At 70.8% G+C, this 56073-nt stretch carries 58 protein-coding genes, 1 pseudogene and 1 riboswitch (1 of these 60 only partly in view); of the genes and pseudogenes, 34 read left to right on the plus strand and 25 right to left on the minus strand.

Going from position 1 to position 56073, the window contains the following annotated elements:
* Positions 1–106: 106 nt before the first annotated feature.
* The 10 genes and pseudogenes from C3488_RS16480 to C3488_RS16525 all read left to right on the plus strand — a co-directional run bounded on the left by C3488_RS16480 (position 107) and on the right by C3488_RS16525 (position 10374).
* On the plus strand, positions 107–724 hold the full coding sequence (locus C3488_RS16480; RefSeq protein ID WP_103840190.1) for a CDP-alcohol phosphatidyltransferase family protein: 618 nt from the start codon (positions 107–109) through the stop codon (positions 722–724).
* 105 nt (positions 725–829) lie between these two features.
* Complete coding sequence (locus tag C3488_RS16485) at positions 830–3325, plus strand: mannose-1-phosphate guanyltransferase (protein ID WP_103840191.1); 2496 nt, start codon at positions 830–832, stop codon at positions 3323–3325.
* Between the two features lie 108 nt (positions 3326–3433).
* The gene (locus C3488_RS16490; protein WP_258053454.1) at positions 3434–4330 is read left to right on the plus strand and encodes a DUF881 domain-containing protein; all 897 of its coding nucleotides are present in this window, start codon (positions 3434–3436) and stop codon (positions 4328–4330) included.
* A complete protein-coding gene (locus C3488_RS16495; RefSeq protein ID WP_019708255.1) occupies positions 4327–4659 on the plus strand; it encodes a small basic family protein in 333 nt (110 codons plus the stop codon). The genes C3488_RS16490 and C3488_RS16495 overlap by 4 nt, the downstream gene beginning before the upstream one ends.
* Positions 4660–4664: 5 nt before the next feature.
* The gene (locus C3488_RS16500; RefSeq protein ID WP_103840193.1) at positions 4665–5519 is read left to right on the plus strand and encodes a DUF881 domain-containing protein; all 855 of its coding nucleotides are present in this window, start codon (positions 4665–4667) and stop codon (positions 5517–5519) included.
* Between the two features lie 61 nt (positions 5520–5580).
* Entirely contained in the window at positions 5581–6453 is an 873-nt protein-coding gene (locus C3488_RS16505; RefSeq protein ID WP_103840194.1) for an FHA domain-containing protein, read from the plus strand.
* A gap of 19 nt (positions 6454–6472) precedes the next feature.
* Complete coding sequence (locus C3488_RS16510) at positions 6473–7228, plus strand: MerR family transcriptional regulator (protein WP_103840195.1); 756 nt, start codon at positions 6473–6475, stop codon at positions 7226–7228.
* Positions 7229–7311: 83 nt separating this feature from the next.
* A complete protein-coding gene (locus tag C3488_RS16515; RefSeq protein WP_004002801.1) occupies positions 7312–7785 on the plus strand; it encodes a bifunctional nuclease family protein in 474 nt (157 codons plus the stop codon).
* Between the two features lie 403 nt (positions 7786–8188).
* The gene (locus tag C3488_RS16520) at positions 8189–8824 is read left to right on the plus strand and encodes a MerR family transcriptional regulator (protein WP_103840196.1); all 636 of its coding nucleotides are present in this window, start codon (positions 8189–8191) and stop codon (positions 8822–8824) included.
* 54 nt (positions 8825–8878) lie between these two features.
* Positions 8879–10374 (plus strand): annotated as a pseudogene (locus C3488_RS16525) (DNA polymerase IV).
* On the opposite strand, the gene C3488_RS16530 reads toward C3488_RS16525, so the two are convergent.
* Complete coding sequence (locus tag C3488_RS16530) at positions 10299–10667, minus strand: PRC-barrel domain-containing protein (RefSeq protein ID WP_181139049.1); 369 nt, start codon at positions 10665–10667, stop codon at positions 10299–10301. The pseudogene C3488_RS16525 and the gene C3488_RS16530 sit on opposite strands and share 76 nt — an antisense overlap.
* Positions 10668–10793: 126 nt before the next feature.
* A riboswitch (glycine riboswitch) is annotated at positions 10794–10889 on the plus strand.
* A gap of 177 nt (positions 10890–11066) precedes the next feature.
* Between C3488_RS16530 and gcvP the strand changes: the two genes are divergently transcribed.
* The gene (gene gcvP / locus C3488_RS16535; RefSeq protein WP_103840199.1) at positions 11067–13952 is read left to right on the plus strand and encodes an aminomethyl-transferring glycine dehydrogenase; all 2886 of its coding nucleotides are present in this window, start codon (positions 11067–11069) and stop codon (positions 13950–13952) included.
* An 88-nt stretch (positions 13953–14040) separates the two neighbouring features.
* On the opposite strand, the gene C3488_RS16540 is transcribed toward gcvP, so the two are convergent.
* Together C3488_RS16540 and C3488_RS16545 are read right to left on the minus strand one after the other, a co-directional pair.
* Positions 14041–14247, minus strand: coding sequence for a DUF5999 family protein (locus C3488_RS16540; RefSeq protein WP_103840200.1), 207 nt, complete (start codon positions 14245–14247; stop codon positions 14041–14043).
* A 402-nt stretch (positions 14248–14649) separates the two neighbouring features.
* On the minus strand, positions 14650–15237 hold the full coding sequence (locus tag C3488_RS16545; RefSeq protein ID WP_103840201.1) for a hypothetical protein: 588 nt from the start codon (positions 15235–15237) through the stop codon (positions 14650–14652).
* 546 nt (positions 15238–15783) lie between these two features.
* Here C3488_RS16545 and C3488_RS16550 point away from each other — a divergent pair.
* Together C3488_RS16550 and C3488_RS16555 are read left to right on the plus strand one after the other, a co-directional pair.
* Entirely contained in the window at positions 15784–17301 is a 1518-nt protein-coding gene (locus tag C3488_RS16550; RefSeq protein WP_103840202.1) for a glutamate-cysteine ligase family protein, read from the plus strand.
* 145 nt (positions 17302–17446) lie between these two features.
* A complete protein-coding gene (locus C3488_RS16555) occupies positions 17447–18247 on the plus strand; it encodes a CPBP family intramembrane glutamic endopeptidase (RefSeq protein ID WP_103840203.1) in 801 nt (266 codons plus the stop codon).
* Positions 18248–18297: 50 nt separating this feature from the next.
* Here C3488_RS16555 and C3488_RS16560 read toward each other — a convergent pair whose 3' ends face one another.
* The 3 genes from C3488_RS16560 to C3488_RS40120 form a co-directional block, all read right to left on the minus strand.
* On the minus strand, positions 18298–19107 hold the full coding sequence (locus C3488_RS16560; RefSeq protein WP_103840204.1) for a PhzF family phenazine biosynthesis protein: 810 nt from the start codon (positions 19105–19107) through the stop codon (positions 18298–18300).
* A gap of 137 nt (positions 19108–19244) precedes the next feature.
* On the minus strand, positions 19245–20141 hold the full coding sequence (locus C3488_RS16565) for an aminoglycoside phosphotransferase family protein (protein ID WP_103840205.1): 897 nt from the start codon (positions 20139–20141) through the stop codon (positions 19245–19247).
* Positions 20125–20553, minus strand: coding sequence for a hypothetical protein (locus tag C3488_RS40120; RefSeq protein WP_146067876.1), 429 nt, complete (start codon positions 20551–20553; stop codon positions 20125–20127). Before C3488_RS40120 ends, C3488_RS16565 begins: the two co-directional genes overlap by 17 nt.
* 100 nt (positions 20554–20653) lie before the next feature.
* Between C3488_RS40120 and C3488_RS16570 the strand changes: the two genes are divergently transcribed.
* A complete protein-coding gene (locus tag C3488_RS16570) occupies positions 20654–21301 on the plus strand; it encodes a PadR family transcriptional regulator (RefSeq protein WP_103840206.1) in 648 nt (215 codons plus the stop codon).
* Between the two features lie 70 nt (positions 21302–21371).
* Here C3488_RS16570 and C3488_RS16575 read toward each other — a convergent pair whose 3' ends face one another.
* Complete coding sequence (locus C3488_RS16575; RefSeq protein WP_103840207.1) at positions 21372–21800, minus strand: SRPBCC family protein; 429 nt, start codon at positions 21798–21800, stop codon at positions 21372–21374.
* An 86-nt stretch (positions 21801–21886) separates the two neighbouring features.
* Here C3488_RS16575 and C3488_RS40125 point away from each other — a divergent pair, with 86 nt between their 5' ends.
* The 4 genes from C3488_RS40125 (at position 21887) to C3488_RS16590 (ending at position 24799) form a co-directional block, all read left to right on the plus strand.
* Complete coding sequence (locus tag C3488_RS40125; protein ID WP_146067877.1) at positions 21887–22066, plus strand: hypothetical protein; 180 nt, start codon at positions 21887–21889, stop codon at positions 22064–22066.
* Positions 22044–22613: a Clp protease N-terminal domain-containing protein gene (locus C3488_RS16580; protein ID WP_103840208.1), complete on the plus strand. Its 570-nt coding sequence runs from the start codon at positions 22044–22046 to the stop codon at positions 22611–22613. The genes C3488_RS40125 and C3488_RS16580 overlap by 23 nt, the downstream gene beginning before the upstream one ends.
* Positions 22614–22659: 46 nt before the next feature.
* Positions 22660–23664, plus strand: coding sequence for a DMT family transporter (locus C3488_RS16585; protein ID WP_103840209.1), 1005 nt, complete (start codon positions 22660–22662; stop codon positions 23662–23664).
* A 181-nt stretch (positions 23665–23845) separates the two neighbouring features.
* Positions 23846–24799 (plus strand): DMT family transporter, encoded by a 954-nt coding sequence (locus C3488_RS16590; protein ID WP_103840210.1) that lies wholly within the window; start codon positions 23846–23848, stop codon positions 24797–24799.
* A 63-nt stretch (positions 24800–24862) separates the two neighbouring features.
* On the opposite strand, the gene C3488_RS16595 is transcribed toward C3488_RS16590, so the two are convergent.
* Positions 24863–25546, minus strand: a complete 684-nt coding sequence (locus C3488_RS16595) for a pyridoxamine 5'-phosphate oxidase family protein (RefSeq protein ID WP_103840259.1) — start codon at positions 25544–25546, stop codon at positions 24863–24865.
* Between the two features lie 51 nt (positions 25547–25597).
* Here C3488_RS16595 and C3488_RS16600 point away from each other — a divergent pair, with 51 nt between their 5' ends.
* The gene (locus tag C3488_RS16600; RefSeq protein ID WP_103840211.1) at positions 25598–26929 is read left to right on the plus strand and encodes an aminotransferase class I/II-fold pyridoxal phosphate-dependent enzyme; all 1332 of its coding nucleotides are present in this window, start codon (positions 25598–25600) and stop codon (positions 26927–26929) included.
* On the opposite strand, the gene C3488_RS16605 is transcribed toward C3488_RS16600, so the two are convergent.
* A complete protein-coding gene (locus tag C3488_RS16605) occupies positions 26926–27870 on the minus strand; it encodes a DMT family transporter (RefSeq protein WP_103840212.1) in 945 nt (314 codons plus the stop codon). The genes C3488_RS16600 and C3488_RS16605 overlap by 4 nt on opposite strands.
* A 73-nt stretch (positions 27871–27943) precedes the next feature.
* Here C3488_RS16605 and C3488_RS16610 point away from each other — a divergent pair, with 73 nt between their 5' ends.
* Positions 27944–28861 carry a LysR family transcriptional regulator gene (locus tag C3488_RS16610; RefSeq protein WP_103840213.1) on the plus strand — a complete coding sequence of 306 codons (918 nt, stop codon included), beginning with the start codon at positions 27944–27946 and terminating at the stop codon, positions 28859–28861.
* 5 nt (positions 28862–28866) lie between these two features.
* Here C3488_RS16610 and C3488_RS16615 read toward each other — a convergent pair whose 3' ends face one another.
* Positions 28867–29334 (minus strand): pyridoxamine 5'-phosphate oxidase family protein, encoded by a 468-nt coding sequence (locus tag C3488_RS16615; RefSeq protein ID WP_103840214.1) that lies wholly within the window; start codon positions 29332–29334, stop codon positions 28867–28869.
* A gap of 135 nt (positions 29335–29469) precedes the next feature.
* Between C3488_RS16615 and C3488_RS16620 the strand changes: the two genes are divergently transcribed.
* The gene (locus C3488_RS16620; RefSeq protein WP_103840215.1) at positions 29470–30135 is read left to right on the plus strand and encodes a cysteine hydrolase; all 666 of its coding nucleotides are present in this window, start codon (positions 29470–29472) and stop codon (positions 30133–30135) included.
* Here C3488_RS16620 and C3488_RS16625 read toward each other — a convergent pair.
* Complete coding sequence (locus C3488_RS16625) at positions 30122–30619, minus strand: Rieske (2Fe-2S) protein (protein ID WP_103840216.1); 498 nt, start codon at positions 30617–30619, stop codon at positions 30122–30124. The two genes, C3488_RS16620 and C3488_RS16625, sit on opposite strands and share 14 nt — an antisense overlap.
* Before the next feature lie 179 nt (positions 30620–30798).
* Positions 30799–31365, minus strand: coding sequence for a MarR family winged helix-turn-helix transcriptional regulator (locus tag C3488_RS16630; RefSeq protein ID WP_103840217.1), 567 nt, complete (start codon positions 31363–31365; stop codon positions 30799–30801).
* A 140-nt stretch (positions 31366–31505) separates the two neighbouring features.
* On the opposite strand from C3488_RS16630, the gene C3488_RS16635 reads away from it, so the two are divergent.
* Both C3488_RS16635 and C3488_RS16640 read left to right on the plus strand, forming a co-directional pair.
* Entirely contained in the window at positions 31506–31754 is a 249-nt protein-coding gene (locus tag C3488_RS16635; RefSeq protein WP_103840260.1) for a hypothetical protein, read from the plus strand.
* Between the two features lie 357 nt (positions 31755–32111).
* On the plus strand, positions 32112–33905 hold the full coding sequence (locus tag C3488_RS16640; protein WP_258053458.1) for a chloride channel protein: 1794 nt from the start codon (positions 32112–32114) through the stop codon (positions 33903–33905).
* Positions 33906–34030: 125 nt separating this feature from the next.
* On the opposite strand, the gene C3488_RS16645 is transcribed toward C3488_RS16640, so the two are convergent.
* Together C3488_RS16645 and C3488_RS16650 are read right to left on the minus strand one after the other, a co-directional pair.
* Positions 34031–34591, minus strand: a complete 561-nt coding sequence (locus C3488_RS16645) for a hemerythrin domain-containing protein (protein WP_103840219.1) — start codon at positions 34589–34591, stop codon at positions 34031–34033.
* A gap of 88 nt (positions 34592–34679) precedes the next feature.
* A complete protein-coding gene (locus tag C3488_RS16650; RefSeq protein ID WP_103840220.1) occupies positions 34680–35483 on the minus strand; it encodes an acetate uptake transporter family protein in 804 nt (267 codons plus the stop codon).
* A 399-nt stretch (positions 35484–35882) separates the two neighbouring features.
* Here C3488_RS16650 and C3488_RS16655 point away from each other — a divergent pair, with 399 nt between their 5' ends.
* On the plus strand, positions 35883–37523 hold the full coding sequence (locus C3488_RS16655; protein WP_181139050.1) for a ubiquinol-cytochrome c reductase cytochrome b subunit: 1641 nt from the start codon (positions 35883–35885) through the stop codon (positions 37521–37523).
* Positions 37524–37565: 42 nt separating this feature from the next.
* On the opposite strand, the gene C3488_RS16660 is transcribed toward C3488_RS16655, so the two are convergent.
* Positions 37566–37958 (minus strand): cytochrome c oxidase subunit 4, encoded by a 393-nt coding sequence (locus C3488_RS16660; protein WP_103840221.1) that lies wholly within the window; start codon positions 37956–37958, stop codon positions 37566–37568.
* On the minus strand, positions 37955–39673 hold the full coding sequence (gene ctaD, locus C3488_RS16665; protein ID WP_103840222.1) for a cytochrome c oxidase subunit I: 1719 nt from the start codon (positions 39671–39673) through the stop codon (positions 37955–37957). Before ctaD ends, C3488_RS16660 begins: the two co-directional genes overlap by 4 nt.
* Before the next feature lie 327 nt (positions 39674–40000).
* On the opposite strand from ctaD, the gene C3488_RS16675 reads away from it, so the two are divergent.
* From C3488_RS16675 to C3488_RS16705, 7 genes are all read left to right on the plus strand, one after another.
* The gene (locus C3488_RS16675) at positions 40001–40816 is read left to right on the plus strand and encodes a HipA family kinase (protein WP_258053459.1); all 816 of its coding nucleotides are present in this window, start codon (positions 40001–40003) and stop codon (positions 40814–40816) included.
* Entirely contained in the window at positions 40813–41196 is a 384-nt protein-coding gene (locus tag C3488_RS16680; RefSeq protein WP_103840223.1) for a DUF3037 domain-containing protein, read from the plus strand. The genes C3488_RS16675 and C3488_RS16680 overlap by 4 nt, the downstream gene beginning before the upstream one ends.
* Positions 41197–41367: 171 nt before the next feature.
* On the plus strand, positions 41368–42129 hold the full coding sequence (gene fabG / locus C3488_RS16685) for a 3-oxoacyl-ACP reductase FabG (protein ID WP_103840224.1): 762 nt from the start codon (positions 41368–41370) through the stop codon (positions 42127–42129).
* A 19-nt stretch (positions 42130–42148) separates the two neighbouring features.
* Positions 42149–42907 (plus strand): SDR family oxidoreductase, encoded by a 759-nt coding sequence (locus C3488_RS16690; RefSeq protein WP_103840225.1) that lies wholly within the window; start codon positions 42149–42151, stop codon positions 42905–42907.
* Positions 42908–43159: 252 nt separating this feature from the next.
* Positions 43160–44743, plus strand: a complete 1584-nt coding sequence (locus C3488_RS16695; RefSeq protein WP_103840226.1) for an ABC transporter substrate-binding protein — start codon at positions 43160–43162, stop codon at positions 44741–44743.
* Between the two features lie 90 nt (positions 44744–44833).
* Positions 44834–45517, plus strand: a complete 684-nt coding sequence (gene ung / locus C3488_RS16700) for a uracil-DNA glycosylase (protein WP_103840227.1) — start codon at positions 44834–44836, stop codon at positions 45515–45517.
* Between the two features lie 210 nt (positions 45518–45727).
* Positions 45728–46294, plus strand: a complete 567-nt coding sequence (locus C3488_RS16705) for a hypothetical protein (RefSeq protein WP_103840263.1) — start codon at positions 45728–45730, stop codon at positions 46292–46294.
* 201 nt (positions 46295–46495) lie between these two features.
* On the opposite strand, the gene C3488_RS16710 is transcribed toward C3488_RS16705, so the two are convergent.
* From C3488_RS16710 to C3488_RS16720, 3 genes are all read right to left on the minus strand, one after another.
* Positions 46496–46945, minus strand: coding sequence for a hypothetical protein (locus C3488_RS16710; RefSeq protein WP_103840228.1), 450 nt, complete (start codon positions 46943–46945; stop codon positions 46496–46498).
* A gap of 112 nt (positions 46946–47057) precedes the next feature.
* Entirely contained in the window at positions 47058–47570 is a 513-nt protein-coding gene (locus C3488_RS16715; protein ID WP_103840229.1) for a DinB family protein, read from the minus strand.
* A gap of 61 nt (positions 47571–47631) precedes the next feature.
* The gene (locus tag C3488_RS16720) at positions 47632–48222 is read right to left on the minus strand and encodes a TetR/AcrR family transcriptional regulator (protein ID WP_103840230.1); all 591 of its coding nucleotides are present in this window, start codon (positions 48220–48222) and stop codon (positions 47632–47634) included.
* Between the two features lie 103 nt (positions 48223–48325).
* Here C3488_RS16720 and C3488_RS16725 point away from each other — a divergent pair, with 103 nt between their 5' ends.
* Both C3488_RS16725 and C3488_RS16730 read left to right on the plus strand, forming a co-directional pair.
* Entirely contained in the window at positions 48326–49546 is a 1221-nt protein-coding gene (locus tag C3488_RS16725) for an FAD-dependent monooxygenase (RefSeq protein ID WP_103840231.1), read from the plus strand.
* A gap of 9 nt (positions 49547–49555) precedes the next feature.
* The gene (locus C3488_RS16730) at positions 49556–50467 is read left to right on the plus strand and encodes a Gfo/Idh/MocA family protein (protein ID WP_103840232.1); all 912 of its coding nucleotides are present in this window, start codon (positions 49556–49558) and stop codon (positions 50465–50467) included.
* On the opposite strand, the gene lnt is transcribed toward C3488_RS16730, so the two are convergent.
* From lnt to C3488_RS40545, 3 genes are all read right to left on the minus strand, one after another.
* Positions 50385–51983 (minus strand): apolipoprotein N-acyltransferase, encoded by a 1599-nt coding sequence (lnt, locus tag C3488_RS16735; protein ID WP_258053462.1) that lies wholly within the window; start codon positions 51981–51983, stop codon positions 50385–50387. The genes C3488_RS16730 and lnt overlap by 83 nt on opposite strands.
* Positions 51984–52084: 101 nt before the next feature.
* Complete coding sequence (locus tag C3488_RS16740) at positions 52085–52561, minus strand: nuclear transport factor 2 family protein (RefSeq protein ID WP_103840233.1); 477 nt, start codon at positions 52559–52561, stop codon at positions 52085–52087.
* A gap of 94 nt (positions 52562–52655) precedes the next feature.
* Positions 52656–53309, minus strand: coding sequence for a hypothetical protein (locus C3488_RS40545; protein WP_181139051.1), 654 nt, complete (start codon positions 53307–53309; stop codon positions 52656–52658).
* 282 nt (positions 53310–53591) lie between these two features.
* Here C3488_RS40545 and C3488_RS16750 point away from each other — a divergent pair, with 282 nt between their 5' ends.
* Entirely contained in the window at positions 53592–54332 is a 741-nt protein-coding gene (locus C3488_RS16750; RefSeq protein ID WP_103840234.1) for an SDR family oxidoreductase, read from the plus strand.
* A gap of 42 nt (positions 54333–54374) precedes the next feature.
* Here C3488_RS16750 and C3488_RS16755 read toward each other — a convergent pair whose 3' ends face one another.
* From C3488_RS16755 to C3488_RS16765, 3 genes are all read right to left on the minus strand, one after another.
* Positions 54375–54554 (minus strand): hypothetical protein, encoded by a 180-nt coding sequence (locus tag C3488_RS16755; protein ID WP_103840235.1) that lies wholly within the window; start codon positions 54552–54554, stop codon positions 54375–54377.
* Positions 54555–54697: 143 nt separating this feature from the next.
* The gene (locus C3488_RS40550) at positions 54698–55369 is read right to left on the minus strand and encodes a hypothetical protein (RefSeq protein WP_181139052.1); all 672 of its coding nucleotides are present in this window, start codon (positions 55367–55369) and stop codon (positions 54698–54700) included.
* Between the two features lie 96 nt (positions 55370–55465).
* A protein-coding gene (locus C3488_RS16765; RefSeq protein ID WP_103840236.1) for an undecaprenyl-diphosphate phosphatase crosses the window boundary here: on the minus strand, positions 55466–56073 show its 3' portion. Its footprint extends 268 nt past the window's final position; the window shows 608 of its 876 coding nt (coding positions 269–876); its start codon lies off the right edge, out of view — the gene reads right to left on this strand; its stop codon occupies positions 55466–55468.

Consider the following 56073-nt stretch of genomic DNA (forward strand, 5'->3'; position numbering starts at 1 on the left):
CCAGGCTCCTGAGCCGGGCCGCAAGCGAACCCCTCCGCACACAGGCGCGAACCCGCCGGGTAAGGTCAGGGAGCATCGTTGGTTCGTTCCCGCAGGAGGCCCCCGGGTGGAGGTCCAGGAGACCCGTGTCCAGACGGACCGCGTCCTCACCATCCCGAACATCCTCAGCATGGCGCGGCTGGTCGGCGTGCCCGTCTTCCTGTGGCTGATCCTCAGGCCCGAGTTCGGCGGGCCGAAGAGTGACGGCTGGGCCCTGCTCGTGCTGGTGCTGAGTGGTGTCAGTGACTATCTCGACGGCAAGCTCGCCCGGCGCTGGAACCAGATCAGCAGCCTCGGCCGGCTCCTCGACCCCGCCGCCGACCGGCTCTACATCGCCTCGACCCTCCTCGGTCTCACCTGGCGCGGCATTCTGCCTCTTTGGCTGACCGGGGCACTGGTGGCGCGAGAGCTGGTTCTGCTGGTGATGGTGGGCATCCTCAGGCGTCACGGCTATCCGCCGCCACAGGTGAACTTCCTCGGGAAGGCCGCCACCTTCAACCTGATGTACGCCTTCCCGCTGCTGCTCCTCAGTGACGGAAGTGGATGGATCGCGTCACTCGCTGCTATTTTCGGATGGGCGTTCGCCGGATGGGGTACAACGCTCTATTGGTGGGCAGGAGTCCTCTACGTGGTCCAAGTCCGCCGACTTGTCAGGGCGGACGCCGTGGCCGATTCAGCCCACTGATTGCCCGCCACGCGCGGCTCGATGGCCCGCCCAGGGAAACTGCGGGACAATCTAGACGGGTGAAGTCGGCTGGACCGTCGTCTCTTGGAGGAGGACGCTTCCGACATGAAGGCCGTCGTGATGGCCGGAGGCGAAGGCACGCGCCTTCGCCCCATGACCTCGAGTATGCCCAAGCCGCTCCTGCCGGTGGCCAACCGGCCGATCATGGAGCACGTGCTGCGGCTGCTCAAAAGGCATGGGCTCAACGAGACCGTCGTAACCGTGCAGTTCCTGGCCTCACTCGTCAAGAACTACTTCGGTGACGGCGAAGAGCTCGGTATGGAGCTCACATATGCCAACGAGGAGAAGCCACTCGGTACTGCCGGGAGCGTCAAGAACGCCGAGGAAGCACTCAAGGACGACGCGTTCCTCGTGATCTCCGGCGATGCCCTGACCGACTTCGACCTCACCGACCTGATCAATTTCCACAAGGAAAAGGGCGCCCTGGTCACCGTCTGTCTGACGCGTGTACCCAACCCGCTGGAATTCGGCATCACCATCGTCGACGACGAGGGAAAGGTCGAGCGCTTCCTGGAGAAGCCGACCTGGGGCCAGGTCTTCTCGGACACCGTGAACACGGGCATCTACGTCATGGAGCCCGAGGTCTTCGACTATGTCGAACCCGACGTGCCGGTCGACTGGTCCGGCGATGTCTTCCCGCAGCTGATGAAGGAGGGCAAGCCGATCTACGGCTATGTCGCCGAGGGCTACTGGGAGGACGTCGGCACCCACGAGAGCTATGTGAAGGCCCAGGCCGACGTCCTGGAGGGCAAGGTCGACGTCGAGATCGACGGCTTCGAGATCTCCCCCGGCGTCTGGGTCGCGGAGGGCGCGGAGGTGCACCCCGACGCGGTGCTGCGCGGGCCGTTGTACATCGGTGACTACGCCAAGGTGGAGGCCGGTGCCGAAATACGGGAGCACACCGTCGTCGGCTCGAACGTGGTCGTGAAGAGCGGGGCGTTTCTGCACAAGGCGGTCGTCCACGACAACGTGTACATCGGCCAGCACAGCAATCTGCGGGGCTGTGTGGTCGGCAAGAACACCGACATCATGCGTGCGGCCCGGATCGAGGACGGCGCGGTGATCGGCGATGAGTGCCTCATCGGCGAGGAGTCCATCGTCCAGGGCAACGTACGGGTGTACCCCTTCAAGACCATCGAGGCCGGTGCCTTCGTCAACACCTCGGTCATCTGGGAGTCGCGCGGACAGGCACACCTCTTCGGGGCCCGCGGTGTGTCGGGCATCCTGAACGTGGAGATCACACCGGAACTGGCCGTACGGCTGGCCGGCGCGTATGCCACCACCCTCAAGAAGGGATCGACGGTCACCACGGCACGTGACCACTCCCGGGGTGCGCGTGCGCTGAAGCGCGCGGTCATCTCGGCGCTCCAGGCCAGCGCCATCGACGTACGGGACCTGGAGAACGTACCGCTGCCCGTGGCGCGGCAGCAGACCGCGCGAGGGAGTGCCGGCGGCATCATGATCCGGACGTCGCCCGGTGTGCCGGACTCCGTCGACATCATGTTCTTCGACGGGCAGGGCGCCGACCTGTCCCAGGCCGGTCAGCGCAAGCTGGACCGGGTGTTCGCGCGACAGGAGTACCGGCGGGCCTTCCCGGGTGAGATCGGGGACCTGTACTTCCCGTCCAGCGTCTTCGACTCGTACACCGGGTCGCTGCTGCGGAGCGTCGACACCACGGGCATCGCCGAGTCGGGCCTGAAGGTCGTCGTGGACGCCTCGAACGGCAGTGCTGGGCTGGTACTCCCCAGTCTGCTCGGCAAGCTCGGTGTGGACTCCCTGACGATCAACCCCGGACTGGACGAGTCCCGGCCCACCGAGTCCGCGGAAGCGCGGCGGGCCGGGCTGGTGCGGCTCGGTGAGATCGTCGCGTCGTCGGGGGCCGCGTTCGGTGTCAGGTTCGACCCCGTCGGTGAGCGGCTGTCGCTCGTCGACGAGAAGGGGCGCATCGTCGAGGACGACCGGGCGCTGCTGGTGATGCTCGATCTCGTGGCCGCCGAGCGGCGCAGCGGGCGGGTGGCGCTGCCGGTGACGACGACGAGGATCGCCGAGCAGGTGGCGGCGTACCACGGGACGCAGGTCGAGTGGACCACCACATCGCCCGACGACCTCACCCGCGTGGGCCGCGACGAGTCGACGATCTTCGGCGGCGACGGCCGTGGCGGCTTCATCGTGCCGGAGTTCAGCAGCGTCTTCGACGGCACGGCGGCGTTCGTACGGCTGATCGGGCTGGTGGCGCGGACCCAGCTCACTCTCAGCCAGATCGACGCGCGGATTCCGCGGGCGCACGTCCTCAAGCGCGATCTCGCCACTCCTTGGGCTGTCAAGGGACTCGTGATGCGCCGGGTCGTGGAGGCCGCAGGCGACCGGTTCGTGGACACGACCGACGGCGTGAGGGTCGTGGAGACCGACGGACGCTGGGTACTGGTGCTGCCCGACCCGGCCGAGGCCGTCACCCACCTGTGGGCCGAAGGGCCCGACGACGCCTCCGCGCAGGCCCTGCTGGACGAATGGTCGACCGTAGTGGACAGCGCCGGACGGTGACAGACGCGCCACGCGCGCGTGCCGGACAAGTGTCCCCCAAGGGGGCCTGTCCGGCACGCGGGTGGGGCCATTCGGAGGTAGCACGCGCGACGTGCGACGATGTGCGGCATGCCGCATCCGCCCCCCGTTCGGAGCACACCGACGCGCCCCTCGCGCCCGGACGCCTCCATGTCGTTGCTCACCAACGTCATGGATCACAGCCTCGACGACGGATACGCCGAGGCCGCTGCCCGGAAGAGGTCCGAGGGCGCTGCGGGGATGCCCAGGACGCTGCGGGCGAAGCTCGGTCTTGCGGCGGGCCTCGTACTCGCCGCCCTGGTGGTGACCGTCGGCGCCGCTCAGGCGCGGATCGCCGCGCCGACGGTCGCCAAGGAGCGTCAGGAACTCATCGACCGCATCCAGCGCGAGACCGCCGCCGCGGACAAGCTCGAGGGCACGGTCGACAAGCTGCGCGACGACGTGAGCGCGCGGCAGCGCGCGGCCCTGCGGCAGGACGGGGGCGGCGACCCGGCCGACCTGGTCGGGATTCTGTCGGGCGCCGTCGCGGTGCGCGGTCCTGGGGTGAAGCTCGTCGTCGACGACGCCAAGGAAGCCACCACGGGTGGCGACGGCAACCCTCGTGAGACCTCGGGGTTCTCCGACACGGGGCGCGTACGCGACCGGGACATGCAGCGCGTCGTCAACGGGCTGTGGGAGTCGGGTGCCGAGGCGATCGCGATCAACGGGCAGCGGCTGACGGCCCTGTCGGCGATCAGGGCCGCGGGTGACGCGATACTGGTGGACAACAGGCCGCTGGTGCCGCCGTACACGGTCCTCGCGGTGGGGGACGGGGGCAGGCTCAGCACGCGGTTCCAGAACAGCGCCGACGGGCTCTACCTGCACGCGCTGCAGGAGAACTACGGGATTCGGACCGCCATCTCCACCGAGGGTGACCTTCGGCTGCCGGCCGCACCCAGTGTGATCGTACGAACAGCACAACCGAGTACAGAGAAGGGCACATCGTGATCGCGGTACTGGGCCTCGTCGTCGGAGTGGTGGTCGGGCTGTTGGTCCGGCCCGAGGTCCCGGCGGTCGTCGAGCCTTACCTTCCGATCGCCGTCGTGGCGGCGCTCGACGCCGTGTTCGGTGGTCTGCGGGCCATGCTCGACGGCATCTTCGACGACAAGGTCTTCGTGGTGTCGTTCCTGTCCAACGTGGTGGTGGCGGCGCTGATCGTGTTCCTGGGCGACAAGTTGGGCGTCGGCGCGCAGCTGTCCACCGGTGTGGTGGTCGTCCTCGGCATCCGCATCTTCTCCAACGCGGCGGCGATCCGCCGGCATGTGTTCCGGGCGTGAGGTCGATGAGCAACGAGGACGAGACGACAGAGCCGCCGCAGACCCCGGAGCACCGACTGCGCAGGGAACTGCCCGAGGAGGTTCCGGCCGCGGCGCGCGAGACGTCGGGGACGACGGACGAGGAGCCGGCCACCGCACTGACCGGTCGTCAGCGCCTGGTGCAGGGACTGTGGCCGCCGCGCGTCACCCGTGCCCAACTCATCGTGGCGGTCCTGCTGTTCGGCCTCGGCTTCGGCCTGGCCGTCCAGGTCGCCTCCAACAGTGACGGCAGCAGTGCCCTGCGCGGCGCGCGTCAAGAGGATCTTGTGCGCATCCTCGATGAACTCGACGACCGTACGCAGCGTCTTCAGGACGAGAAGCAGGGTCTGGAGGATCAGCGGGCCGAGCTGGAGAACAGCTCGGACCGGGCCGAGGAGGCCCGCAAGCAGACCGCCGAGAAGGAGAAGCAACTCGGAATCCTTGCGGGCACGGTGGCCGCCGAAGGGCCCGGGATCACGATGACGATCCAGGACACGAAGGGGACGGTCCAGGCGGACATGCTGCTCAACGCGATCCAGGAGCTGCGCGCGGCCGGGGCGGAGGCGATAGAGGTGAACGGCGTACGGGTCGTCGCCGGCACCTATCTGTCGGACGCCGGGAAAGGTGTCAGCGTCGACGGGAACAAGATCACGCGGCCCTATCGTTTCAAGGTCATCGGCAAACCGCAGGACCTCGAACCGGCACTCAACATCCCCGGAGGCGTGGTGCAGACTCTCGAGAAGGAGCAGGCCACGGTCACCGTGGAGCGTTCCACGAAGATCGTCGTGGACGCCTTGCGAGCCGCGAAGCGGCCTGACTACGCTCGGTCGTCCTCCCAGTGAACCGGGGGTGCATGGAGGCCGTCCGGCAGGGGCATGAGGTTGCGGGGGGTCGGCGCACCGATTGGGTGGTGCGTGGTGGAAACTGTCTGGTGGAAACGGACGTTGTGAGGATGTCCGGGTCGGCCGGTGTATGCAATCAGGGTTCGTCCTGCCCCACGGGCGGGTCTGTTTCGGTCAAGGGGAATCGCCCGTGAAGTTGTTTGCGAAGTTGTTCGGCAAGAGCGCGCGAGAGGGCAGCGACAACGCCACTGCCCGCCATCGCGCACAGCCGGGAGACGCTGAGGGCCAGCGGCCGCTGTTCCGCGATCAGGTCAGTGGTCCGGGCGGTCACATTTCCGGAGGTCAGGGCGCGCCGTCTGTTGACCCTGCCGCGTCCGGCGGCATAGGTTCCGGGGACATGTCGGCCCTGGTGTGCACGCGGTGCGGTCACCGCAACGCGGAGAACAGCCGCTTCTGCTCCAACTGCGGTGCGCCGCTGCGGGCCGGGGCGGTCCCGGAGCGTGCGTCGGAGACGACGTCCACGATCTCCATCTCGGGCCTGGAGGCGTACGACGCGGAGGCCACCGGCCAGACGCCGGTGCCGACGCTGTCTCCCGAGGCGCAGGCGGCCGTGGAGGCGCTCCCGTTCGGCTCGGCGCTCCTGGTGGTGCGCCGGGGCCCGAACTCGGGCAGCCGCTTCCTGCTGGACAGCGACCTGACCACGGCGGGGCGCCATCCGCAGAGCGACATCTTCCTGGACGACGTGACGGTCTCGCGCCGCCACGTCGAGTTCCGCCGGGGTCCCGACGGCATGTTCACGGTCGCCGACGTCGGCAGCCTCAACGGCACGTACGTCAACCGGGAGCGCATCGACCAGGTCGCGCTCCACAACGGCGACGAGGTGCAGATCGGCAAGTACAGGCTGGTCTTCTACGCGAGCCAGCGGGGCATCTGACCCGCACGGGGAAGGGTCCATGCTTCACACACCGAGCGGCGGTGCCGACAGCGGCACCGCCGCGGCGGACGGCCGGCTGATGAGTATCGGCACGGTGCTGAACGTGCTGCGCGAGGAGTTCCCCGAAGTCACCATCTCCAAGATCCGTTTTCTGGAGTCCGAGGGGCTCATCGAGCCGCAGCGGACCCCTTCGGGGTACCGCAAGTTCAGTGCCCGTGACGTCGAGCGGCTCGGCCAGGTGCTCAGGATGCAGCGGGACCACTATCTGCCGCTGAAGGTGATCCGTGAGCACCTGGACGCCCTGGAGCGGGGCGAGGAGGTGCGGCTGCCGTCCCTGGGCCGGCCCGGGGAGACCGGCGAGGGAGAGCTGCTCGGAGACCTCCTGGGCGAGCCGGAGAGCCCCGCGCCCGCCCGGATCGGCCGCGAGGAGCTGCTGGCGACCGCCGGGATCGGTGCCGAGCAGCTTCAGGAGTGGGAGTCGTACGGGCTGCTCACGCCGCTGCCGGACGGCACGTACGACGCCGAGGCGATCACCGTGGCCACTCTCGTGGTGGAACTGGGCCGGCACGGCATCGAACCACGTCATCTGCGCGCGGTGAAGGCCGCCGCGGACCGCGAGGCCGGCTTGGTGGACCAGGTGGTGGCCCCGCTGCGCCGCCATCGCAATCCACAGACCAGGGCGCATGCCGAGGCCCGTACGAAGGAGCTCGCGGGACTCGCGGTGAAACTGCACGCGGCGCTGGTGCAGTCCGCCCTGGGTGTGCGGTTGCCTTGATCCGGGCGTTCGCCGTGGGCGGATCGGCCGGGCCTTCTGTGCCCGACTACCCAAACATCCCGAGCACGGCCTAGGGTTGCTGTGTGAACGAGCTCGATGTCGTAGGTGTCCGGGTCGAGATGCCCTCCAACCAGCCGATCGTGCTCCTGCGTGAAGTGGGAGGCGACCGCTACCTCCCCATCTGGATCGGCCCCGGGGAGGCGACGGCCATCGCGTTCGCCCAGCAGGGCATGGCCCCCGCGCGCCCTCTGACGCACGACCTGTTCAAGGACGTGCTGGAGGCCGTCGGGCAGGAGCTCACGGAAGTGCGCATCACGGATCTGCGTGAAGGCGTCTTCTACGCGGAGCTGGTCTTCGCCAGCGGTGTCGAAGTGAGCGCCCGCCCGTCCGACGCCATAGCGCTCGCGCTGCGCACCGGCACGCCGATCTACGGCAGCGACGGTGTGCTGGACGACGCGGGGATCGCCATCCCGGACGAGCAGGAGGACGAGGTCGAGAAGTTCCGCGAGTTCCTCGACCAGATCTCACCGGAGGACTTCGGGACCAGCAGCCAGTGACGCTCCCTCCCGGGGGTTGGGCCGACGGGCGACGCGGCGCCCGCGGCTTGCCCGTCGTGTGTCTGCGGCGTCCCTCTGCCGGGCACGGGCCCGAGCGCGCGCCGACCGTGGTGTGGGCTTGCGCACCGCGTTGAAGGGGATGGCCGAGGGCACGAAGCCGTGTGTGCCGGGCGCCGGACAACTGTCGCCGCCGTGTGCGGCGTCGGGCGGTGTGGCAGGGGAAGGCGGCCGGGACAGCGGCGCTCGAGGGGCCCGCTAAGGCATTCGGCTAGCCTTTCCCCGCGGGGGGCACGGGAAACCACTCCTAGGGTGATTATCACTCGGCGTGCCGAGTGTGGCGATCGTTGACGCACCCGTGGTGACTGCCTACCGTCGAGAAGGCAGGTCAAGGACGGAGGTCGGCGTGAGAAGCAGCGGCGGCGGTACGGCTGGGGGTGCCCCTGGACACAGTCTGGGGGAGAGCGGTCCGTACCGGCTTCACGGCAACGCGGCCGGCTCCGCCCCGCAGCGGCCGACGCCCGTGCCGGGCGGCGGAGGGGCGGCTTCCGAGGACATCGGCTATCGCGGCCCCACGGCGTGCGCCGCCGCGGGCATCACCTACCGGCAGCTGGACTACTGGGCCAGGACCGGTCTGGTCGAGCCCAGCGTGCGCCCCGCCCACGGGTCGGGGACACAGCGGTTGTACAGCTTCCGCGATGTCGTCGTCCTGAAGATCGTCAAGCGTTTCCTCGACACCGGGGTGTCCCTGCAGAACATCCGGACCGCCGTCCAGCACCTCAGGGAGCGGGGTTTTCGCGACCTGGAGCGGATGACGCTGATGAGCGACGGCGCGACGGTCTACGAGTGCACGTCCCCGGACGAGGTTCACGCCCTGCTCCAGGGCGGGCAGGGCATCTTCGGCATCGCCGTGGGCGTCGTGTGGCGGGACGTGGAGAACGCCCTGTCGCAGTTGCACGGTGAACGTGTCGACACCGGCGAGACCATCGTGGGCCACAACCCGGCGGACGAGCTGGCGCGCCGGCGCAACCGGGCCGTCTGAGCGGCAGGCCGCGGCAGGGCCGCGTTGTCAGTGGTGTAGGGCAGCATCGGAGATGTGAGAACCGCGCCGACCATCCTGCACCTCGACATGGATGCCTTCTACGCCTCGGTGGAGCAGGCAGCCAAGCCGAGCCTGCGCGGGAAGGCCGTGATCGTGGGCGGGCTGGGGCCCCGCGGAGTGGTGGCCACGGCGTCGTACGAGGCGCGGGTGTTCGGGGTGCACTCGGCGATGCCCATGGCCCAGGCACGCCGGCTCGCGCCCAACGCCGCGTATCTGGTGCCGCGCTTCGGGATCTACCGCAGGATCAGCGAGCAGGTGATGTCCCTGTTGCGTGGCCTGTCGCCGCTGGTGGAGCCGTTGAGCCTGGACGAGGCGTTCGTGGACCTGGAGGCCGGGGGAGCAGCCTGGGACGAGGAGTCGGCGCGGCTGGTCGGCGTGAAGCTGCGCGCGGACATCCGGTCCGGCACCGGGCTGACGGGCTCCGTGGGGCTCGCCGCCTCGAAGATGCTCGCCAAGATCGCTTCGGAGCAGGCCAAGCCGGACGGCCTGGTACTGATACAGCCGGGTACCGAGCGCGCGCTGCTCGGACCGATGCCGGTGCGTACGCTGCCGGGGGTCGGCCCGGCGACCGGTGACCACCTGCGGCGGGCCGGGATCACGACGATCGACGAGATCGCCGAGGCGGGGGAGGACGAGCTCGTACGGCTGCTCGGCAAGGCGCACGGCCAGGCGCTGTACGCGATGGCGCTGGCGCACGACGAGCGGCCGGTGGTCGCCGAGCGGGAGGCCAAGTCGGTGTCCGTCGAGGACACGTACGACGTCGACATCCACGACCGGCTGCGGATCGGCCTGGAGGTGCAGCGGCTGGCGGACCGGTGTGTGCGCAGGCTGCGGGACGCGGGGTTGTCGGGGCGGACCATCGTGCTGAAGGTGCGGAGGTACGACTTCTCCACCCTGACCCGGTCCGAGACCCTGAGGGGGCCCACGGACGATCCCGCGGTGGTGCGGGAGGCGGCGGCGCGGCTGCTGGAGCCCGTGGACACGACCGGAGGGGTACGGCTGCTGGGCGTGGGGGTCAGCGGGCTCGCCGACTACACACAGGAGGACCTGTTCGCCCAGGCCCACCTGGCGGCGGGGGAGGCCGCCACGGACGAGCGACCGGAGGCGGAGGAGCCGCCCGCCGAAGAGACGGCGGCTTCACCGGAGCGGGTCTGGCTGGCGGGGCACGACGTCCGGCATGCCGAGTACGGGCCGGGATGGGTGCAGGGCAGCGGGCTGGGAAGGGTGACCGTACGGTTCGAGACACCGCAGTCGGAGCCGGGCCGCGTCCGGACGTTCAGCGTCGACGACCCTCAGCTGGAGCCCGCGGACCCGCTGCCCCTGGTGCCCGACGTCCCCGGGACCGCGGGACGCCCGGCCCCCACGGGCACGGGCGCATGAGACCGGTGAGCAGGCAAAGTCTGCCCCCGACCCGTCACGTCTCGTCCGACCCCGCCAGACGGCCGAAGTCATGGTCCGGCGGCGGCGGTGCCGAGACGTCCAGGCCGTAGTGGTGGTAGAGCTGCAGTTCCTGTTCGGGGGACAGGTGGCGGCCGACGCCGAAGTCGGGGGCCTCCTTGATCAAGGCGCGGTCGAAGGGGACGTACAGTGCGCCCTCGACCAGCTCGCTGGGCTCCAGGGGGACGAACGCGTCCCTGCCGAACAGGCCGGTCCGTATGGCCGCCCACTCCGGTACACCCGTGGCGTCGTCGAGGTACACCTCGTCGATCGTGCCGATCTTGTGGCCATTGCGGTCGAACGCCTTGCGGCCGATCAGATTCCGCGGATCGATGTCGGTCTGCACGGTCCCTCCAACTGGTCGCAACCCATTCGTAAGCACTACGAAAGAGCACATTCGGGATGGCGGCCACTTGAAGATTCCCGGGCAGGCTGCCGACTTGTCCTCGCTGGTAGTCTGGCAAGCGGCCGTTGACCCCGTGCGGGAGAGTCCTCCGGAGCGATCCGGAGGCGCCGAAGGAGCAAATCCTCCCCGGAATCTCTCAGGCCCAGGTACCGCACGGACGAGGTCACTCTGGAAAGCAGGGCGGGTGTCGACGGCTTCCGCTCTCACCGACGGTGAAAGCCGGCGAGCCTTCGGGCGGACCGGTGAAGCTCTCAGGTCGAGATGACAGAGGGGGAGGCCGTCGGGGTACCCGCGCCGTGGTGCCCCTCGAAGGTCGCGTCAGACCAGGAGGCCTCCGCAATGACCGCCCAGCGTATCCCGCTCTCCGAGCTCGAACAGGGCACTCCGTTCGAGCAGCGCCACATCGGGCCCGACCAGGAGGCGCGGGCCAAGATGCTCGCGCACGTCGGCTACGGATCGCTCGACGAGCTCACCGCCGCCGCGGTGCCCGATGTGATCAAGAACGCCGACGCCCTCGACCTGCCGGGCGCGCGCACCGAGGCCGAGGTGCTGGCCGAGCTGCGCTCCCTCGCCGACCGCAACCAGGTCCTGGACTCCATGATCGGTCTCGGCTACTACGGGACCTTCACGCCCCCGGTGATCCTCCGGAACGTGATGGAGAACCCCGCCTGGTACACCGCGTACACGCCCTACCAGCCGGAGATCTCCCAGGGCCGGCTGGAGGCCCTGCTCAACTTCCAGACCATGGTCGCCGACCTCACCGGCCTGCCGACCTCCGGCGCCTCCCTGCTCGACGAGGGCACCGCCGCCGCCGAGGCCCTGGCGCTGTCCCGGCGCATGGGCAGGAACAAGAAGGGCCTGTTCCTGGTGGACGCGGACACGCTGCCGCAGACCATCGCCGTGATCCAGACCCGCGCCGAGCCCACCGGTGTCGAGGTCGTCGTCGCCGACCTCAGCGCCGGCATTCCGGCCGAGATCGCCGAGCGGGAGATCAACGGCGTACTGGTCCAGTACCCGGGCGCCTCCGGTGTCGTGCGCGACCTCAAGCCCCTCATCGACCAGGCCCACCAGCTGGGCGCCCTCGTCACCGTCGCCGCCGACCTGCTCGCGCTGACCCTGCTGAAGTCGCCCGGCGAGCTCGGCGCCGACATCGCCGTCGGCACCACCCAGCGCTTCGGCGTCCCGATGGGCTTCGGCGGCCCGCACGCCGGCTACATGGCGGTGCACGAGAAGTTCGCCCGCAGCCTGCCCGGCCGGCTGGTGGGAGTCTCCCTGGACGCCGACGGCCACAAGGCGTACCGGCTCGCCCTGCAGACGCGCGAACAGCACATCCGCCGCGAGAAGGCGACCAGCAACATCTGCACCGCCCAGGTTCTGCTCGCCGTGATGGCCGGGATGTACGCCGTCTACCACGGGCCCGAGGGCCTGCGGAACATCGCCCGGCGCACCCACCGGTACACCGCGGTCCTCGCCGCGGGCCTGACGGCCGGCGGGGTCGAGGTCGTCCACGGCACCTACTTCGACACCGTCACCGCCCGGGTTCCGGGGCGGGCCGCCGACGTCGTCGCCGCCGCCCGGGAGAACGGCGTCAACCTGCGCCTCGTCGACGCCGACCACGTCTCGGCCGCCTGTGACGAGACCACCGGCCGGGCCCAGCTGCGCGCGGTGTGGACCGCGTTCGGCGTCGCGGGCGACATCGACGCGCTGGACGCCACCATCGAGGACGCGCTGCCGCAGGCCCTGCTGCGCAGCGACGACTACCTCGCCCACCCGGTCTTCCACCAGCACCGCTCCGAGACCGCGATGCTGCGCTACCTGCGCAGGCTGGCCGACCGTGACTACGCGCTCGACCGGGGCATGATCCCGCTGGGTTCCTGCACCATGAAGCTCAACGCGACCACCGAGATGGAGCCGGTCACCTGGCCCGAGTTCGGTCAGCTGCACCCGTTCGCGCCCGCCGAGCAGGCCGAGGGCTACCTCACGCTCATCCGCGAGCTGGAGGAACGTCTCGCCGAGGTCACCGGGTACGACAAGGTCTCCCTCCAGCCCAACGCCGGCTCCCAGGGAGAGCTGGCAGGTCTGCTGGCCGTGCGCGGCTACCACCGCGCCAACGGCGACGACCAGCGCACCGTCTGCCTCATCCCGTCCTCCGCGCACGGCACCAACGCCGCCAGCGCCGTGATGGCCGGGATGAAGGTCGTCGTGGTCAAGACGGCCGAGGACGGCGAGATCGACATCGAGGACCTGCGGGCCAAGATCGAGCAGTACCGCGACCAGCTGTCGGTGCTGATGATCACGTACCCGTCCACGCACGGTGTGTTCGAGGAGCACGTCGCCGACATCTGCGCGGCCGTGCACGAGGCCGGCGGGCAGGTCTACGTCGACGGCGCCAACCTCAACGCGCTGGTCGGCCTCGCCAAGCCGGGCCACTTCGGCGGCGACGTCTCGCACCTGAACCTGCACAAGACGTTCTGCATCCCGCACGGCGGCGGTGGCCCGGGTGTCGGCCCGGTGGCGGTCCGCGAGCACCTGGCGCCCTATCTGCCGAACCACCCGCTGCAGCCCGAGGCGGGTCCCCAGACGGGCGTGGGGCCGATCTCGGCCGCCCCCTGGGGCTCGGCGGGCATTCTGCCGATCTCCTGGGCGTACGTCCGGCTCATGGGCGGCGAGGGCCTCAAGCGCGCCACGCAGGTGGCCGTGCTGTCCGCCAACTACGTCGCCAAGCGTCTGGAGCCGCACTACCCGGTCCTCTACACCGGCCCCGGCGGTCTGGTCGCGCACGAGTGCATCATCGACCTGCGGCCGCTGACCAAGGCGACCGGCGTGACGGTGGACGACGTCGCCAAGCGGCTCATCGACTACGGCTTCCACGCGCCGACGATGTCGTTCCCGGTGGCCGGCACGCTGATGATCGAGCCCACCGAGTCGGAGGACCTCGCCGAGCTGGACCGGTTCTGCGACGCGATGATCGCCATCCGTGCGGAGATCGAGAAGGTCGGCTCGGGCGAGTGGCCGGCGGAGGACAACCCGCTGAGCAACGCGCCGCACACGGCGGCGGCGCTGGGCGGGGAGTGGAAGCACGCCTACACGCGTGAGGAGGCCGTCTTCCCGGCCGGTGTGTCGGTCGCGGACAAGTACTGGCCGCCGGTGCGCCGCATCGACCAGGCCTTCGGCGACCGGAACCTGGTCTGCTCCTGCCCGCCGCTGGACGCCTACGACGAGTGATCACCCTCGGAGATGCGTCGGGGCCGGTGCGGAGCATGTGTCTCCGGCCGGCCCCTCGTGTGTAGGGCAGCGATGCCCTGGTGCGCGCTCAGGCGGCCGTCATCACCTGGTCGGTGCCCAGCGGGCGGTGCGGGGCGATGATCTGGCCGTCCGGCAGAAGCTCACCGGTGTCCTCGAACAGGAGTACGCCGTTGCACAGCAGGCTCCATCCCTGCTCCGGGTGGTGCGCCACGAGACGGGCGGACTCCCGGTCGGCGGATTCGGCGGTCGGGCACGGTGGCTGGTGCTGGCACATGGTGGTGGGGATCTTTCGCTCTGTCGGTATGTGTGAGATGGCTGTCGTGTCTGTCCTGCGGCTCGTCGTGTCGCTCATGGCCGCCCCCCCGTCGGTGATACGTCGGTCAGGAACCCAGTGTTGCCCCACGGGCGTCGATCCGCAGGGATTTCGCAGCACCGCTCCTCACAGGTTCATGACGCGTCCCCCGCCCGGACGGTTCGGCCCGACCGCACGGTCACTTCGGATGGTTCGAGGTGGCCGGGAGGGGCTAGTCCGTACGGGCCGAGCCGCAGATCACCCTCGTACGAGCGTGATGGGGCGCGAATGAGCGAAGGCGGCCCAAGGCATTCGACGGCCCGAACACGTGCGTGCCCCGCGGCCGTCTCCGGCGGCGGGGCACGGTGAGACGAGGCCCGGAAGCTACGCGGGCTGGCCGAGCAGCGGGGTCCGGGTCACCCGGTGGGTCAGGACCGGCAGGAGGTCGGCGACGCGGTGCGGCCGGTGCGCCGCGATGCCGGGCGGTGCGGGGGCGAGCGGCACCAGGAGGTCGTTCGCCGCCGGGTGGCCCGTCGCGCCGTCGGCGGTGCAGTCGCCGTGCAGCCACAGGGTGAGCATGTACAGCTCCGGCACGGACAGCAGCCGGGCCTGGTAGGGCTCGGTCAGCGAGGTCTCGGCCTGGAGCACGGCGCGCTCGGTGGCAGCGACGTACGGGCCCTCGAAGAAGTGCGAGAAGGCCCAGCCGTCGGGCGTCAACATGGTCTCGGCGGCGGCCACGGCGCGGCCCCCGGCGCGGATGAGGAACCGCCATCCGGCGAGCCGGGTGGCCGACGCGCCGTGCGGGGTGATCCGGTCCAGGACGTGGACGGGCAGCGGAAGTTCGGGGGTCGCGGGTCCTTGGGCCGTGCGCAGGGAGGGGGTGGGAGCCTCCCGGACCGCGGTGGGAGAACCGAGTGCCGTGAGGACGGAGCGGAGAGCGGGCGCGGGAGCCTGAGGGACATGCAGCTGCATGGTGGGTCGCCTCTCATTCGACAGGCACAGGGGCGCGAGGGCGTGGTGGGGCGGGCGGACGGCGCTGTCAGCTCTCGGGGTCAGAGGGAGGGATGGGGGTAACCGAGCCCGTACGAATGGCGGCGCTTTGACGACAGGGCCCGAACCGTGAGCGCCAACTCTCTGCCCCGTGCGCAAAGTTTATACGACGCGTGTTCATACACTGTTTCGTCGGAACGACGCGCTTATGTCGGCAAGGCGATATCCGGTCGGCGATAAGCGGGGTTCGTCCCGATCCTGCGCAGGCGTCAGGGCGGCGACCTCGGAATACTTGTCCGTAGCGGTCGGCCGATTCTCGTCGGCGTTTTTCACGACCGGTTGCACAGTGAAACTGCGTCCTGCTCCATGCCTCGTGAATGTGCCCGGCGGCACGCCGCCCCCAGCGTAGCGGGTGACGGTCGCAACTGGGACGTTATCGATCGCGTTGCCTGGGCATCATCCCCCGTGACCCGGGACCGCAGCGGCCGTAACGTACGTCGGCCTGCCCATCTCAGGAGGGACGCTTCGATGGGAGAGAAGGTCGTGGCAGGGCCGTTCGACCTGTCCGATCGCCAGCACTACCGCGACAAGCTCAGGCAGTGCCTGACGGGACTCGCGCGACTGCTGGAGGAGAAGCGGTTCGACCGCCCCAAGAACCTGATGGGCCTGGAGATCGAGTTGAATCTCGTCGGGCAGGACGGGACTCCGAGAATGATGAACGCCCAGGTTCTGGAAAGGATTGCGAGCCGAGATTTCCAAACAGAACTCGCCATGTTCAACCTCGAGGTCAACATAGCTCCACACAGGTTGGGCGGCCGGGTTTTCGACCGGCTCGCCGAGGAGCTGCGGATCTCGCTCGCCTATGCCGACCGGAAAGCGAACGAGCTGGATGCGTCGATCCTGATGATCGGCATCCTCCCGACGCTCGACCGCGACGACCTGGTCTCCTCCAACCTCTCCGCGGTCGACCGCTACACCCTGCTCAACGACCAGATCGTGGCCGCGCGGGGCGAGGACTTCCGACTCGACATCGAGGGTGTCGAACGGCTCGAGTGCAGCGCGCGGTCCATCACGCCCGAGGCCGCCTGCACCTCGGTCCAGCTGCACCTCCAGGTCACCCCGAACCGCTTCGCGGACCTCTGGAACGCGGCTCAGGCGGTCGCGGCGGTGCAGGTCGCACTCGGCGCCAACTCTCCGTTCCTGTTCGGACGTGAGCTGTGGCGCGAGTCCCGGCCGCCGCTGTTCCAGCAGTCCACCGACACCCGGCCGCCGGAACTCCAGGCGCAGGGTGTCCGGCCGCGCACCTGGTTCGGGGAGCGGTGGATCACCTCGGCCCAGGACCTCTTCGAGGAGAACCTGCGCTATTTCCCCGCGCTGCTGCCGATCTGCGACGAAGAGGAACCCCTGCGCGTCCTGGACGAGGGAGGCGTCCCGAAGCTCTCGGAACTGGTCCTGCACAACGGCACCATCTACCGCTGGAACCGACCCGTCTACGGCATCGCGGACGGCGTCCCGCATCTGCGGGTCGAGAACCGCGTGCTGCCCGCAGGACCCACCGTCACCGATGTGATCGCCAACGCGGCCTTCTACTACGGCGTGGTCCGCGCCCTCGCGGAGGAAACGCGGCCGGTGTGGACGCGGCTGCCGTTCGAGGCCGCCGCCGCCAACTTCGACGCCGCCTGCCGGTACGGCATCGAGGCACGCCTGCAGTGGCCGAAGCGCGGCCGGTACGGCGGGACAACCGAGGTCGCGGCCGTTGACCTGGTGCGCGACGAACTGCTGCCGCTCGCCGAGGCGGGCCTGGACGCCTGGGGAGTCGAACCCGCCGACCGGGACTTCTACCTCGGAGTGATCGAGGAGCGGTGCCGGCGGCGGGTCAACGGCGCGAGCTGGCAGGCCGCCATGTTCCACCGGGCCCTGGAGCGGGGGCTCGACCGGGACGCCGCGCTGGCCGCGACGACCGTGCGGTACCGCGAGCTGATGCACGCCGGAGAGCCGGTCCACACCTGGCCGGTCGGGTTACCGGAACCGGCGGGCGTGAGGTGAGCAATCCCGTGCGGCCGGGCTGACCGCCGCACGGCCACCTTCGTCCGTCTGCCCTGAACAGGCCCCTCCCTGTTGAGCCCCGTGCCCGTACACAGCCGTATGGCAGAAGATGGGGACGAGGCGGGATCGCTCAACTGGAGGCGGAGTGCGGGTGGAGGCAGGGTCGGTGGCCGATTCCTTTACGGCGGAAGGACCGACACGACGGATTTTCCGTGCCGAGACGCTGCTGGTGCTGGGCCTCTCGCTCGGGGCGAGCGGGGTCTCCGCGCTGATCAGCTTTGTCGGTTCGGTCACCAAACCGGGCGGGCTCAAGGACCAGGCGGCCACCATGAACGCCTCGGCCGCGCCCGGCCGCCCCTGGCTCGATCTCGCCTGGCAGCTCTTCGGGATCGCCACCGCGCTGGTCCCGGTCGCGCTGGTCGCGCACTTCCTGCTGCGCGAGGGCGCGTCGCTGCGCACGCTCGGCTTCGACCGGAGGAGGCCGTGGCCGGACCTGGGGCGCGGGGCGGCGATCGCGGCGGTGATCGGCTCCACGGGCATCGCCTTCTACCTGGCCGCCCGGGGGCTGGGCGCCAACCTGACGGTGGTGCCCGAGGCGCTGCCGAACGTGTGGTGGAAGTTCCCCGTACTGATCCTGTCGGCGGTGCAGAACGCCGTCCTCGAAGAGGTCATCGTCGTCGGCTATCTGCTGCGCCGGCTGGGCCAGTTGGGCTGGACCCCCGGCACCGCGCTGGTGGCCAGCTCGGTGCTGCGCGGCTCCTACCACCTCTACCAGGGCATCGGCGGCTTCTTCGGCAACATGGTCATGGGCGTGGTCTTCGTCTACCTCTACCGGCGCTGGGGGCGGGTCGGCCCCCTGGTGGTGGCCCACTCACTGCTCGACATCGGGGCGTTCGTGGGATACGCGCTGCTGGCGGGGAAGGTGGGCTGGCTGCCCACGGCGTGAACGGGCCGGACAGGGGCGCACCAGGGCGTGGCGCGCCCCTTGGTGTCCCGTTACGCGAGCAGTTCGCCCTCGATGACGGTGACCGCGTGGCCGGTGAGCAGGGTGCGGTCGCCGCGGAGCTCGGTGCGGACGCGGCCGGAGCGCGCGGAGGCCTGCAGCCCGGTGAGGTCGGGGCGGCCGAGGCGCTCGGACCAGTAGGGCGCGAGGGCGGTGTGGGCGCTGCCGGTGACGGGGTCCTCGTCGATGCCGACGTTCGGGAAGAAGCAGCGCGAGACGAAGTCGTACCCGCGGGAGGGATCCTCGGCGCGGGCGGTTGCGATGATGCCCCGCGGTGAGTGGCGGGCGAGGGCCCGGAGGTCCGGGGTGAGGCCGAGGACCGTCTTCTCGTCGGCGAGCTCGAGGACCAGGTCACCGACGCCCGGCCCGGTGTCGACGGCGGTGCGGGGCTGTGCGCCGAGGGCCTCGGCCACGCCGTCGGGGATCTCGACGCGGGTGAGCGGCGCGGTGGGGAAGTCCAGCGTGACCGAACCGTCCTCGTGCGGCGCGGCGCTCAGGACGCCGCTGCGGGTGGCGAATCGAACGGGGCCCTCGTGGGCGCCCGTGGTGTGCAGGACGTGGGCGGTCGCCAGGGTCGCGTGGCCGCACAGGGCCACCTCGGTGGTGGGGGTGAACCAGCGCAACGCCCAGTCCGCCTCGCCTGCGTCGGGCAGAGGGTGTGCGAAGGCGGTCTCGGCGTGGTTGACCTCGCGGGCCACGTTCTGGAGCCAGTCGTCGTCCGGGAAGGAGTCGAGGAGGAGGACGCCGGCCGGGTTGCCGGCGAAGGGGCGGTCGGTGAAGGCGTCGACGATACGAATCCGCATGGGCCGACGCTAGAGGCCCTTGGCCGGGGAGGGCCAAGGCCAATTCGGGGCGGCTGGACTGGTGTCGACGGCTGCGGGCTGTTGTCGGTGAGGGCGGCGAGCGATGGTCTCCATCACCGCCTGCGATCGGGGCGACCTCACTCCATCGACTCCAGAATGCGGTCGAGTGTCCGGCGCCCCATTCCGCTCATCGTCGGATTGCTCTCGGCGTAGTACCAGACGACGCCCATCGCCTGTTCGAACGCCCATGCCTTGCCGCGCTCCCACTCCAGATCGTCACAGACCAGTGTGCGGCGGAGCACTTCCCGCGGGCCCGACTCCAACAGGTGCCAGGCACCGACCAGATCCAGCGCGGGGTCGGCCGGGCCGAAGCCGCCGGTGTCGAGTACGCCGCCGAGCCGGTCCCCCGCGACCAGTACGTTGCCGGGAATCAGGTCACCATGGCTCATCACGTCGGCACCCGTGCGTGGCAACTCCCGGAAACAGCTCCACACCTGGCGCAGCCGGGGCACGTCGAGCAGCCCCTCACTCTCCTCGAAGCACTTCGCCATCCAATCGTCGTGGTGAGCGAGAACGCCGCCACGGCCCTCGCCGCTGAAAAGCCGCCCCCGCGTCTCGGACTCCCGCAGAACTGCGATGAAGGCCGCAAGGTCCTCGGCAAAAGCATCCGACCCACTGGGGTCGGCATCGAAGGCGACCGTTCCCGGCAGCCACGTCTGGACCGACCACGGCATGGGGTAACCCGCTCCGGGCTTTCCCAAGGCGACGGGTTCCGGGACGGGGAACCGAGACACCTGTGCCAGCTCCGCGCTCGCCCGGGCTTCCTGCTCCAGAACCGCCAGAGCCTCGGCAGGATCGGCCAGACGCAGGGGGAAACGCGCAGAGAGGTCGTTCCCGATACGGAAGATGGCGTTGACCGTCCCGGTCGACGACAGGAGTCGGATCGCCTTGCCGCTCCACTGAGGGAACTGTTCTCGGATCAAGGTCGCGACGATTTCGGTGGTCACGTCCACTTGGTCATCGTGCATGGTCATGCGCGCAGGCCCCTCCACTGGTCCAGTTCGAAACGCCGGAAGCAGACCCGATCAACTGAGACGACAGCCAGTATTCCTGCGTCAGGGCCCGGATCAACTGAGATTTCTCGGCCACCCGAGTGCCTGAACCGTTCTGCTCGCCCAGGTCACAGCCGCGGCTTCGGACCAGATCACTTGAGACGGACAGATCCGGTTCGCGGGCGTCGGCGATGTCGTGAGTGGTCCAGCAGGCCGCGGGCGTGGTGATGCCTGCGGCGTGGGTGCAACGGCGGCAGGCGGGGCGCTGGATGTCGGTGCGCAAGCCTGCGCGCGGACGGCCGATGGTGCCGGCTTGTCCGCTTTCGAAGTCCATCGGCAGCAGTCGGTCCCGTTCCAGCCAGGGCTCGAAGCCGACCCGGAAAGTGACGCTCACCGCGCGACCTTCAGAGCTTCGGCAGGGCCTTGTCACCCGAACAGTCCCGATATATCGTTGAGGCATCGCGACAGATCAACGAACGAATGGAGTGGTGGGGATGCGTTCCCATGGACAGGACTTCGGATACGAGCGACACGGACACCACGGCGGCCCCGGTCGCCACATGGGGGGCGGGTTCGACGGCCGGCGCGGAGCCTTCGGGCCCTTCGGGCCGGGCGGACCCGGTGGCCCCGGCTTCGGCGGACCGGGCTTCTTCGGTCCGGGCGGCCCCTGGGGCGGGCGCGGCCGGGGCGGACCGCGGGGCAGGGCGCGCCGCGGCGACGTACGCGCGTCGATCCTGGCTCTTCTCAAGGACCGGCCCATGCACGGCTACGAGATGATCCAGGAGATCGCCGAGCGCAGCGGCGGGGCGTGGAAGCCCAGCCCGGGCTCGGTCTACCCGACCCTCCAACTGCTGGAGGACGAGGGCCTGATCACCAGTGAGAGCGAGGGGGGCAAGAAGCTCTTCTCTCTCACCGAGCCGGGTCGCGCCGCGGCCGACGAAGGCCCCGACGCCCCCTGGGAGGAGGCCTCGCGCGGTGTCGACTGGGAGGCGCTGCACGAGATCCGGCAGGCCGGCGTCGGTCTGATGGAGGCGTTCGGCCAGGTCTGGAAGACGGGCGACAAGGACCAGCGCGACAAGGCCCTCGCGGTCATCAACGAGGCCCGCAAGAAGCTGTACCTGATCCTCGCCGACGAGCACTGACGGCGCGGTGAGGTGAGGGCGCCCCGCGGCACCGCGTCCGCGGGGCGCCCTCGCGTCGGCGTACGTACCGTCAGGACACCAGTGCGCCAAGCCTGCGCAGCGACTCGTTCAGCGCGGCCGTCGCCGAGTCCTTCAGCTTGCCCGCCATGAGGGACACCGCCGCGCCGGTGAACTCCCCGTCGATCCGCACCGAGGTGGCTTCGCCGTCGGGTGTCGGCGTGTAACGGGTGGCGAGGTCCACGGCCATCGGGCCCTTGCCGCGGATGGACAGCACGCGCCCCGGGCGCAGTTCGTCGATGGTCCAGGTGACCTCGGCCGGGAAGCCCATCAGCTTCATGTTCTCCCCGAAGGTCCCGCCCACCGCGAGGGTTTCGGGGCCGCCCTTCGGGAAGCCGGTGTGGGTCGCGTTCCACTCGCCGTACGCCGACCAGTCCGTGAGGGCGGCCCAGACCTTCTCGGCGGGGGCCTCGATGCGAGCTTCCGCACTGACTTCGGCCATGCGACCACCCCTTCGCGTCGGCTGCCGCGCCGCGCGCAGCTGTGGTGTCGCGGAACGCAGCCGCAGGGTTCGCAACATTCAAACTGATGAACAGTCAGAAATGGCAGGCGCCCGTCCAGCGCCGGCCGCGGGCCGGGCGACGCGCGGTCCCCGAGCGGAGAGGGCGCGATGTCATCCGCAAGGAGGAGAACCGGGTCGGCCATGCCCAACCTGTGTCGGACGCGAACATGCTGCCCGCCGAGGATGACTCGGACCGCTGGGGCTGATGGGGTGGGGGACGTGCCACCCCGTCATGTCCAGCGACCGGCCGCGGAACGCGGCACGCACCAGTCCCACCTCGATGCCAGGGTCTCCTTGGAGCTGGCAGCGGTGCTTTCCGGCGCCCGCAGGAGGGCGCTGCGTGACGGTGACCGGGAGATCGACACCGCCCACCTGCTGCACACGCTGCTGGAGTCCGACCCCGAGGTGCGCGCCGTCTTCGACGGGCCGCAGGTCGCCCGGCTGCTCGGCTATCTCGTCCAGCGCGCCATCGGCTACGGCCTGCGCTGGCAGGCCACCGTCGAGGACTCGGGCGCGGTACCCGTGCTGAAGGAGCCGGACGGCTGGTCGCCCGCCGCGGCCACCGCCCTGGGGGCGGCGTACGGGCGCGCCGCCGGTCGCGGCGACGCACACGCGCGCGGGCTCGACCTGCTCGCGGCGATGGTCGCGGACCCCGAGTCACGCGCCGTCGAGGTCCTCGGCCGCGCGGGCGTCGACGTGAGAGTGCTCGCGGACCGGATCGAGGCGGCGGGCGCGGTTCCGTCCAGCCGTTGAGACAGGAGCTATTGATGGTGACGCTCATGTCGTCTCCTGCCATCATGTGCCGGTGCATACGTCTCAGGGCAGTCAGGGCAACCGTGGCAGAGGCATCGGGCTGGGGCTCGCGCTCGCGTCGGCGGTCGCCTTCGGTGGATCGGGTGTCGCGGCCAAGCCGCTGATCCAGGCGGGGCTCGACCCTCTGCATGTGGTGTGGCTGCGGGTCACGGGCGCCGCGCTCGTGATGCTGCCGCTCGCCGTACGCCACCGCGCCCTGCTGCGCCGCCGCCCCGCCCTGCTCGCCGGATTCGGACTGCTCGCCGTCGCCGGCGTCCAGGCCTGCTACTTCGCCGCGCTGTCCCGCATACCCGTCGGTGTCGCCCTGCTCATCGAGTACCTGGCGCCCGCGCTCGTCCTCGGCTGGGTGCGCCTCGTGCAGCGGCGGCCGGTGACGCGTGCCGCGGCGGTCGGTGTGGCCCTCGCGGTCGGCGGGCTCGCCTGCGTCGTCGAGGTGTGGTCGGGGCTGGGCTTCGACCCGCTCGGGATACTGCTCGCGCTCGGCGCCGCCTGTTGCCAGGTCGGCTACTTCGTCCTGTCCGACCAGGGCAGCGAGGCGGGCGACGAGGCCCCCGACCCGCTCGGCGTCATCGCGTACGGACTGCTCGTCGGTGCCGCCGTGCTCACTGTTCTGGCCCGTCCCTGGACGATGGACTGGCCGGTGCTCACCGGCACCGCGGACATGAACGGCACGCGCGTCCCGGCCGTCCTCCTCCTGGCCTGGATCGTGCTGATCGCCACGGTCCTCGCCTACGTCACCGGCGTGCTGTCCGTGCGCCGGCTCTCGCCCCAGGTCGCCGGCGTCGTGGCCTGCCTCGAAGCGGTCATCGCCACCGTCCTGGCCTGGGTGCTGCTCGGCGAGCACCTCTCGGCCCCGCAGATCATCGGCGGTGCGGTGGTCCTGGTGGGCGCGTTCATCGCCCAGTCCTCCGCGCCCGCGCGCGGCTCCGACGAGCCGATCGCGAGCGCCGGCGACGAAAGGGAGTTGTCCGCCCGCAAAGCCGCCGCCTAGGGTACGGATCATGCATTCGGACGCGCTCGTTCTTCCGCCTCCGGCCGCCTGAGGCGGGCCCTCCGGAAACCGCGCCCGGCGAATCGCCGGGCGCAGCGGTGTGCTGCCCGCAGAAGAAGTCCACGGACCCGGCGCATGACGGGTCCCCCGCCGAACTTCTGCACCTCTGCGGAGACAACTCGTGTCGAATGCTGCCTCCGGCCTGCCCGTCGGGCGAGGCCTTCTCTACCTGATCGTCGCCGGTACCGCCTGGGGTACCGCGGGCGCGGCCGCATCCCTGGTCTACCGGACCAGTGATATGGGCCCCGTCGCCCTGTCCTTCTGGCGCTGCGCGGCCGGGCTCGTGCTGCTGGTCGCCGCCCGCCTGATGCGCCCGCATGCCGCCCGCACCGCCGCACCTGGGCCGCTCGGCCGCAGGGCGCTGCGCGCCTGTGCCATCGGGCTGGGGCTCGCCGTCTTCCAGACCGCCTACTTCTCGGCCGTCTCCGCCACCGGGCTCGCGGTGGCGACCGTCGTCACCCTCGGTGCCGGGCCCGTCCTGATCGCCCTCGGCGCCCGCCTCACCCTGGGGGAGCGGCTCGGAGGCGGCGGGGCGGCCGCCGTCGCCGGGGCGCTCGCCGGGCTGGGGGTGCTCGTGCTCGGCGGTGGTGGCGCGACCGTGCGCCCGTGGGGCGTGCTGCTTGCGGTCGTGTCGGCGGCCGGCTACAGCGTCATGACGCTGCTCACCCGATGGTGGGGGCGCGACGGCGCGGCCGACGGGTCCGCCACGACCGTGTCGGCGTTCGCGATCACCAGTCTGTGCCTGCTGCCGTTCGCACTGGACGAGGGGCTGCTCCCGCACGCCGCCCACCCCGCCGTGCTGGCGGGGCTGTTGGCCTATATCGCGGCGGTGCCCACCGCCCTGGCCTACGCCCTCTACTTCGCGGGGGCGGCCGTCGTACGGTCCGCCACCGTGTCCGTGATCATGCTGCTCGAGCCGGTCGGCGCGGCCGTCCTGGCCATCGCCCTGCTCGGTGAGCGGCTGACGCTCGGGACGCTCGTGGGCACGGCACTGATGCTCGGCTCGGTCTCGGGGCTCGCGCTCGCGGAGGCACGAAGGGCTCGGGCGCGGCGGGAGGAACCGGTCCTCGTATGACGGGGTGCGGAACCTTGGCGGAGCCCAAGGACTCCGGCAAGGTTCCGCACCCGTACGGCACCCTCAGAGGGCCGCCAGGTAGTCCGGCACGCCGGTGCCGGGTGCCAGTCCGGCGTCCGGGAGCGGGGTCCCGTACTCCCTGCGGACCGGGACCACGCCGGCCCAGTGGGGGAGCGAGAGGTCCTCGGGCTCGTCATTCGCGCCGCCGGTGCGGAGCTTTGCGGAGACCTCGTCCAGGTCGAGGCGGATCACGGCGGTGGCGGCCAGCTCCTTCTTGTTGGCGGGCCGGGAGTCGTGTGAGCGGCCCGGCACGACGTGGTCGACCAGCGCGTCCAGGGCCGTCCGCTTCTCCTCGGGGTCCGTGACCTGGTGGGCGATGCCGTGCACGACCACGGAGCGGTAGTTGATCGAGTGGTGGAAGGCCGAGCGGGCCAGGACCAGGCCGTCGACATGAGTCACCGTCAGGCAGACCGGAAGCCCCGGGTCGGCCTCGCCGGTCATGCGCAGCGGGCGCGAGCCGGTCGAACCGTGGACGTACAGCCGTTCGCCGACCCGGCCGTACAGCGTGGGAAGCACGACCGGCGCGCCGTCCCGGACGAAGCCGAGATGGCAGACGTAGCCGTCGTCGAGTATCGCGTGCACCAGTTCCTTGTCGTACGACGCACGCTCCGCGGAGCGCGTGGGGACGGTGCGGTCGGTCGGGGTGTAGGCGGCGGGCCGCGGTGTCGGCTGTCGGGTCCCTTGCATGTGCGCCCCCTGCATGGTGCGCCTCCATTGCACTAGTGCATAATATCTTTTGTGCTAGGAGGATATCGGTTCACAGGGCGGCGTGCGACGGAGATTGCGGCCGACGTCGAGCGGGCGGTGGGTGCCGGGGAGCTGGAGCCGGGGCAACTGCTTCCGCCGCAACGGGAGTTGGCCGTCGAGTTGGGCGTCAACCCGAACACCGTCGCGGCCGCGTACCGCATCCTGCGGGAGCGCGGCGTCATCGAGACCGCCGGACGCCGCGGCAGCCGGGTACGGCCCGCGCCGGCCACGACGGGCCGGGACCACATCCGTGTGGACGTGCCCGAGGGCGTACGCGACCTGTCGAGCGGCAATCCGGATCCGGCGCTGCTGCCCCCGCTGGCGGAGGCGTTCGCGGCGGCCGCCGCCGAGGGCGACCGCGCACCGGTGCTGTACGGCGACGTCGCCGTGGAACCGGAGCTTGCGCGCATCGCGCGGGCCGCCCTGGACGCCGACGGGGTGCCGGACGGCCCGCTCGCCGTCGTCTCCGGATCGCTCGACGCCGTCGAACGGGTGCTCGCCGTCCATCTGAAGACCGGGGACGCCGTCGCTGTCGAGGACCCCGGCTGGGGCAGGACCCTCGACCTCGTGCCGGCGCTCGGGCTGCGCACGGTTCCGGTCGGCGTCGACGACGAGGGTCCGCTGCCAGGCGCCGTACGCGCCGCCCTGGAGTCCGGCGCGCGCGCCCTCATCGTCACGGACCGGGCGCAGAACCCGACCGGCGCCGCGGTGAGCGCCCCTCGCGCGCGTGCCCTGCGAGCCGTGCTGCGGGACCATCCGGGAACCCTGCTGATCGAGGACGACCACGGCCACGGGATCGTCGACGTGCCCCTCGATCCCCTCGCCGGGGTCACCCGGCACTGGGCCCTCGTCCGCTCGGTCGCCAAGGCGTACGGCCCCGATCTGCGGCTCGCGGTGCTCACCGGGGACACCGTCACCGTCGACCGGGTGCGCGGGAGGCAGCGGCTCGGACCCGGTTGGGTGAGCCTGCTCGTGCAGCGGGCGGTGGTCCGTCTGTGGACGGACGACGCGGTGGACGCGCGGGCGGTCGCTGCGGAGTACGGGCGGCGCCGCGGCGCGCTGATCGACGCGCTCGCCGAGCGCGGTGTCACGGCCCACGGCGTCGCGGGCATGAACGTGTGGGTGCCGGTGCCCGACGAGACCGGAGCGGTCGCCCGGCTGCTGCACGCCGGCTGGGCCGTCGCCCCCGGAGCCCGCTTCCGGCTGAGCGCGCCGCCCGGCATTCGGATCACCGTCTCGACCCTGTCCGCGGACGACACCGGGCCCCTGGCGGACGCGATCGCCTCCGCCGTGGGTCCGGCCCCTGCGCGGAGCTACGTCTAATGCCGCTCGCCCTTGGGGCGGGACTGGGTCAGTGCCGCGCCCGCGAGGACGATCAGCGCACCGACCGGCGTCGACCAGGTCAGCGGCTCGCCCAGGACCGCCACGCCCGCCGCGATGGCGACGACCGGGACGAAGTACGTGACCATCTGCGCCGTCGTCGGGCCGACCTCGGCGACCACGCCGTACTGGAGCAGCATCGCCACACCCGTGCCCAGTGCGCCCAGCGCGGCGACGGCCAGCAGGGGCAGGACCGCGACGTGCGTGGGCAGGGTGGTGAAGACCGGTGTGACGACGGCCAGTTGCAGCGTGGCCAGCACCAACTGGCCGCCCGTCAGCGACAGGTTGGAGTGGGTGGAACCGGCCAGGGTGCGGCGGACGTAGATCCAGCCCACCGGGTAGCTGAGTGACGCCAGCAGGGCCAGCGCCGTGCCCGTCAGGTCCAGGCCGTGGAAGCCCTGCCAGGCGCCGAGCACCGTCAGCACGCCGAGGAAGCCGATGCCGAGCCCTGCCACCCGGCGCCGCGTCGGCCGGTCCTCCGAGAGCGCCACCAGGGACAGGACCATGCCCCACAGCGGCGAGGTCGCGTTGCAGATCCCGGCGAGCGTCGACGGGATCGTCAGCTCGGCGTAGGCGAAGAGGGAGAACGGCAGCGCGTTGAGGAGGAATCCCGCGACCGCCAGATGTCCCCAGGTGCGGGCGGAGCGCGGCAGGCGCTCGCGCTTGACCGCCATGGCGACGGCGAGCACCGCCGTGCCGAAGACCAGCCGGCCGAGCGTGACCTGGAACGGGGCGTACGCCTCGGTGCCGACCTTGATGAACAGGAAGCTGAATCCCCAGATCAGCGAGAGGACACCGAAGCGGATCCGCCAGTCGAGGGCGGCCCTGCGGCGAGGGGCGGTGGTGGGGGCGGTGACGGTTCGCGGAGTGGAGACGGTGCTCATGGCCCCACAATGGCCCAGGTGATCTCGTAGCACAATCGAGATTTCGCACCCGGTATCTCGTAGTATCGCTTACATGTTGAATCTCGAGCGTCTGCGCACCCTCGACGCCCTCGCCCGGCACGGCTCGGTCAGCGGCGCCGCCGAGGGGCTGCACGTGACCACCTCGGCCGTCTCCCAGCAGATGGCCAAGCTGGAGCGCGAGGTGGGGCAGCAGCTCCTGGCCAGGAACGGGCGTGGGGTGCGGCTCACGGACGCGGGCCGGCTGCTCGCCGAGCACGCGGCGCGGATCCTGTCACAGGTCGAACTCGCCCGGGCCGACCTGGAGGCACAGCGCGGGCAGGTGGCGGGCGAACTACGCCTGTCGGCCTTCCCCACGGCCGCGCGCGGGCTGTTCCCCACCGCGCTGGCCGCGCTGCGCGCCGACCATCCCGCGCTGCGGCTGCGCTCGAGCGAACTGGAACCCGAGGACGGAGTTGCCGGCGTCGTGCGCGGCGACCTGGACCTCGCGATCGTCCTCGACTGGTACAACAAGCCGATGCCGCTGCCGGACGGCCTGGTGAAGGCGGCGATCCTGGACGATCCGGCGGACGTGGCGATGCCGGCCGGGCACCGGCTCGCCGACCGGGCGGAGGTCGGCCTGGAGGAGTTCGCCGAGGACGAGTGGATCACGTGGGGCGACGGCGAGTTCTGCCATGAGTGGCTCATGTTCACCCTGCGCTCCAAGGGCATCGAGCCATGCGTCGGCCACCGCGCCGGGGAGACGCACACCCAGCTCGGGCTGGTCGCCGCCGGGCTCGGGGTGTGCATCGCACCGCGTCTCGGGCGCGACCCGGTGCCGGCGGGAGTGGTGACCGTGCCCGTGCGGCAGCAGGTGCGACGGCACGTCTACGTGGTGTGGCGGGCCGACGCCGACCGCCGCCCCTCGATCCGGGCGGCGGTGGAGGCGTTGCGCGCGGCAGGCGAGGCCGTGACGGCCCGGGTGGGCGGGTAGGGCGTCTACCCGCCCAGCTTGCGGAAGTCCCAGGAGACGATCTTCGTCGGGGTCAGCCGGATCCAGGCGTGGCGGCCGTCGTGCGGCATCTCCTCCAGGCCGAAGTTCTTGCGGGCGAACAGCATCTCCGGCACGTCGAGTTCCGCGCACAGCTCCCCGGTGCGCGGTGTCTCGCCGACGAACTCCGCCGTGCCGGACAGCTCGGCGCCCCGCAGCTGGTCGTACTCCTCACCCGTGTCCACCACGACGGCGATCCGTCGATCGCGGCGCAGATCCGCCCACCGCTTGCTGCGCACGACCGAGTACAGCCACAGCGAGGTGCCGTCCCAGACGTACCACAGGGCGCTGACGTGCGGGGCGCCGTCTGCGGACACGGTGGCCACGCGGCAGGTGCGCTGGCCGGCGAGGAACTCGTCCAGCTCACCCGGTGTCATCATGATCTTCCGGCCCCGGCGCTGCGTGGTGACGGACATGCGGCCCCCTCTTCTTCTCCCACGTCGTGTCAGAGAGATCCTCTGACATCACGTCAGAAAAGAATGGGTGGTCTTCCGTCCGTCCTCAATGGTCGTTAGCCTCGCCGCCTCGGACCGTCGACGACAGGGGGAGCCATGCCGTCGCGCGAACACCTCAGGGACCTCCTGGACCTTCCGGCAACGGTGCTGCTCACCGTCGAGTGCCAGCAGGGGGTCGTGGGCCCGGACGGCGCGCTGCCCGAACTGGCCCGCGAGGCGCGCTCCTCGGGGGCGCTCACCAACGTCGCCCGGCTGGTCGCCGCCGCCCACGAGGGCGGGGTACAGGTGATCCACGCGATCGCCGAACGCCGCCCGGACGGTCGTGGTGCCAGCCGCAACGCCCGCCTCTTCCACGCGGCCGAACGGCTCCCCGTCCAGCAGTTGACCGGCACCAGGGCGGTGCGGGTCGCGGCGCCCATCGAGGTGCGGGAAGAGGACCTCGTCGTCCGCCGGCTGCACGGACTGTCGCCCCTCGCGGGCACCGAGGTCGACGCACTGCTGCGCAACCTGGGCTGCCGCACCCTGGTCGTCACCGGCGTCTCGGCCAACGTCGCGATCCCCAACACGGTGTTCGACGCCGTCAACCGCGGCTACACCGCCGTGGTGCCCGCGGACGCCATCGCGGGGGTGCCTTCCGACTACACCCCCGCGATGATCCGCAACACCCTCTCCCTGGTCGCCACCGTCACGACCACCGACGAGCTGCTGACCTGCCTCACACCCCCGCGCCGCACACCCCGAGGCGGGACTAGGCCAGCTTGATCTCGTCGCCCGAGACGGTGATCTTCGCCGCGGGCAGGGGCTGGGTCGCCGGGCCCTTCTTCACGCTGCCGTCGGCCGCCGAGAACTGGCTGCCGTGACACGGGCAGCTGATCACGCCGTTCGAGATGTCCTTCACCGCGCAGCCCGCGTGGGTGCACTTGGAGGAGAACGCCTTGAACGTGCCCGCCGACGGCTGGGTCACCACCACGCCCTGGTCGGCGAAGACCTTGCCGCCACCCTGGGGGATGTCCGAGGTCTTCGCCAGCGCCGTGCCGCCGGAACCGGCCGCGGCGGCGCCGCCGCCCCCGCCCGTGGCGGCGGTGCTCGTGTTGCTGCTGTCCTGCGCACCGGACGGACTCGACGACGACGTGTCGTCCGAGCCTCCGCACGCGGTCAGCGCGACGGCGAGCCCCGTCACCCCGACCGCCGCCACGACACTGCGGCGGGCAGGCGCCGAGACGGGCTGAAGCGATTCGCTGGTCATGCTGACGTTCCCTTCCACGGACGTTCCGTAAATCTGTACGGAGGTACGGTCTGCGGGCACCGACCGTTCAGACCCCGTCGAGATCCTGACCTGTCCGGGATGAGGGAGGCGTAAAACACGCCTGTCGTTCCGCTGTCAGATGGACATGCGCCCGGACGGGACGTCGGTGCGGGGCCGCTCTACGGGGTGGGGTTGAGCGGGTTGTCGACGAGACCGGCGAGGCGGCCGGTCTCGTCCGTGAGGTCCAGTCCCAGGTCGTCCGCCGCGGCGGTCAGGGCCCTGAGCGCCGGGACGAGACCGGCGCGTTGCTGTGCGGGCAGGCGCTCCACCAGGGCGCGGATCTCGGCCCGTCGATGGCTGAGCACCCGCTCGACCAGCTCCCCACCCGCCGGTGTCAGTCGCAGGACGACCTGGCGGCGGTTGTCGGGGTTGACCCGCCGGTCGATGAGGCCCAGGGACTCGAGGCGTTCGACCATGCGGAGGGCCGTGGAGGAGTTGACGCCCAGGGTGGCGGCCAGAGCGGCCAGATTGACGGGGCCGCAGGTGTGCAGCGCGACCAGCGAGCGCAATTGGGGCAGGGTCAGCGACACGTCGACCGAGGCGAGGGCGCGGGCGGACAGCGCGACGATGAGCCGGGACGCGGCCATGACCGCAAGGGTGACCTGTTCCGCTTCGTGGTCCGCTCCCTCTTCGAATGGGGCCGGATGCCGCAGGGGCTGCTGTTCGTCGTGGTCCTGCTGAGTCATGCATTCCTCGTTCCGCTGTCTGTCCACGAACGGCCGGGCTCCCACTCGCTCACATTTGGTTACCATTGCAGAATGCAATGATAGGATCGCCGATACACCGGCCGGACCGCGTGACCGTGCCGGCGACGAGGGTGATGACCATGAGAAGCGAGCCGATACACGAAGCCTATTCGTTCGTCTGCCTGCGCTGCGGGCACGCCTGGGAGGGCCGGTACGACATCCGGCATGTCCGGGACGCCCAAGGCCGTCTGCGCGCCGAGTACCGCGTCAGGGGCGGTGTACGGGTGTCCTCACCGCTCACGGACAACACCTGCCGGGTGTGCGGAGGCCGCAGGATCCGCATCCTGCGTCCCGGCCGGGTGCTGTCCGCACGCCCTCCGCTGATCTGAGGAAGGCCCTGCCTCCTCACCGTTGACGGACGCGCAACGACGCGCGTCCGTCTGCCGTGCCGGAGCCCGCCCGGCTCCGGCTCGCGCCGCCCCACTCACGGATACCCGCCGACCGCACGGGCAGCGCCGCCCGCCGCCCGCCGCCCGCCGCCCGCCGCCCGCCGCCCGCCGTCCCCGCGCCCGCCCGACCCTGCCCCCGGGTCGGCACGGCCCGGGACCCGACCCGAACAACCGGCGGCCACCGCTGCCCCTGCCGCCGCATCCACCGGAGGTGCCATGTCCGCGTCCGTACCCACCAGATCCCGGCCGAGTGCCCGCAACCGCCCACAGCGTCATAAGCGGTCTTCCTACGCCGCCGTGAAGATCGCGCACCTGGGTGACTTCCACGTACCGACGCGCGTGGTGATGATCACCGCGCTGGCCGCACCCGTCGGTGCCGTCGCGGCCCTGGTGGCCGCCGGCCTGCTCAAGCTGATAGCCCTGATCACCAATCTCAGCTTCCGTTGGCGGTTCGGCTTCGGCACCGCCATGCCGGCCGACACCGCGCACCGATGGCTGCTGCTGGTGATGCCTGTCATCGGCGGTCTGGTCATCGGTCTCATGGCCCGCTACGGCTCGGAGAAGATCCGGGGGCACGGCATGCCCGAGGCGATCGAGTCGATCCTGGTGGGCGGCAGCCGGGTGCAGCCCCGCGTCGCCGTCCTGAAGCCCACGTCGGCCGCCATTTCCATCGGTACCGGCGGGCCCTTCGGAGCAGAGGGCCCCATCATCATGACCGGCGGCGCCGTCGGCTCCCTCCTGGCCCAGTTCCTGCGTGTCACCACCGACGAGCGCAAGGCACTGCTCGTCGCCGGTTCCGCCGCGGGGATGGCCGCGACCTTCAACGCACCCCTCGCCTCCATCCTGCTGGCCGTCGAACTGCTGCTGTTCGAATGGCGGCCCCGCTCCTACCTGCCGGTCGCCGTCGCCTCGGTGACCGCCACCCTGGTCCGCGGACCGCTGCTGGGCACGGCACCCCTCTTCGGCGGTGCCCACGTGCCCGACCGCCTCCCCCTTCCCGCCTATGGTCTGTGCGTCGTCGCCGGATCAGCCGCCGGACTGCTCGCCCTGGGCGCGACCGCCCTCGTCTACTTCTCCGAGGACGTGTTCTCCCGCCTGCACATCCACTGGATGTGGTGGCCGGCCATCGGCGGGGCGATCATCGGCGTCGGAGGCCTGATCGAACCGAGCGCCCTCGGTGTCGGCTACGACGTCATCGGCCGACTGCTGACCGGACACGCCACGGTCGGCCTGATCGTCGGGGTCCTGGTCGTGAAGACCCTCATCTGGGGCCTGTCCCTCGGTTCGGGCACCTCCGGCGGTGTGCTCGCCCCCATGTTCATGGTCGGCGGCGCCCTGGGAGCCGCCGAAGCCCTGGTCTTCCCCCATGTCAGCCCCGGCTTCTGGGCCCTGGTGTCACTGGCGGGAGTCCTCGGCGGCGTCATGCGGTCCCCGCTCACCGGCATCGTCTTCTGTCTGGAGCTCACCCACGAGATCAACGCGCTGATCCCCATGGTGATCACCGCGTCGGCCGGCTATCTGCTGTCGGTCATCCTCCTCAAGCGCTCGGTCCTCACCGAGAAGCTCGCCCGGCGCGGACTGCATCTCACCCGCGAGTACTCCGTCGACCCGCTCGAGGTCCACCTCGTCCGCCAGCTGGAGACCCCCGCCGCAGTGACCTTCGGCAGCGACCGCACGGCGGGTGAGATCACCACTTCGCTGCGCGCGGCGCACGACGCCGGCGACCCTGGCCGGCTTCTCGCCCAGCGCCTGTACCCCGTGCTCGACGCCCACGGCGACGTCGTCGGCGTCGTCACCCGCAGCCGGATGATCCACGCCGATCCCGCCGACCCCACCCCGCTCGGCGAACTGGCCGTCCCGGCGGTCACCGCCCACCCCGACGAGACGCTGCGGGCCCTGGCCAACCGCATGGCCCGGCACGACGTCACCCGCCTGCTCGTCGTCACCCGCGACGAGCGGCCCCGCGTGGAGGGCATCATCAGCCTGCGCCAGCTGCTCACCGCCCGCCGCATCGACCTCCACGAGGAGCACCACGCCGAACGTGTCCTCACTCTGAGGCTCCGGCGCGCCCCAGCCCCAGCCACGAACTGACCCGTCCCGCATCACTTGCCCAAGAGGCTCTCCGTCGGACCGGACACCCGCACGGACCCCGGGAGACGGCACAGCATCGGCACAACGCGACCCCGTGACGCCGACCGGACGCCGCACCTCCGGAGTCACCGACGGCCGCGGCGTGTCACGAGGTCGCGCAGGCGGTCGCAGGGGCCCGAGAACTGTGCGGTGGCCCTGACCAGGAGGGCCGGTTCCGGTGCGCCCGGCCGCGGCCGGGCGGGTGCGGAAGCCTCCGTGCCGCGGGCCTTCGCACCGAGATCCTGCAGGACTTCGGCGGGACACACCGCTTGCAGGCGTGGGAAGAGAAGCTGCTCCTCCTCGACGACGTGTTCGGTCACCCGGTTGATCACGGGCAGCAGGAGGTGCCCGAACTCCGCGCTGTCCGGTTGCTGAGCCTCCAGGGAGCTCAGCAACTCCTCGATCCGGCAGTGCCCGGCGAGTGCGCGGTCCGCCCAGGCATCGCCGTCCACCACGAATCGGCGCACCGCGGGATACAAGTGCTCCCGCTCTGCCACCGCATGGCGGACCAGACTCATGCCGACCTGCTCCACGAGGGTCTTCCGTTCGTCGCTGCCGGGCGCCGAGGAACGGATGCGGTCGAAAAGTCGCTGGATCCGCCGGTGGTCCGCCGTCAGTACCTCGATGATGCCGCTGCGAGTGCCCACTCCCACTCCCTGGTGACGTCCCGCCCCGACCGGTGTCGTGCGCCAGGACCGAGCCGCGGGACCACGGCCGCAGCTCTTCGCGCGACGGTCACTGTCCGGCCCTGAGGCCCGGCATGCCGGCGGCGTACTCGAAGGGGCGTGTCACCCTGTGGCCGGGCAGGTTGCCGCGCAGGCTCCAGCGGCCCAGTGGCAGGACGACCCGGCCGCCGAAGGACTCCTCGAGCATCATGGCGCCCGCGGTGTAGAACGCGGCGGCCGACGAGGCGACCAGCACCCACCCGCCGGCGGTGATCACACTGCTCGCGCCGGCCAGGGTGCCCGCGGCCTGCAACGCCGATCCGGCGGCGAGGAGAGCCAGGGTGAGGAACATCCCCAGGTTCCTGCCCAGTGCCCCCAGTGCCCCGAAGAGGGTGGTCAGGGACAGCCCGATCCACCAGAAGCCGAACGCCTCGGTGAGGGTGGTGTCCAGCGGCAGCAGACCGCCGGCCACCATCAGCTGCATCATGCCCCACGCGAGCCAGAAGGCTCCCCAGGTGCCGTGCATGGCCGTGGCGACGGCGTCGCGCGCCCGGTAGGCCCACATGCCGGCGGCGAGCTGGGCCACACCGCCGAAGAAGATGACCAGCGGCGCCAGGATGATCGGGGAGACGATCTTGTTGCCCCACCACCCGGCGAGGTTGGACGCCACCATGAAGGTGGCGGTGGCGTAGCCGAACAGGCCCAGAATCGACGGGGCCGCGATGGGGGTGAGCATCACGCGGCTGCGAGCGAGCCACGCCTCGTATTCGGCGGCGTCGTTCGTCGTGGGTTCCGAAGGCGCTCCGGACGTCGGGCCCTGCGCGCCGGGAGTGGAGGCTTCGGGACGCGGCTCCTGTCCCTGGTATTCGGCCATGGCGATTCACTCCTTCCGGTCCGCCTGCGGGGTCGCTCCCTTGGCAGGCGGCGAAGCAGGCACGGCCCTGCCCACACCTCCAGCAAAACCCGGCCGCGCCGAGCGCGCACGGCGGGGCGCCGGTGCCGCTCATCCACGAGGCGCTGACCGCCTGCCGGAACACCATGTCGGCCGGGGCGCCGGTACCGGTACCTGACACATCGGTGACGTGCCTGCGGCGCCGCTCGGCACCCGGTCGCCGCTGAAAAGCGTGTGCCCTCGGCACGCCTGCGCCCGGTGCCTCGAGGTCGCGATCAAGATGGGGTGACGCGGCACTCGGGACTCGCGGCGTGCCGTGCGGCCGGCCGAGCCGCGCGGCACGCCGGTGCGGCGACGGGACGTGGAGGAGCGTGGTGCGGCGTGCTGGTGCGGCGACGCAGGGCGAGGCTGGAGGCGAAGGCCAGGCAGGCGGCGTTCCAGGCCTACGTGGTGATGGACCGTCGTGCGCCCGTCTCGGAGCTGGCCGGACAGCTGCTGCGCAAGGCCTTCCCCGACCACTGGTCGTTCCTGCTCGGTGAGATCGCGCTCTACAGCTTCGTCGTTCTGGTCCTGACCGGCAGTTATCTGACGTTCTACTTCGATCCGAGCCTGGCCCAGGTGACCTACGCCGGTTCGTACAAGCCCCTGCGGGGCCTGCTGGTCACGAAGGCGTACGACTCGACGCTCCATGTGAGCTTCGACGTGCGCGGTGGCCTGCTGATCCGTCAGATGCACCACTGGGCCGCCCTCGTCTTCGTCGCGGCCATCGGCGTGCACATGCTCCGGATCTTCTTCACCGGCGCGTTCCGCCGGCCGCGGGAGCTGAACTGGGTCATCGGCGTGACGCTGTTCCTGCTCGCCCTCCTGGAGGGCTTCTGCGGTTACTCCCTGCCGGACGACCTGCTGTCCGGCACGGGCCTGCGCACCGCCCACACCATCGTGCTGTCGATCCCGGTCGTCGGGACGTATCTGGCCTTCTTCGTGTGGGGCGGCTCCTACCCCGGCCAGATGCTCGGTCAGCGGCTCTACATCGTGCACGTGCTGTTCGCGCCCGGCCTGCTGATCGCCCTCATCGCCGTGCATCTGGTCATGGTGGTGTACCTGAAGCACACGCAGTGGGCGGCACCCGGGAAGACCAACCGGAACGCGGTGGGACAGCCGATGTATCCCTCGTTCGTCACCAGGTCGACCGGCCTCTTCCTGATCGTCTTCGGCGTCACGGCGCTGCTGGCCGCGGTCGCACAGATCAATCCCGTGTGGGCCTACGGCCCCTACCGGGCCGACCAGGTCTCCACCGGCGCCCAGCCGGACTGGTACGTCGGTTTCCTGGAGGGGGCGTTGAGGCTGATGCCGGGCGTGGAGACGAACGTCGCCGGCCACACCTTCATGTGGAACGTCCTGCTGCCCGCGGTCGTCCTGCCCGCGCTGCTGTTCGTCGTGCTGTACCTGTACCCCGTCTTCGAACGATGGGTGACCGGGGACCTGGTGGAGCACCATCTGTGCGACCGGCCGCGCGACCGGCCGGTGCGCACGGGGCTCGGAGTGGCGGGCATCGTCTTCTACGCCGTCCTGCTGATGGCCGGCGGCAACGACGTGATGGCCTATGAGTTCGGAGTCTCCGTCAACGGCCTCACCTGGCTTTTCCGTATCGTTCTCATCGTCGGCCCGGTCCTCGCTCACCTCCTCACCAGGCGCCTGTGTCTGGCGCTGCAGCTGCATGAGCGGCAGCTGTACCGGGAGGGCGAGGAGACGGGCGTGGTGCGTCAGGACCTCGCGGGCGGCATGGGGGAGCGTCATGCCCGTCTGGGCCGGGAGCGGCGCTACCGCCTGCTGGTGAGGGAACTTCCCCGGCCGCTCGAGCATCCGGGCCGTCAGGCACCGATGCGCCGTCGCCTCAAGGCGTCACTGAGCTCGTGGTACTACCGCGACCGGGTCGAACTGCCCACCACGGCGGAGGAACGGCTGCAGATCACGGGCCGCACAGCGGATCCGGTGTCGGGCGGAGTCGACGGCCAGGAGTGACCGGTCCGACGCGGGGACGGCAGGGGAGGGAGCGCACCTGCCTCAATGGCTCTCTCGAGTCCCGAACTGGAAGACCATGCCGAGGACGCCGGGCCAGAGGAGACCGAAGCCGATGAGGATGATCCACACGCCGTAGACGATGCCGATGGCGATCACCGCCGCGCCCAGCGCGGTGACGACCGGGTAGACGCTGTGCGGCGGGAAGAAGTCGATCGTGCCGCTGCGCTCACGGACGTCGGAGTCCGGGCGGTCCTCCGGGCGCGGACCCTTGCGCCGGTAGTTGATCAGGCAGAAGAACGCGATGACCGACGACATGCCGAACGACACGCTCAGCGCGGCGATGCCGGCGGGCTCGCGAGCGAACCAGATGTACGCGGCGTCGGTGAGGAGGAAGAACAGCGCCACGCCGGCGAAGAGGTAGCCCTCGGACTTCATTCGCTCTGCTCTCCCAGGGGGTCGGGGGTCGGCTCCACGGTGCCGCGTTCCGGCGGACCGAGCTCCTGACGCACCTCGGGGTGGTGCAGATCGAACGCAGGGGAGTCGGACCGTACGCGGGGCAGCGCGGTGAAGTTGTGCCGGGGCGGGGGACACGAGGTCGCCCACTCCAGGGAGCGGCCCCAGCCCCAGGGATCGTCCGCCTCGACCCTGGGGGCGTACCGCGCGGTCTTCCACACGTTGTACAGGAAGGGCAGGGTGGAGACACCGATCAGGAAGGCGCCGATCGTGGAAACGGTGTTCAGGGTGGTGAAGCCGTCGGTGGGCAGATAGTCCGCGTAACGGCGGGGCATCCCGACCTCCCCGAGCCAGTGCTGAACGAGGAAGGTCGCCTGGAAGCCGACGAACAGCGTCCAGAAATGGATCTTCCCCAGGCGTTCGTCGAGCAGCTTGCCCGTCATCTTCGGCCACCAGAAGTAGAAGCCGCCGAACATGGCGAAGACGATCGTCCCGAAGAGCACGTAGTGCAGGTGGGCGACGATGAAGTAGCTGTCGGTCAGGTGGAAGTCCAGGGCCGGTGAGGCGATGATCACGCCGCTGAGACCGCCGAGCAGGAAGGTCACCAGGAAGCCGGCGGACCACAGCATCGGCGTCTCGAAGGACACGCTGCCCCGCCACATGGTGCCGATCCAGTTGAAGAACTTGACCCCCGTCGGCACGCCGATCAGGAACGACAGCAACGAGAAGAACGGCAGCAACACTGCTCCGGTGGCGAACATATGGTGAGCCCACACGGTGGCCGACAGCACCGTGATGGTGATCGTCGCGCCCACCATGCCGCCGTACCCGAATACCGGCTTTCGGCTGAACACCGGGATGATCTCCGTGACGACACCGAAGAACGGCAGCGCCACGATGTAGACCTCCGGATGGCCGAAGAACCAGAACAGGTGCTGCCACAGGAGTGCCCCGCCGGTGGCGGAGTCGAAGATGTGGGCACCGTAGGCGCGATCGGCCACCAGGGCCAGCAGGATCGCGGTGAACACCGGGAAGGCCAGCAGCACGAGGATCGAGGTGAACAGGATGTTCCATGTGAAGATCGGCATCCGGAACATGGTCATCCCCGGGACCCGCAGGGACAGGATGGTGGCGATGAAGTTGACGGCGCCGAGTGTGGTGCTCACGCCCGCGACCGCCAGGCCCATGGCCCACAGGTCGCCGCCGTGGCCGGGGGAGTGGACCGCGTCGTTCAGCGGTGAATAGGCGAACCAGCCGAACGCCGCCGGACCCTGATCGACGAAGAAGCCGGAAACGACGATCAGCCCACCGAAGAGGAACAGCCAGTACGACAGTGCGTTCAGGCGGGGGAAGGCGACGTCGGGGGCACCGATCTGCAGCGGCATGACGGCGTTCGCGAACCCGGCGAAGGTGGGGGTGGCGAACAGCAGCATCATGATCGTGCCATGGATCGTGAACAGCTCGTTGTACTGCTGGTTGGTGACGATCTGCAGTCCGGGGCGGGCCAGTTCGGCACGCATGATCATCGCCAGCACGCCGGCGAACAGGAAGAACCCGAACGAGGTGAAGAAGTACAGGTGTGCGATCTTCTTGTGGTCGGTGGTCGTCAGGTAGTCCCTGATGCGCTCCGCTGCGGGGACCCGAGGCTCACGGGTCGTGACCTGCGGCTCGCCCGGCCCTGGCAGTGTCTGTGACATGGGCGCCCTCCACGCGCTGAACCAGCCCACCGGTCAGCATTCGGCCGGTCGTTCCCCGAGAGAGGCGATAGGTCTGGATCGGCCGGGCGGCCTGGCGCGGACGTACCGACGGCGGCCGCCGACGTCGGCGTACCGGGAGCATCAACATGCCAGAGATGACCGTTCGTCGCGTGTGACGCGGCGGCGCCATACGGGTTCACTCACCTTCCGGCGGAGGGCGACGGCAGTCCACCGCGCCACACGTCTGCTCGCCGGCTGTCACGCTCGGTTACTATGCTCACTTCATGCCGGAGGCCGCAGGCACCGGAAGCAAGCGCGGAGCCGTTGATGGGCTGCTCGGAGGTAGGAAGAGTCGTGGGGCCGGGGACGACGCTGAGGCGGGTCACTGTGACCCGCTACATCACGCCACTACGTGAGGGCGGTTCCCTGCCAGGGCTCGTCGAGGGCGACGACCTCGGTACCTACGTCATGAAGTTCACCGGGGCCGGACAGGGCCGCAAGACGCTCGTCGCCGAGGTCGTCTGCGGCGAACTCGCCCGCCGGCTCGGCCTGCGCGTACCCGGTCTGGTGACCCTCGGTCTCGACCCGGTGCTGGGCCTCGGCGAACCCGACCAGGAGGTGCAGGAGCTGCTCAAGGCGAGCGGCGGACTCAATCTCGGTATGGACTTCCTGAGCGGTGCGATCGGCTTCGACCCGCTCGCGTTCGGGGTCGAGCCAAAGGAGGCCGGGAGGATCGTCTGGTTCGACGCGCTGGTGGGCAACGTGGACCGCTCCTGGCGCAACCCCAACCTGCTGATGTGGCAGGGCGACCTGTGGCTCATCGACCACGGCGCGACCATGATCTGGCACCACAACTGGCCCGGCGCCGATGCCTCCGCCGCGCGCCCCTACGACGCCTCCGATCACGCCCTCGCCCCCTTCGCGCCGGACGTCGCGGGTGCCGCCGCCGACCTGGCGCCCCTCGTCACCGAGGAACTGCTGGCCGAGGTGACCGCCCACATCCCGGACGAGTGGCTGACCGGCGAGCCCGGCTTCGACTCCCCGGAGGACCTGCGCCGGGCCTACGAACGGCCGCTGCTCGCCCGCGCCGCCGTCATCCACGAACGCATCCAGGGCCTTCGGACCGGTCAGGGGGACAAGTGAGCGAGCGGGACGTCTTCGAGTACGCGCTGCTGCGGGTCGTGCCGCGGATCGAGCGTGGCGAGTGCATCAACGCGGGCGTGCTGGTCTACTGCCGCGCCAAGTCGTTCGTCGCAGCCCGGACGCACCTCGACGAGCGGAAACTGCTGGCCCTCGACCCGGACGCGGACGTGGCGGGCGTGCGGGCCGCGCTCAGTGCCGTCGAGGGCGTGTGCGCGGGCGGTGCCGCGGCCGGGCAGGCGGCGCGCGACGACGCCGGGCGGCGCTTCCGCTGGCTGATCGCGCCGCGTTCCACGGTCGTGCAGCCCGGGCCCGTGCACACCGGGCTGACCGCCGACCCGGCGGCCGAGGCGGAGCGGTTGCTGGGCCTCCTGGTGAGGTAATGGATCACATGCGCCGGGTGTGCCGTTGACACCGGGTGCCAGGGCTTCTAGCGTCACGTCTGCTGAAGGTACTAAGCGGTCGCTCATCGAGAGAGCGCCGTCAGCCGCAGAAGCTTTTCAACAGACGTTCCGAAGGTGTTCCAGGCTTTCCAAGGGCGAGGAGAACCACCAATGTCCACCACCGATCAGCGGGTCGCCGTCGTCACCGGCGCCGCGCGCGGCATCGGCGCCGCCACCGCCGTACGACTGGCCGCCGAGGGCCGTGCCGTCGCGGTGATCGACCTCGACGAGGCCGCGTGCAAGGACACCGTCGAGAAGATCACCGCCGCCGGTGGCAAGGCCATCGCCGTCGGCTGTGACGTCTCGGACGAGTCCCAGGTCGAGGCGGCCGTCGCGCGGATCGCCGAGGAGCTGGGCGCGCCGACCATCCTCGTCAACAACGCGGGCGTGCTGCGCGACAACCTGCTGTTCAAGATGAGCGTCTCGGACTGGGACACCGTCATGAACGTCCACCTGCGCGGCGCCTTCCTGATGTCCCGGGCCTGCCAGAAGCACATGGTCGACGCCGGTTTCGGCCGGATCGTCAACCTCTCCTCGTCCTCCGCGCTCGGCAACCGCGGCCAGGTGAACTACTCCGCCGCCAAGGCCGGTCTGCAGGGCTTCACCAAGACCCTGGCCAAGGAGCTCGGCAAGTTCGGCATCACCGCCAACGCCGTCGCTCCGGGCTTCATCGCCACCGAGATGACCAAGGCCACCGCCGAGCGCGTCGGCATGGGCTTCGAGGACTTCAAGGCGGCGGCCGCCACCCAGATCCCCGTGGCCCGCGTGGGCGAGCCCGAGGACATCGCCAACGCGATCGCCTTCTTCACGGGCGAGGCCGCCGGATTCGTCTCCGGCCAGGTGCTGTACGTCGCCGGCGGACCGCTCGACTAGGGCCGGGGGGCACGCACACATGACTGAACTGCCCGCACTCTCCGGCAAGGTCGCCCTCATCACGGGCGCCAGCCGCGGCATAGGCTACGGCATCGCCGAGGCGTTCGTCGCCCGCGGCGACCGCGTCTGCATCACCGGACGCACCGAGGAGGCCCTGAAGGAGGCCGCCGAGAAGCTCGGCGCCGACCGCGTCATCGCCGTCGCCGGCAAGGCGCACGACGAGGACCACCAGGCCGTCGCCGTGGCACGCACCATGGAAGCCTTCGGCCGGGTCGACTTCCTGGTCAACAACGCCGGGACCAACCCCGTGTTCGGTCCCATCGCCGACCTCGACCTGAACGTGGCCCGCAAGGTGTTCGAGACCAACGTCGTCTCGGCGCTCGGCTTCGCCCAGAAGACCTGGCACGCCTGGCAGAAGGACAACGGCGGCGCCATCGTCAACATCGCGTCCGTGGCGGGGCTCAACGCCTCGCCGTTCATCGGCGCGTACGGCATCAGCAAGGCCGCGATGATCAACCTCACCCTGCAGCTCGCACACGAGTTCGCGCCCAAGGTGCGGGTCAACACCATCGCGCCGGCCGTGGTGAAGACCAAGTTCGCGCAGGCCCTGTACGAGGGCCGCGAGGAGGAGGCCGCCGCGTCCTACCCGCTGGGCCGGCTCGGCGTGCCCTCCGACATCGGTGGCGCCGCCGCGTTCCTGACCTCGGACCAGTCCGACTGGATCACCGGCCAGACGCTCGTCCTCGACGGCGGTCACTACCTGAACGCCGCGGTCTGACGGGACGGGTCCTCTACACGGGTCCTTGACACGGGCCCTTGACACGGGCCCCTGACACGAGCCCCTCACACAGACCCGCGACACGGGCGCCTCTTGACACAAGGGGCGCCCGTGTCGATGTACACGAGACACTCGGACTGATGACAACGTCGTCATGAAACGCGCAGGTCACAGCCGTCACCGAACCGGTCCCGTCGGCGGGGTGCTGCGGTATGGTCTGCCGCCGACCCCTGGTACGGCAGATCGAGGAGTGTGCGCGTGTTCAACCGGAACCGTCTGCGTCGGCTGGCGGCGATCACGTCCCTTTCCCTGGTGGCCGGCTGCGGTGCGCTCTCCTCGGAGTCCTCCGACGACAAGGGGCCGATCGTCGTGGGCACCACCAGCGCGCCGAGCACCCTCGATCCCGCGGCGTCCTGGGACAGCTCCTGGGAGCTGTTCCGCAACGTCTACCAGACCCTGCTGAACTACCCCGACGGCGCCGTTCTGCCGGGGCCCGACGCGGCCGAGAGCTGCGGGTTCACCGACCGGACGAACCTCGTCTACCGCTGCGTCCTGCGCAAGGGGCTGACGTTCTCCAACGGGGACAAGCTCGACGCCCGGTCCGTGAAGTACTCGATCGACCGGATCAAGCGGATCAACGTGTCCGGCGGCCCGGCGGGGCTGCTCGGCAGCCTCCAGCGGGTCGAGGTGAGAGGCGACCGCGAGGTCGTCTTCCACCTGAACGAACCGGACGCCACCTTCCCGTTCGTCCTCGCCACCCCGGCCATGTCGATCGTGGACCCGGCCGACTACCCCGCCACGCGGGTGCGCGACGACGGCGGGATCACCGGGTCGGGGCCGTACACGCTGGGGTCCTACGAGGACGGCAAGGAGGCCCGGCTCGTCCGCAACGGCCGCTACGAGGGCTACGCCGACCGCAAGAACGACGCCGTCACCATCCGGTACTTCCAGGACTCCGCCGGCATGGTCGACGCGCTGAAGAACCACAAGATCGACATCACCTACCGCGGTCTCGCCTCCTCCGACATAGTGGCCCTTCAGCGCCGCGAGTCCTCGGGCGGCATCCAGCTCGTCGAGAACCCCGGCATCGAGATCAGCTACCTGGTGTTCAACCCGAAGGACCCGTGGGCCGGCAAGCTCGCCGTCCGCAAGGCCGTCGCCCAGGTGGTGGACCGGGCCGCGATCGCCCACAACGTCTACAAGGACACCGTCGAACCCCTCTACTCCATGGTCCCGGCGGGCCTGACCGGGCACACCACGCCGTTCTTCGACGACTACGGGGACCCCAGCACCTCCAAGGCCCGCAAGATCCTCTCCGCGGCGGGCATCACCCAGCGGGTCCCGCTGACCCTGTGGTACACCACCGACCGGTACGGCTCCGAGACCGGCCCGGAGTTCCAGGCGCTCAAGCAGCAGCTCGAGAATTCCGGCCTGTTCCAGGTCACCCTCAAGAGCCGCCCCTGGAAGACGTATGTGGACGGCTACCAGAAGGGCGAGTACCCGGTGTTCGGTCGCGGGTGGTTCCCCGACTTCCCGGATCCCGACAACTACATCGCGCCGTTCGTCGGCGAGCAGAACGCGCTGGGCACGCCCTATCCGTCGCCGGAGATCAGCAAGGTGCTGCTGCCGCAGTCGCGGCGCGAGAGCGACCGCGCCAACGTGGTCAAGGAGTTCCAGCAGGCCCAGCAGATCCTGGTGGACGACGCCCGGCTGCTGCCGCTGTGGCAGGGCAAGCAGTTCCTGGCGGCGAGCGAGGACATCTCCGGTGGGGAGCGGGCGCTGGACCCGTCGACGATCATGATGATGTGGGAGCTGTACCGGAAGACCAGCTGGTAGCGGGACCCCGGGGCGGGGGCCGCACGCCGGTTGTCAGTGGTCGCCTGTAGGTTCCGTACTGGAAGTGACCGCACATCGGAGGAAGTTGACGTGACCGACATCGCCATGCTGCCGGAGTCCTGGCGGGGCGTTCTGGGCGACGAACTGCAGCAGCCCTACTTCAAGGAGCTCGTGGAGTTCGTCGAGGACGAGCGTGCCAAGGGTCCCGTCTACCCTCCGCGCGAGGAGGTCTTCGCCGCGCTCGACGCCACGCCGTACGAGAAGGTGAAGGTGCTCGTCCTCGGCCAGGACCCGTACCACGGCGAGGGCCAGGGCCACGGCCTGTGCTTCTCCGTCCGGCCCGGGGTCAAGATCCCGCCCTCGCTGCGCAACATCTACAAGGAGATGCACGAGGAGCTGGGCACGCCGATCCCGGACAACGGCTATCTGATGCCGTGGGCCGAGCAGGGCGTGCTGCTGCTGAACGCGGTGCTGACGGTGCGCGGCGGCGAGGCGAACTCGCACAAGGGCAGGGGCTGGGAGAAGTTCACCGACGCGGTGATCCGTGCCGTGGCCGGACGGCCGGACCCGGCGGTGTTCGTGCTGTGGGGCAACTACGCGCAGAAGAAGCTGCCGCTGATCGACGAGACGCGGCATGCGGTGGTCAAGGGCGCGCACCCCTCGCCGCTGTCGGCGAAGAAGTTCTTCGGCTCCCGTCCGTTCACGCAGATCAACGAGGCGGTGGCCCGGCAGGGACACGAGCCGATCGACTGGACGATCCCGAACCTGGGCTGACACCCGGGAGGCGAGGCCGGGCGGCCGCGCGTACACGGAGGGCACGGCGGGGGTCCTCCACGAACGCGCGGGCGGCCGGGCGGCCGGTGTCGCGGTCGCCGGCTGACCTGCCGTCACCGGCTTGGCCCAGTGCCGTACGGAGCTGCCTGAGCCTCATTGTCAGTGGCGGCGGTTAGCGTCGTGATGACGGTGACGAGCATGGAGGGCGCGGTGGCGAAGCGACAGGAACAGGCGGCGCCGGACGACGTCATGACCCGCATCGGACAGGTCGTCATGCTCCACCACGCCGGCGACCGCGAGGAGGCCCGGGACCGCTTCCTGGGGCTGTGGGCGGAGATCGGCGAGGACGGCGACCCGCTGCACCGCTGCACTCTGGCGCACTACATGGCGGACACCCAGGACGACCCGGCCGACGAGCTCGCCTGGGACCTCAGAGCGCTGTCCGCCGCCGGAGAGCTCACCGACGAGCGCCTGGCCGACCACGAGGGCGCTCTCGCGGCACACGCGTTGTACCCCTCGCTCCAGCTGAACCTGGCCGCCGACTACGTCAAGCTCGGCCGCCGCGAGGCCGCCCGCGCCCATCTGCGCCTGGCCCGGGCCGCGGTCGGCGCGCTCGGCGACGACGGCTACGGCGAGGGCATCAGAGCGGCGATCGGCCGCCTGGAGCGACGGCTCGCGGCGGGGGAGGCGGAGGAACCGCCGTCCGGCAGACCCGGACCCGGTCCCAGGGACGGCCCGGGAGACGGGACTCCGGGGCCGCCGAGACAGCGGCTGTAGGCCCCTCTGTCGTCACATTCCCTACGTCCCGCTCGGAGGCGGACCACGCGGCCACGATGCGGGTGCCGCCGCGCGAGCACGTGCGAGCGGGGGCAGCCGGCGACCGACGACAACGCGACCCGGGTCTCCCAGGCCCTTGACGCGGCGGCGGGCGTGCCAGGCGCCGGGGGGCAGGCTGGACTCGGCGAACCGGCCCAGGGCTCAACGCCCGTATGTGTCCCGGCAGATGGTCGCCTCCGGGCTGTCCGGCTTCCATCCCCCGTACCTGCGGCCGAGCGCGCACACGCCTGTGTCCTTGGGGAACGCGTCGGAGACGGCCGGCGGTACCTCGACGTGGGGAGCCGGACGGGTCTGCTTCGGGGGTGGGGCCGCCGCCGTACGGCGCGGCGCGGCCGGCGCCGACCCGTCCGCGCGGTCCGGGTTGGCCGGGGGCGGCGACGGGCGGGGGGAGGGGCCGACCATCTCCAGCGCCTCCCGCGCCGGCGCCTGGACGACGCGTGGTTCCCCGCTGCCGTCGGGGCGCGGCGATGAAGGACGCGAGGACGCGGGCGGCGGGCCGGTATTCGGCGGTCGCTGGACGGTCACACAGCCGGCGAGGGCCGAGACGGCCACGGAGACCAGGAGCGTTGCGGTCGTCGTCGTTCGGTGCACGCGCGCAACTCTGCTGCGTCGGCGCCGCTTCGGGGAGCGGACGGGCGCAGGATGCCCCGCACGGGTGATCCGAGGCCCCGTACGGAGTGCCCCGCACCCGGCTGGGGTGACGTCAGTCGCCGGTGGCGCCGTCGATCCGCTCGCGGATCAGGTCGGCGTGGCCGTTGTGGCGGGCGTACTCCTCGATCATGTGGGTGTAGATCCAGCGCAGGCTGAAGCGTTCCTCGGTGAACCTGCTGGTGCCCCGCGAGAGGTCGTCCAGCCCGAAGCCGGCCGCGTTGCGCCGGGCGATCTCGACCTCGGCCTGCCAGGTGGTGTACGCCTCCTGCCAGGTGTCGGCCTCGGTGAGGTGGAACTCGCCGTCCTTGTCCTCGTCGCTGTAGTAGATCGGCCCCGGGTCGTCGCCCACCAGGACCTTGCGGAACCAGCCCCGCTCCACCTCCGCCATGTGCCGTACGAGCCCCATCAGGGAGAGCTCGGACGGCTCCACCGAGGCGGTCCTGAGCTGGGCGTCGGTCAGGCCCTCGCACTTCCATGCGAGCGTGTGGCGGTGGTAGTCGAGCCAGCCTTCCAGCATGGTGCGTTCGTCGGCGTTCAGGGCGGGTTCACGGCGTTCGGCAGTCATGTCCCCATCCTCACCCGGCCCGAGCGCCTCCCACCATCGCATTTCCGCCGGGTCGGCCGGGTCAGCCGCCGAGCATCCCGTCGAGCAGTTCCCGCAGCCCGGCACGGACTTCGTCCAGGGTCGGCACCTCGGCGGTGAAGGTCCCGGCCACGCACGAGAACATCAGCCCGTCCAGCCAGGCCACCAGCGACAGCATGTGCCGGGCCGGGTCGGCCGAACCCACAGCCGTCAGCAGAGCGGCGAGCTGGTCGCGGAAGCGGGCCCCGGCCGCGTCGAAGTACCGCCGCAACTCGGGCCGCCGGGTGGCCTCCAGGGCCAGTTCGTACCGGGCGAGCGTGAGATCCCGGTTGCGGGTCAGGGACCGGTGGGCCGCCAGGGCCAGGCCGTCCACCAGCGCGCCGAGCTCGTCCTCGGGGTCGGGCATCTCCTCCGGGGCGAGTACCCGGGCCTCCCGCTCCGCGAGGCGGCGCACCGCGAGTTCCAGAAGCGCCAGACGGGTCCGGGCGAGGTTCGAGGTCGAGCCCTGCGGCAGCTCCGCCGCCTCGTCGACGGCGCGGTGGGTGAGTCCCCGCATCCCGCGCTCGGCGAGCAGGGCGAGCGCGGTGTCGGCGACGAGGTCGGCGCGGGAAGCGCGCGTGGTGCGTGCGGACATGAAGGTCAACCTACCCGTCGCACTACTGCTGTAGTACGCTCGACACGCCCGGCAACTACGCCTGTAGTGACCGGGTGGGGCATCGTGGACTTGAGGAGCAGCCATGACACAGCAGTCGCGTGCGATCGTGATCGGCGGCGGCGTCGGTGGCCTCACGGCGGCCGCGGCCCTGCACCTGCGCGGGCTCCGGGTCACGGTGCTGGAGCGCGCTCCCTCCCTCGAGCCGGTCGGCGCCGCCCTCTCGCTCGCCCCGAACGCCCTGCGCGCCCTGGACGTCATCGGCATCGGCGGCGTTCTCCGCGGCCTCGCCGCCTGGCAGGGCGGTGGGGGCACCGCCCGCTCGAGCGAAGCCGAGAGTGGGGGAGGGCTGCGCACCCCCGGTGGACGCTGGCTCACCCGGACCAGCGCCGCTGCCGCGGCCGAGCGCTTCGGCGGACCGCTCGTCCTGCTGCCCCGGGCCACCCTCATCGACAGCCTGGCCGCACTGCTGCCGCCGGACGCCATCCGCACGGCCACCACCGCTCGCCTCGCCGATCCGGGTGACACCGGCCGCCCGGCCCGGGTCACCACCTCCGGCGGAGACCTGGAGGCAGAACTGGTCGTGGCCGCCGACGGCATCCACTCCGACGTACGCCGGACGCTGTTCCCACGCCACCCGGGGCCCCTCTACTCCGGATTCACCACCTGGCGTGTCATGATCCCCGTGCCCGGACCCGCGTTCGCCTCCCACGAGACCTGGGGCCGAGGCCGCATCTGGGGCACCCATCCGCTCAAGGACGGCCGGGTCTACGCCTACGCGGCGGCCGTCGCGCCCGCCGGACAACGCGCGTCCGACGACGAGAAGGCCGAACTCCTGCGGCGGTTCGGTGACTGGCACGACCCGATCCCCGCCGTCCTCGCCGCCGCCCGCCCCGAGGACGTGCTGCGCCACGACGTCCACCACCTCGCCGAGCCGCTGCCCGCCCATCACCGCGGCAGGGTCGCCCTCCTCGGCGACGCCGCGCACGCCATGCCGCCGACGCTGGGCCAGGGCGGCAACCAGGCCATCGAGGACGCGATCGTGCTCGCCCACCACTGCGACGACCTCGCCGCGTACACGGCCGCCCGGCTGCCCCGGACGACCGCCATCACCCGCCAGGCCGTCCGGACCGCCCGCCTGAACATGATGAGCGGCCGCGCCGGGGTCGCCGTACGCAACGCAGCGATCGCCGCGCTGTCGAAGGCGTCACCCGCGCTGCTCCTGCGCGGCTTCGAAGGCATCGCCGACTGGCGGCCACCGCAGCCGCCGTATGCTTCGGACCAGGCACCCGTCGGCAATTCCTAGGAGCACCCCGTGAAGGTCGGCCTCATCGGACTCGGCGACATCGCGCAGAAGGCCTATCTGCCGGTGCTCGCCCTGCAACCCGGGGTCGTCCTGCACCTCCATACACGCACCCCGGCCACCCTTCACCGCGTCGGCGACAGCCTGCGCCTCCCGCACGGGCAGAAGCACGCCGATCTGGACGAGTTGCTCGCACAGGACCTCGACGCGGCGTTCGTGCACACGCCCACCACCACCCACCCCGAGATCGTCACCCGGCTCCTTCAGGCGGGGATACCGACGTACGTCGACAAGCCGCTCGCCTACGAACTCGCCGACTCCGAGCGGCTGGTACGGCTCGCGGAGGAGCGGAACGTCAGCCTCGCGGTCGGCTTCAACCGGCGTTACGCACCCGGATACGTGCAGTGCGCCGACCACCCGCGCGACCTCATCCTGATGCAGAAGAATCGCGTCGGACTGCCCGAGGAGCCGCGCACGATGATCCTCGACGACTTCATCCACGTCGTCGACACGCTGCGGTTCCTGGTACCCGGCACGGTCGACGACGTGACCGTGCGGGGCCGCGTCGAGGGCGGACTGCTGCACCACGTGGTGCTCCAGCTGTCCGGTGACGGATTCACCGCGCTCGGCGTGATGAACCGGCTGAGCGGTTCCGCCGAGGAGATCCTGGAGGTCTCCGGGCAGGACTCCAAGCGGCAGGTGCTCAACCTCGCCGAGATCGTCGACCACAAGGGCCAGCCGACCGTGCGCCGGCGCGGCGACTGGGTGCCGGTGGCCCGGCAGCGCGGCATCGAGCAGGCCGCGCTCGCCTTCCTCGACGCCGTCCGCGCCGGCAAGGTGCTCAGCGCCAGGGACGCACTGTCGACACACGAGCTGTGCGAGCGGGTCGTGACCGCGGTGCGGGAGCGCGCCGTCGCGCTCTGAGCGCCCGGAGCCCCTCGGCCACACCCAGCCCGGCGATCACCAGCAGGGCGCCGTGCACCGGCCAGTCGCCGAAGCGGACGTACGGCGTGACGCCGTGGGCGGTCGGCACCTCGTAGACCGCCGATGTGCTCCGGTCGGTGCCGAGCCAGGAGCCGATCCGCTCGCCGCTCGGACCGTAGACGGCGGAAACCCCGGTCAGCGTGGCGTGCACCATCGGGCGACCGGTCTCCGCGGCGCGCAGCGCGGCCAGCGAGGCGTGCTGCTCCGGCGCCCAGCTGTGCTGGAACGTCGACGTCGACGACTGCGCGAGCAGCAGATCGGCACCGTCCTCGGCGAGATGGCGGCTCATGTCCGGGAACGCGGACTCGAAGCACACCATCGGGCCGACGCGCAGCCCGTTCCCGGCGTTCATCAGCACCTGCTCGGTGCCGCGCCTGCGGTCCTCACCGGCCGCCTTGCCGACCGAGGTGGCCCAGCCGAGAACCGACCGCGCCGGTATGTACTCGCCGAACGGGACGAGCCGCATCTTGTCGTAGCGGTCGCCGGTCGGGCCGTCGGGGCCGATGAGCACGGAACTCTTGTAGATGCCGGGGCGGTCGGAGCGGCGGGCGTCGACGTTGACCAGGACGTCGGCCTTCACCTGCCGGGACAGCGCCGCGACCCGGCGGGCCAGATCGGGCCGCTGTCCGAGGTCGAAGCCGACGCTGCTCTCGCCCCAGACCACCAGGTCCACGTGCTGACCGGCGAGTTCGCGGGTCAGCCGCTCCTCCACGTCGAAGCGTTTCATGCCGCTCTCGGTGCCGTCGACGATCCCGGGCTGCACGACCGCGATCCGCACCCGACCGTCGACGTCGGGCCGCGGCGACCAGACCCAGACCGCCGAGGTCACGGCGGTAGTCGCGACCAGCCCGGCCAGGGCCGGCACGCGCGACGCGCGCACGGATACCAGCACCGCCAGGGCGACGTTGACGGCCACGACCAGGAAGCTCAGCAGCCACACCCCGCCGACCGAGGCGAGCCGCAGTGCGGGCTCCACCTGCCACTGGCTCGAGCCGAGCAGCCCCCAGGGACCGCCGAGCCCCTGCCAGGAACGGACGAGCTCAACCATCAGCCAGCCCGACGGCAGGACGACCAGGGCGGCGCAGACCCGCCCCGGCGAGGGCAGCCCGGCCAGGAACCGCCGCACCAGCCAGCCCCAGGGCGCCCACAGCGCTCCCAGCAGCGCCGCGATGACGAAAGTGAACACGTTCAGGTTCGGCAGCAGCCAGTGGTGCACGGCCGTCATGAAGCCGAAGCCGCCGAGCCAGCCGTCGTACGCGGCCCGCTTGCCGGTCGGCGCCGTGCGCACGAGCAGGATCCACGGGACCAGGCAGACGTAGGCGAACCACCACCAGGACGGCGCGGGAAAGGTGAGCATCGGCAGCGCACCGGCGATCACGGCCGCGGCAGCGCGCCACCACCGGGAGGCGAGCCAGTCGTCGAGCCTTTGGATGCGGCGCTTCCCTCCCCAGATCATGTCTCCAGTGTGCGCGCCCTGCGGGAATCTTCGACAGGGGGCCTCGGTGTGCGGCGCGTGGGTTGCACGGCGGCGTGCGCGGTACTGCTCGGCGGCACTGGTCAGGTGGACGGACGCGGGGCGCGGCGCCACTTCTCCTGGACGACCACCGCGCGCAGCCGCCAGCCGTCGTCCGTGCGCAGGAACGTGAACGTGTACCGTCCGCCGCAGACGAAGTCCGGCTCGGGCGTCCCGCCGTCGCCTTCCCCGCTCGCGAACCGCATGGGATTGACGTAGTCGGCGCAGACCCCGGCCGTGTCGCCGATGTCCCGCTCCAGCACGCCGAACCGGATGCGCCGGTTGACGATCAGGTGCTGGCGCACGGGGAACAGCCGCATGGTCTCCTCGAGCCACCCGGCGACCTGCCGGGCATCGCCCTCGATCCCGCCGGCCGAGCGGTAGTCGGCGCGCCCGTCCCCCGTGAACAGCTCCCGGTACGCCTCCCAGTCCCCGTCGTCCACGGCCGCCGCGTACTCGGTGACGAGTCCGTCGACGGCCAGCCGGTCCATCACGGTCGCGAGCTCCACGCGCTGGGTCATCGGCTCAGTGTTGGGGACGGGGGAGGCGTAGCCAAGGGGTGTGCAGGGGCGGGTTCGGTGGTGGGCCCGGAGACGGGTATTCCGGGGTGCGTTGTCACCAGTCGTAGCCGTGGTGGCCGATCACACGGAAGCTGCCCACGACGCCGTCGTCCGGGAACAGGCCCCCGAAGCCGCCGGAGCCTCCGAAGCCGCCGTATCCGTCGAAGCCCTCGTGGTCCCCCTGGTCCCCGTAACCCTCGTGGACGGTGCGGGTCACCACCCCGAAGGTGTCGCCGTGCGGGCCGACGACGGCGACCGGGGCCCCGTTGTCACAGGTGAAGCCGCGGAAGACCTCGACGGTCTTGTCGCTGTCGTTGAAAACGCTGAAGCTGCTGGAGCCGAGTCCGCTCGCGGCGACGATGCAGCCGTCCTCGGCCGCGGAGTACGTCCGCTCGTTGAAGTGGATCCTGCCCTCGTGCCTGCGTCCGTGACCGTGGCCGTGGCCCTCGCCGCGCTCGTGGCCGCCGCCGCGGCCCTCCTCCCGCTTCTCGTCCGTCCCGCCCTTCCCGGCGGGCGCCGGTGCGGCGGGAGCGGGGTGCTGGACCGGCGGGGCCGCCGGGTGGGCGCGCGCGACGGCCGGCTTGGCGGCCGGCTTGGCGGCCGGGGCGGGCTGGTCGGGTCCGGCGGCCGATGCATAGGTGATGCCGGTGGTCGCAAGGGCCGTCGCGCCTACTAGGGCGGCGGCCACGGCGAAGGTACGCGTGGGCATGTCATTTCCTTCTGTCGCAGAGACGCCGGCCGGGCAGCCGAACTGCGATGAACGTATAGACACCGCACATAACTGTCATATCGGACAAGCGCAAGGTGTGATCCGACGGGGCCGGTCGGGTGTAAACGCGGCGCCAGGCGCATACCGATGGCCCCTGTGTCTGTCTCTCCGTCAAAGGCGAGATGTCGGTGCGGAACTGACCGCCAGGCAGGTGAGCCTCGGGGCGCAGGAGTGCGCGTAGGATGATCCAGTTCCGGTACGGCTCGGCAGGGGGGACGGCAGATGACGCGTCCGGTGTCGGTGGTCACGGGCGGCAGCCGCGGGATCGGTGCCGCCACCTGTGTGCGGCTCGCGGCGGACGGGCACGACGTGGCGCTCGGCTACCTGCGCGACGCCGAGGCCGCGGAGCGGACCGCCGAGGCTGTACGGGCGGCGGGGGCGCGGTGTGTCACCGTGCGCGTGGACACGTCCGACGAGGCCGCTGTCGACCGGCTCTTCGATACGGCCGCCGACGTCCTCGGACCGGTGACGGGTCTGGTGAACAACGCCGGGGTGACAGGACCGCTGGGCCGGCTCGCGGACACGGACACCGACGTTCTGCGCCGGGTGGTGGAGGTCAACGTCCTCGGTACGCTGCTGTGTTCGCGCCGGGCCGCGAGGGAGATGGCGGCACGCGGGAGCGGTGTCATCGTCAACGTGTCGTCCGGGGCGGCGACACTGGGAAGTCCCGGTGAGTACGTCCACTACGCGGCGTCCAAGGCCGCGGTGGACACCCTGACGATGGGTCTGTCCAAGGAACTGGGACCGGACGGCATCCGCGTCAACGCGGTGGCACCGGGGCTGGTCGACACCGAGATCCATGCGGCGATGGGCGACCCGGACCGGCCCCGGCGGATGGCGCCGGCGATCCCGCTGGGCCGAGCCGGCCGCGCCGAGGAGATCGCCGCGGCGATCAGCTGGCTGATGTCCCCGGAGTCCTCGTACACGACGGGTGCCGTACTGAGGGTGGCCGGCGGGCGGTGACGTGCCGACCGCCGCTCCCTCTCCGCGCGGCGGCGGCTCGCCTCAGGCCGCCTCTATGACCTCACCCCGTATCGCCGCCGCCCACTCGACGACCAACAGCTCGTACTCCGCGCGCTCCTCAGCCGACAGGGAACCGCCCGCACGCATCCACAGCGCGCGGATCCTCTCGTTCAAGTCCTCGGCAGAGCGCGTGGAACCAGGGCTCATGGATTCGGGGGACATGCGAACAAGCCTAGGGGCAGGGACTGACAGCGCGCTACCGCACGGCTACGCGTGCGGTATGTGGTTGGTCACGGTCCTTTCCGTGCTGGGGAATTGGGGGATTCTGTCGCCTCGGGGCCGACGTCCGTGGCCGCTCGACCGGCTCAGTGGGCGAAGGGCGGCTCGAAGCACCCGGTCTCCAGGTAGGGGCCGTTGGTGCTCACCTGGTAGTTGGTCTTCTGCACGAACGCCGTGACGCAGGCGTCCTCATGGACACGAAGGCCGACCCGCGCCCCCTCGGGTGTGACGTAGTGGCCGTCCCTGTAGCGCGAGTCCATCGCCCGGACGATCAGCGTCCCGTCGAGGCGCTCCCCCTTGGGCCCGGTCCGTTCCTCTTTGTAGCCGAGCCGGAGGAGTGCCGCGCGCACCGTCGCGGGGTCCCACTTCTTCTCCTCCCACAGCCGCTTGAGCACCGGCTCGATGCGATCGGCCTCCCGCTGGGCGTCCTTCGCGTCGGCGGGAGACATGGCGCGCGGCCGGCGGGAGCCGTTGTTCTCGTTGTAGTGCGGAGCGCCGTCACCGGCCCCCGGCTCCACGTACGCCGGGGCTCCCCCCGTGGCGGAGACGGCACCTGGCGGGGGGCTCGCGGCGTCCGGCGCGGAACTCCGAGGCGTGCTCAAGGCGCTCGGGGCGGAACTACGCGACGCGCTCGGGGCGGCTCCGGCCGTCGAACTCGTGGCTCGCTGCTGACCGCAGGCGTCGAGGGACAGGGCGGCGAGCAGGAGCAGTGCCGTGACGGTCACCGTGCCGCGTCGGCCGGACATCGAGGGGGGCATGGCATGACTCTGCCATGCCCGGCCGTCGTGGATCAGCCACGAACGAACAGTGGCGTGAACTGCCCCGTGCACGCCTGGCTGTGCGCGTGCGCCCGTTCAGCCTGCGGACTCCGCGGCATGCGGGCTCAGGACCCCCGCGGCCACCAGGGCGATGATCGCGATGCCCAGCGCGATGCGGTACCAGACGAACGGCATGAACGACTTCGACGAGATGAACTTCATGAACCACGCGATGACGGCGTACCCCGACACGAAGGCGATCACCGTCGCGAAGAGCGTCGGACCCCAGCTGACATGCCCCGCCTCCGCCGCGTCCTTGAGTTCGAACGCCCCCGAGGCCAGCACGGCCGGAATGGCGAGCAGGAAGGAGTAGCGGGCGGCGGCCTCACGCCGGTAGCCGAGGAAGAGGCCGCCGCTGATCGTGGCGCCGGAGCGGGAGACCCCGGGGATCAGTGCCATCGCCTGGCAGACGCCGTACGTCAGGCCGTCCCTGACGCTGAGGTCCTGAAGCGTCTTGCGCTGCTTCGGCGCGCGGTGCCGGCCGCCGGTCTCGTCGCGTGCCGCCAGGCGGTCCGCGATGCCGAGGATCACGCCCATGACGATCAGCATCGTCGCCGTCAGGCGAAGATCGCGGAACGGGCCCTCGATCTGATCCTTGAGGGTCACGCCGAGCACACCGATGGGTATGGAACCCACGATCACCA

Origin of the sequence: Streptomyces sp. Ru72 (assembly GCF_002920635.1) — a bacterium.
Classification (GTDB): Bacteria; Actinomycetota; Actinomycetes; order Streptomycetales; family Streptomycetaceae; genus Streptomyces.

Excerpts from the sequence above, each read along its gene's own strand:
- C3488_RS16485 (WP_103840191.1), top strand. The coding sequence starts at position 830 with ATGAAGGCCGTCGTGATGGCCGGAGGCGAAGGCACGCGCCTTCGCCCC.
- C3488_RS16490 (WP_258053454.1), top strand. The coding sequence starts at position 3,434 with ATGCCGCATCCGCCCCCCGTTCGGAGCACACCGACGCGCCCCTCGCGC.
- C3488_RS16500 (WP_103840193.1), top strand. The coding sequence starts at position 4,665 with ATGAGCAACGAGGACGAGACGACAGAGCCGCCGCAGACCCCGGAGCAC.
- C3488_RS16510 (WP_103840195.1), top strand. The coding sequence starts at position 6,473 with ATGCTTCACACACCGAGCGGCGGTGCCGACAGCGGCACCGCCGCGGCG.
- gcvP (WP_103840199.1), top strand. The coding sequence starts at position 11,067 with ATGACCGCCCAGCGTATCCCGCTCTCCGAGCTCGAACAGGGCACTCCG.
- C3488_RS16540 (WP_103840200.1), bottom strand. The coding sequence starts at position 14,247 with ATGTGCCAGCACCAGCCACCGTGCCCGACCGCCGAATCCGCCGACCGG.
- C3488_RS16545 (WP_103840201.1), bottom strand. The coding sequence starts at position 15,237 with ATGCAGCTGCATGTCCCTCAGGCTCCCGCGCCCGCTCTCCGCTCCGTC.
- C3488_RS16550 (WP_103840202.1), top strand. The coding sequence starts at position 15,784 with ATGGGAGAGAAGGTCGTGGCAGGGCCGTTCGACCTGTCCGATCGCCAG.
- C3488_RS16560 (WP_103840204.1), bottom strand. The coding sequence starts at position 19,107 with ATGCGGATTCGTATCGTCGACGCCTTCACCGACCGCCCCTTCGCCGGC.
- C3488_RS16565 (WP_103840205.1), bottom strand. The coding sequence starts at position 20,141 with ATGACCATGCACGATGACCAAGTGGACGTGACCACCGAAATCGTCGCG.
- C3488_RS16570 (WP_103840206.1), top strand. The coding sequence starts at position 20,654 with ATGCGTTCCCATGGACAGGACTTCGGATACGAGCGACACGGACACCAC.
- C3488_RS16575 (WP_103840207.1), bottom strand. The coding sequence starts at position 21,800 with ATGGCCGAAGTCAGTGCGGAAGCTCGCATCGAGGCCCCCGCCGAGAAG.
- C3488_RS40125 (WP_146067877.1), top strand. The coding sequence starts at position 21,887 with ATGAACAGTCAGAAATGGCAGGCGCCCGTCCAGCGCCGGCCGCGGGCC.
- C3488_RS16580 (WP_103840208.1), top strand. The coding sequence starts at position 22,044 with ATGACTCGGACCGCTGGGGCTGATGGGGTGGGGGACGTGCCACCCCGT.
- C3488_RS16595 (WP_103840259.1), bottom strand. The coding sequence starts at position 25,546 with ATGCAAGGGACCCGACAGCCGACACCGCGGCCCGCCGCCTACACCCCG.
- C3488_RS16605 (WP_103840212.1), bottom strand. The coding sequence starts at position 27,870 with ATGAGCACCGTCTCCACTCCGCGAACCGTCACCGCCCCCACCACCGCC.
- C3488_RS16610 (WP_103840213.1), top strand. The coding sequence starts at position 27,944 with ATGTTGAATCTCGAGCGTCTGCGCACCCTCGACGCCCTCGCCCGGCAC.
- C3488_RS16615 (WP_103840214.1), bottom strand. The coding sequence starts at position 29,334 with ATGTCCGTCACCACGCAGCGCCGGGGCCGGAAGATCATGATGACACCG.
- C3488_RS16620 (WP_103840215.1), top strand. The coding sequence starts at position 29,470 with ATGCCGTCGCGCGAACACCTCAGGGACCTCCTGGACCTTCCGGCAACG.
- C3488_RS16625 (WP_103840216.1), bottom strand. The coding sequence starts at position 30,619 with ATGACCAGCGAATCGCTTCAGCCCGTCTCGGCGCCTGCCCGCCGCAGT.
- C3488_RS16630 (WP_103840217.1), bottom strand. The coding sequence starts at position 31,365 with ATGACTCAGCAGGACCACGACGAACAGCAGCCCCTGCGGCATCCGGCC.
- C3488_RS16635 (WP_103840260.1), top strand. The coding sequence starts at position 31,506 with ATGAGAAGCGAGCCGATACACGAAGCCTATTCGTTCGTCTGCCTGCGC.
- C3488_RS16650 (WP_103840220.1), bottom strand. The coding sequence starts at position 35,483 with ATGGCCGAATACCAGGGACAGGAGCCGCGTCCCGAAGCCTCCACTCCC.
- C3488_RS16660 (WP_103840221.1), bottom strand. The coding sequence starts at position 37,958 with ATGAAGTCCGAGGGCTACCTCTTCGCCGGCGTGGCGCTGTTCTTCCTC.
- ctaD (WP_103840222.1), bottom strand. The coding sequence starts at position 39,673 with ATGTCACAGACACTGCCAGGGCCGGGCGAGCCGCAGGTCACGACCCGT.
- C3488_RS16675 (WP_258053459.1), top strand. The coding sequence starts at position 40,001 with ATGGGCTGCTCGGAGGTAGGAAGAGTCGTGGGGCCGGGGACGACGCTG.
- fabG (WP_103840224.1), top strand. The coding sequence starts at position 41,368 with ATGTCCACCACCGATCAGCGGGTCGCCGTCGTCACCGGCGCCGCGCGC.
- C3488_RS16690 (WP_103840225.1), top strand. The coding sequence starts at position 42,149 with ATGACTGAACTGCCCGCACTCTCCGGCAAGGTCGCCCTCATCACGGGC.
- C3488_RS16715 (WP_103840229.1), bottom strand. The coding sequence starts at position 47,570 with ATGACTGCCGAACGCCGTGAACCCGCCCTGAACGCCGACGAACGCACC.
- C3488_RS16720 (WP_103840230.1), bottom strand. The coding sequence starts at position 48,222 with ATGTCCGCACGCACCACGCGCGCTTCCCGCGCCGACCTCGTCGCCGAC.
- C3488_RS16725 (WP_103840231.1), top strand. The coding sequence starts at position 48,326 with ATGACACAGCAGTCGCGTGCGATCGTGATCGGCGGCGGCGTCGGTGGC.
- lnt (WP_258053462.1), bottom strand. The coding sequence starts at position 51,983 with ATGATCTGGGGAGGGAAGCGCCGCATCCAAAGGCTCGACGACTGGCTC.
- C3488_RS16740 (WP_103840233.1), bottom strand. The coding sequence starts at position 52,561 with ATGACCCAGCGCGTGGAGCTCGCGACCGTGATGGACCGGCTGGCCGTC.
- C3488_RS40545 (WP_181139051.1), bottom strand. The coding sequence starts at position 53,309 with ATGCCCACGCGTACCTTCGCCGTGGCCGCCGCCCTAGTAGGCGCGACG.
- C3488_RS16750 (WP_103840234.1), top strand. The coding sequence starts at position 53,592 with ATGACGCGTCCGGTGTCGGTGGTCACGGGCGGCAGCCGCGGGATCGGT.
- C3488_RS16755 (WP_103840235.1), bottom strand. The coding sequence starts at position 54,554 with ATGTCCCCCGAATCCATGAGCCCTGGTTCCACGCGCTCTGCCGAGGAC.
- C3488_RS40550 (WP_181139052.1), bottom strand. The coding sequence starts at position 55,369 with ATGCCCCCCTCGATGTCCGGCCGACGCGGCACGGTGACCGTCACGGCA.